Source organism: Allobosea spartocytisi (genome assembly GCF_014764685.1).
GTDB classification, from domain to species: Bacteria; Pseudomonadota; Alphaproteobacteria; order Rhizobiales; family Beijerinckiaceae; genus Allobosea; species Allobosea spartocytisi.
Genome location: NZ_JACXWY010000012.1, coordinates 1 through 56,016 on the forward strand (window position 1 = coordinate 1; position 56,016 = coordinate 56,016).

Annotated in this window: 51 protein-coding genes and 1 tRNA gene (1 of these 52 only partly in view); 29 read left to right on the forward strand and 23 right to left on the reverse strand. The window is 68.3% G+C overall.

What is annotated here, in order from left to right:
- Window positions 1-280 precede the first annotated feature (280 nt).
- The gene (locus tag IED13_RS18080) at window positions 281-1,171 is read right to left on the reverse strand and encodes a LysR substrate-binding domain-containing protein (RefSeq protein ID WP_191124991.1); all 891 of its coding nucleotides are present in this window, start codon (window positions 1,169-1,171) and stop codon (window positions 281-283) included.
- A gap of 203 nt (window positions 1,172-1,374) precedes the next feature.
- On the opposite strand from IED13_RS18080, the gene ilvD reads away from it, so the two are divergent.
- Window positions 1,375-3,216 carry a dihydroxy-acid dehydratase gene (gene ilvD, locus IED13_RS18085; protein WP_191124992.1) on the forward strand — a complete coding sequence of 614 codons (1,842 nt, stop codon included), beginning with the start codon at window positions 1,375-1,377 and terminating at the stop codon, window positions 3,214-3,216.
- 217 nt (window positions 3,217-3,433) lie between these two features.
- On the opposite strand, the gene IED13_RS18090 is transcribed toward ilvD, so the two are convergent.
- Window positions 3,434-3,898: a hypothetical protein gene (locus IED13_RS18090; RefSeq protein ID WP_038366992.1), complete on the reverse strand. Its 465-nt coding sequence runs from the start codon at window positions 3,896-3,898 to the stop codon at window positions 3,434-3,436.
- Window positions 3,899-4,127: 229 nt separating this feature from the next.
- Here IED13_RS18090 and IED13_RS18095 point away from each other — a divergent pair, with 229 nt between their 5' ends.
- From IED13_RS18095 to IED13_RS18110, 4 genes are all read left to right on the forward strand, one after another.
- Window positions 4,128-4,571 (forward strand): Lrp/AsnC family transcriptional regulator, encoded by a 444-nt coding sequence (locus IED13_RS18095; protein WP_038366877.1) that lies wholly within the window; start codon window positions 4,128-4,130, stop codon window positions 4,569-4,571.
- Between the two features lie 170 nt (window positions 4,572-4,741).
- Window positions 4,742-5,872, forward strand: a complete 1,131-nt coding sequence (locus tag IED13_RS18100) for a saccharopine dehydrogenase family protein (protein WP_191124993.1) — start codon at window positions 4,742-4,744, stop codon at window positions 5,870-5,872.
- Between the two features lie 127 nt (window positions 5,873-5,999).
- The gene (locus tag IED13_RS18105; RefSeq protein ID WP_191124994.1) at window positions 6,000-7,016 is read left to right on the forward strand and encodes a protein-methionine-sulfoxide reductase heme-binding subunit MsrQ; all 1,017 of its coding nucleotides are present in this window, start codon (window positions 6,000-6,002) and stop codon (window positions 7,014-7,016) included.
- Between the two features lie 133 nt (window positions 7,017-7,149).
- A complete protein-coding gene (locus tag IED13_RS18110) occupies window positions 7,150-8,847 on the forward strand; it encodes an MFS transporter (RefSeq protein WP_404801898.1) in 1,698 nt (565 codons plus the stop codon).
- Between the two features lie 78 nt (window positions 8,848-8,925).
- On the opposite strand, the gene IED13_RS18115 is transcribed toward IED13_RS18110, so the two are convergent.
- The gene (locus IED13_RS18115) at window positions 8,926-9,723 is read right to left on the reverse strand and encodes an undecaprenyl-diphosphate phosphatase (protein WP_038366876.1); all 798 of its coding nucleotides are present in this window, start codon (window positions 9,721-9,723) and stop codon (window positions 8,926-8,928) included.
- Window positions 9,724-9,978: 255 nt separating this feature from the next.
- Between IED13_RS18115 and IED13_RS18120 the strand changes: the two genes are divergently transcribed.
- From IED13_RS18120 to IED13_RS18130, 3 genes are read left to right on the forward strand one after another with little or no spacing between them, the layout of a single operon-like run.
- On the forward strand, window positions 9,979-10,671 hold the full coding sequence (locus tag IED13_RS18120) for a glutathione S-transferase family protein (protein WP_038366875.1): 693 nt from the start codon (window positions 9,979-9,981) through the stop codon (window positions 10,669-10,671).
- On the forward strand, window positions 10,569-11,807 hold the full coding sequence (gene queG / locus IED13_RS18125; RefSeq protein WP_191124996.1) for a tRNA epoxyqueuosine(34) reductase QueG: 1,239 nt from the start codon (window positions 10,569-10,571) through the stop codon (window positions 11,805-11,807). Before IED13_RS18120 ends, queG begins: the two co-directional genes overlap by 103 nt.
- Window positions 11,804-12,670: an SDR family oxidoreductase gene (locus IED13_RS18130; protein ID WP_191124997.1), complete on the forward strand. Its 867-nt coding sequence runs from the start codon at window positions 11,804-11,806 to the stop codon at window positions 12,668-12,670. The genes queG and IED13_RS18130 overlap by 4 nt, the downstream gene beginning before the upstream one ends.
- A gap of 7 nt (window positions 12,671-12,677) precedes the next feature.
- On the opposite strand, the gene olsB is transcribed toward IED13_RS18130, so the two are convergent.
- The 5 genes from olsB to IED13_RS18155 form a co-directional block, all read right to left on the reverse strand.
- Window positions 12,678-13,637 (reverse strand): l-ornithine N(alpha)-acyltransferase, encoded by a 960-nt coding sequence (gene olsB / locus IED13_RS18135; protein WP_051988394.1) that lies wholly within the window; start codon window positions 13,635-13,637, stop codon window positions 12,678-12,680.
- Window positions 13,638-13,736: 99 nt separating this feature from the next.
- Complete coding sequence (locus IED13_RS18140) at window positions 13,737-15,818, reverse strand: ATP-binding protein (RefSeq protein WP_191124998.1); 2,082 nt, start codon at window positions 15,816-15,818, stop codon at window positions 13,737-13,739.
- A gap of 141 nt (window positions 15,819-15,959) precedes the next feature.
- On the reverse strand, window positions 15,960-17,498 hold the full coding sequence (locus IED13_RS18145) for a YifB family Mg chelatase-like AAA ATPase (protein ID WP_038366872.1): 1,539 nt from the start codon (window positions 17,496-17,498) through the stop codon (window positions 15,960-15,962).
- 127 nt (window positions 17,499-17,625) lie between these two features.
- Entirely contained in the window at window positions 17,626-18,282 is a 657-nt protein-coding gene (gene msrA, locus IED13_RS18150) for a peptide-methionine (S)-S-oxide reductase MsrA (protein WP_112763795.1), read from the reverse strand.
- An 81-nt stretch (window positions 18,283-18,363) separates the two neighbouring features.
- Window positions 18,364-18,684: a hypothetical protein gene (locus tag IED13_RS18155; protein ID WP_191124999.1), complete on the reverse strand. Its 321-nt coding sequence runs from the start codon at window positions 18,682-18,684 to the stop codon at window positions 18,364-18,366.
- A gap of 245 nt (window positions 18,685-18,929) precedes the next feature.
- Between IED13_RS18155 and IED13_RS18160 the strand changes: the two genes are divergently transcribed.
- The 5 genes from IED13_RS18160 (at window position 18,930) to IED13_RS18180 (ending at window position 23,916) form a co-directional block, all read left to right on the forward strand.
- A tRNA-Ser gene (locus IED13_RS18160) sits at window positions 18,930-19,019 on the forward strand.
- 702 nt (window positions 19,020-19,721) lie between these two features.
- Complete coding sequence (locus tag IED13_RS18165) at window positions 19,722-20,954, forward strand: extracellular solute-binding protein (protein WP_113254420.1); 1,233 nt, start codon at window positions 19,722-19,724, stop codon at window positions 20,952-20,954.
- 4 nt (window positions 20,955-20,958) lie between these two features.
- Complete coding sequence (locus IED13_RS18170; protein WP_112763805.1) at window positions 20,959-21,906, forward strand: carbohydrate ABC transporter permease; 948 nt, start codon at window positions 20,959-20,961, stop codon at window positions 21,904-21,906.
- Window positions 21,906-22,733 (forward strand): carbohydrate ABC transporter permease, encoded by an 828-nt coding sequence (locus IED13_RS18175; protein WP_038366856.1) that lies wholly within the window; start codon window positions 21,906-21,908, stop codon window positions 22,731-22,733. The genes IED13_RS18170 and IED13_RS18175 overlap by 1 nt, the downstream gene beginning before the upstream one ends.
- Before the next feature lie 28 nt (window positions 22,734-22,761).
- Window positions 22,762-23,916, forward strand: a complete 1,155-nt coding sequence (locus IED13_RS18180; RefSeq protein ID WP_191125000.1) for an ABC transporter ATP-binding protein — start codon at window positions 22,762-22,764, stop codon at window positions 23,914-23,916.
- A gap of 13 nt (window positions 23,917-23,929) precedes the next feature.
- Here the strand turns inward: IED13_RS18180 and IED13_RS18185 are convergent, their stop codons facing one another.
- A complete protein-coding gene (locus IED13_RS18185) occupies window positions 23,930-24,850 on the reverse strand; it encodes a LysR family transcriptional regulator (RefSeq protein WP_142022210.1) in 921 nt (306 codons plus the stop codon).
- Between the two features lie 139 nt (window positions 24,851-24,989).
- Between IED13_RS18185 and IED13_RS18190 the strand changes: the two genes are divergently transcribed.
- The gene (locus IED13_RS18190) at window positions 24,990-26,396 is read left to right on the forward strand and encodes an MFS transporter (protein ID WP_191125001.1); all 1,407 of its coding nucleotides are present in this window, start codon (window positions 24,990-24,992) and stop codon (window positions 26,394-26,396) included.
- 99 nt (window positions 26,397-26,495) lie between these two features.
- Here the strand turns inward: IED13_RS18190 and IED13_RS18195 are convergent, their stop codons facing one another.
- The gene (locus tag IED13_RS18195) at window positions 26,496-27,251 is read right to left on the reverse strand and encodes an AraC family transcriptional regulator (RefSeq protein WP_133565991.1); all 756 of its coding nucleotides are present in this window, start codon (window positions 27,249-27,251) and stop codon (window positions 26,496-26,498) included.
- Window positions 27,252-27,403: 152 nt separating this feature from the next.
- On the opposite strand from IED13_RS18195, the gene IED13_RS18200 reads away from it, so the two are divergent.
- From IED13_RS18200 to IED13_RS18235, 8 genes are all read left to right on the forward strand, one after another.
- On the forward strand, window positions 27,404-28,600 hold the full coding sequence (locus IED13_RS18200; RefSeq protein WP_191125002.1) for an MFS transporter: 1,197 nt from the start codon (window positions 27,404-27,406) through the stop codon (window positions 28,598-28,600).
- 140 nt (window positions 28,601-28,740) lie between these two features.
- Window positions 28,741-30,039 (forward strand): alanine racemase, encoded by a 1,299-nt coding sequence (locus IED13_RS18205; RefSeq protein ID WP_191125003.1) that lies wholly within the window; start codon window positions 28,741-28,743, stop codon window positions 30,037-30,039.
- A gap of 7 nt (window positions 30,040-30,046) precedes the next feature.
- Entirely contained in the window at window positions 30,047-30,706 is a 660-nt protein-coding gene (locus tag IED13_RS18210; protein WP_112763812.1) for an amino acid ABC transporter permease, read from the forward strand.
- Between the two features lie 15 nt (window positions 30,707-30,721).
- Complete coding sequence (locus IED13_RS18215) at window positions 30,722-31,372, forward strand: amino acid ABC transporter permease (protein WP_191125004.1); 651 nt, start codon at window positions 30,722-30,724, stop codon at window positions 31,370-31,372.
- On the forward strand, window positions 31,359-32,087 hold the full coding sequence (locus IED13_RS18220) for an amino acid ABC transporter ATP-binding protein (RefSeq protein ID WP_191125005.1): 729 nt from the start codon (window positions 31,359-31,361) through the stop codon (window positions 32,085-32,087). Before IED13_RS18215 ends, IED13_RS18220 begins: the two co-directional genes overlap by 14 nt.
- Window positions 32,088-32,129: 42 nt before the next feature.
- Window positions 32,130-32,924, forward strand: coding sequence for a transporter substrate-binding domain-containing protein (locus IED13_RS18225; protein WP_038366836.1), 795 nt, complete (start codon window positions 32,130-32,132; stop codon window positions 32,922-32,924).
- 96 nt (window positions 32,925-33,020) lie between these two features.
- Window positions 33,021-34,049 carry a succinylglutamate desuccinylase/aspartoacylase family protein gene (locus tag IED13_RS18230; RefSeq protein ID WP_038366833.1) on the forward strand — a complete coding sequence of 343 codons (1,029 nt, stop codon included), beginning with the start codon at window positions 33,021-33,023 and terminating at the stop codon, window positions 34,047-34,049.
- 24 nt (window positions 34,050-34,073) lie between these two features.
- The gene (locus tag IED13_RS18235; RefSeq protein WP_191125006.1) at window positions 34,074-35,126 is read left to right on the forward strand and encodes a LacI family DNA-binding transcriptional regulator; all 1,053 of its coding nucleotides are present in this window, start codon (window positions 34,074-34,076) and stop codon (window positions 35,124-35,126) included.
- A gap of 50 nt (window positions 35,127-35,176) precedes the next feature.
- Here IED13_RS18235 and IED13_RS18240 read toward each other — a convergent pair whose 3' ends face one another.
- The 6 genes from IED13_RS18240 to IED13_RS18265 all read right to left on the reverse strand — a co-directional run bounded on the left by IED13_RS18240 (window position 35,177) and on the right by IED13_RS18265 (window position 41,473).
- A complete protein-coding gene (locus IED13_RS18240) occupies window positions 35,177-35,683 on the reverse strand; it encodes a YHS domain-containing (seleno)protein (protein WP_191125007.1) in 507 nt (168 codons plus the stop codon).
- Complete coding sequence (locus IED13_RS18245) at window positions 35,680-36,165, reverse strand: DUF6789 family protein (RefSeq protein ID WP_191125008.1); 486 nt, start codon at window positions 36,163-36,165, stop codon at window positions 35,680-35,682. The genes IED13_RS18240 and IED13_RS18245 overlap by 4 nt, the downstream gene beginning before the upstream one ends.
- Before the next feature lie 21 nt (window positions 36,166-36,186).
- The gene (locus tag IED13_RS18250; RefSeq protein WP_191125009.1) at window positions 36,187-37,584 is read right to left on the reverse strand and encodes a tetratricopeptide repeat protein; all 1,398 of its coding nucleotides are present in this window, start codon (window positions 37,582-37,584) and stop codon (window positions 36,187-36,189) included.
- A gap of 70 nt (window positions 37,585-37,654) precedes the next feature.
- Window positions 37,655-38,851: an OpgC family protein gene (locus tag IED13_RS18255; RefSeq protein ID WP_191125010.1), complete on the reverse strand. Its 1,197-nt coding sequence runs from the start codon at window positions 38,849-38,851 to the stop codon at window positions 37,655-37,657.
- The gene (locus IED13_RS18260) at window positions 38,851-40,503 is read right to left on the reverse strand and encodes a thiamine pyrophosphate-binding protein (RefSeq protein ID WP_191125011.1); all 1,653 of its coding nucleotides are present in this window, start codon (window positions 40,501-40,503) and stop codon (window positions 38,851-38,853) included. Before IED13_RS18260 ends, IED13_RS18255 begins: the two co-directional genes overlap by 1 nt.
- 73 nt (window positions 40,504-40,576) lie before the next feature.
- The gene (locus IED13_RS18265; protein ID WP_191125012.1) at window positions 40,577-41,473 is read right to left on the reverse strand and encodes a CE1 family esterase; all 897 of its coding nucleotides are present in this window, start codon (window positions 41,471-41,473) and stop codon (window positions 40,577-40,579) included.
- Between the two features lie 164 nt (window positions 41,474-41,637).
- Between IED13_RS18265 and IED13_RS18270 the strand changes: the two genes are divergently transcribed.
- From IED13_RS18270 to IED13_RS18290, 5 genes are all read left to right on the forward strand, one after another.
- On the forward strand, window positions 41,638-42,213 hold the full coding sequence (locus tag IED13_RS18270) for a sigma-70 family RNA polymerase sigma factor (protein WP_113253156.1): 576 nt from the start codon (window positions 41,638-41,640) through the stop codon (window positions 42,211-42,213).
- A gap of 82 nt (window positions 42,214-42,295) precedes the next feature.
- Entirely contained in the window at window positions 42,296-42,937 is a 642-nt protein-coding gene (locus IED13_RS18275; RefSeq protein WP_112763822.1) for an NrsF family protein, read from the forward strand.
- Window positions 42,938-42,995: 58 nt separating this feature from the next.
- Window positions 42,996-44,087 carry an ABC transporter ATP-binding protein gene (locus IED13_RS18280; protein ID WP_191125013.1) on the forward strand — a complete coding sequence of 364 codons (1,092 nt, stop codon included), beginning with the start codon at window positions 42,996-42,998 and terminating at the stop codon, window positions 44,085-44,087.
- Window positions 44,084-45,067: an ABC transporter ATP-binding protein gene (locus IED13_RS18285; RefSeq protein WP_191125014.1), complete on the forward strand. Its 984-nt coding sequence runs from the start codon at window positions 44,084-44,086 to the stop codon at window positions 45,065-45,067. Before IED13_RS18280 ends, IED13_RS18285 begins: the two co-directional genes overlap by 4 nt.
- Before the next feature lie 29 nt (window positions 45,068-45,096).
- Window positions 45,097-46,566 carry an alkaline phosphatase family protein gene (locus IED13_RS18290; protein ID WP_191125015.1) on the forward strand — a complete coding sequence of 490 codons (1,470 nt, stop codon included), beginning with the start codon at window positions 45,097-45,099 and terminating at the stop codon, window positions 46,564-46,566.
- A gap of 104 nt (window positions 46,567-46,670) precedes the next feature.
- Here IED13_RS18290 and IED13_RS18295 read toward each other — a convergent pair whose 3' ends face one another.
- The 4 genes from IED13_RS18295 to IED13_RS18310 all read right to left on the reverse strand — a co-directional run bounded on the left by IED13_RS18295 (window position 46,671) and on the right by IED13_RS18310 (window position 50,890).
- Window positions 46,671-48,233 (reverse strand): ABC transporter substrate-binding protein, encoded by a 1,563-nt coding sequence (locus tag IED13_RS18295; protein WP_191125016.1) that lies wholly within the window; start codon window positions 48,231-48,233, stop codon window positions 46,671-46,673.
- Window positions 48,234-48,295: 62 nt separating this feature from the next.
- Complete coding sequence (locus IED13_RS18300; RefSeq protein WP_191125017.1) at window positions 48,296-49,063, reverse strand: glycerophosphodiester phosphodiesterase; 768 nt, start codon at window positions 49,061-49,063, stop codon at window positions 48,296-48,298.
- A gap of 4 nt (window positions 49,064-49,067) precedes the next feature.
- Window positions 49,068-49,949: an ABC transporter permease gene (locus IED13_RS18305; RefSeq protein WP_191125018.1), complete on the reverse strand. Its 882-nt coding sequence runs from the start codon at window positions 49,947-49,949 to the stop codon at window positions 49,068-49,070.
- Complete coding sequence (locus IED13_RS18310) at window positions 49,949-50,890, reverse strand: ABC transporter permease (RefSeq protein ID WP_191125019.1); 942 nt, start codon at window positions 50,888-50,890, stop codon at window positions 49,949-49,951. The genes IED13_RS18305 and IED13_RS18310 overlap by 1 nt, the downstream gene beginning before the upstream one ends.
- A 260-nt stretch (window positions 50,891-51,150) precedes the next feature.
- Here IED13_RS18310 and IED13_RS18315 point away from each other — a divergent pair, with 260 nt between their 5' ends.
- Together IED13_RS18315 and IED13_RS18320 are read left to right on the forward strand one after the other, a co-directional pair.
- Window positions 51,151-52,083 (forward strand): acetamidase/formamidase family protein, encoded by a 933-nt coding sequence (locus tag IED13_RS18315; RefSeq protein WP_191125020.1) that lies wholly within the window; start codon window positions 51,151-51,153, stop codon window positions 52,081-52,083.
- Window positions 52,084-52,218: 135 nt separating this feature from the next.
- Window positions 52,219-53,490, forward strand: coding sequence for a M20/M25/M40 family metallo-hydrolase (locus tag IED13_RS18320; protein WP_191125021.1), 1,272 nt, complete (start codon window positions 52,219-52,221; stop codon window positions 53,488-53,490).
- A gap of 6 nt (window positions 53,491-53,496) precedes the next feature.
- Here IED13_RS18320 and IED13_RS18325 read toward each other — a convergent pair whose 3' ends face one another.
- The 3 genes in view from IED13_RS18325 to IED13_RS18335 are tightly spaced (at most 50 nt apart) and all read right to left on the reverse strand, a layout consistent with a single transcriptional unit that may run on beyond the window.
- Window positions 53,497-54,471, reverse strand: a complete 975-nt coding sequence (locus IED13_RS18325; protein ID WP_191125022.1) for a LysR family transcriptional regulator — start codon at window positions 54,469-54,471, stop codon at window positions 53,497-53,499.
- Between the two features lie 50 nt (window positions 54,472-54,521).
- Entirely contained in the window at window positions 54,522-55,334 is an 813-nt protein-coding gene (locus IED13_RS18330; RefSeq protein WP_038366941.1) for an ABC transporter permease, read from the reverse strand.
- Window positions 55,334-56,016 carry the 3' portion of an ABC transporter permease gene (locus tag IED13_RS18335; RefSeq protein ID WP_191125023.1) on the reverse strand. Its footprint extends 154 nt past the window's final position, so only the last 683 of its 837 coding nucleotides appear in the window; its start codon lies beyond the right edge, outside the window — the gene reads right to left on this strand; the stop codon is at window positions 55,334-55,336. Before IED13_RS18335 ends, IED13_RS18330 begins: the two co-directional genes overlap by 1 nt.

A 56,016-nucleotide genomic window follows, 5' to 3' on the forward strand; every position in this document is an offset into this window, starting at 1 on the left:
CGACAGAACTTCACCCGGCGAACCGGCCTCAGCCCCAGCGTCCTTAGGAAGCGCAGAAGAGGCGCCGCTCAGCGGCGGCGCCGTCTCGATGGGCGGTTTATAGGCGGGACCCCCGAGACATGTCAACGGCCATTTTGAAAGTTTTTCGAGGGAAAGTGCTTTTGATTTGAAATCAATTACTTAGCTAGGAATCCGCTGTTCACAGCCCCTGGCCGATGCCGTTCCGCCGGAATTTTTCCCGCTGTCCTTCCCCGGGGCCGGGCGAAGCCCCCGCGGGCCTTCAGTCCGCGCCATGCGCCTCCTGCCCCTGAACGGCCATTTCGTCGTTCAAGGCGTCGGCCAGGAAGGCGCTCATCGCCGCGACGGCAGCTCCCGGTCGGCCCGGCGCCAGATGCAGCGCGATCTCCGAAGCCGGCAGCGGCGGCAAGCCATGCTCGATCCCGAGCAGCTGCAGATCCGCGCGCGCGGTGCCGGCCTTGACCACGGTCAGCGCCGCGCCGGAGGCCGCGACCGCCTCGACAGCGCCGATACTGGAGCTGGAAAACAGGATGCGCCAGCGCAGCCCCGCCTCGTTCAAGGCGTCCAGCGCCCATTCACGGAACATGTTCGGCGCCTTCAGCAAGGCGAGCTGCAAGGGCTCTTCCGGAACAAAGGCCATTCTATCCGAGCAAGCCCAGTGCGTCGGCTCGCGCCGCAGCACCTCGCCGCGGCCATCGCCCGCCTTCTGCGTGGCGAGCACGAGATCGAACTCCTCGCCGAGACTGTTGAGAAGATCGCGGGTGAAGCCCGTCGTCACCTCGAGCTCGACATCGGGATGGGAGCGGGCAAAGCGCGCCAATGTCTCGGGCAGCACGATCGTCGCGTAATCATCCATCACCGCGAGCCTGACCCGGCCGCTCACGCTCTGCGCATTGATGACGTCGAGCGCCTCGTCATGCAGCGCGACGATGCGGCGGGCATAGCCGAGGAATTGTTCGCCCGCGCGCGTGAGGAGAACCTCATGCGGCGAGCGCTGCAGCAAGGTCTGCCCGGCCAGTTCCTCGAGACGGCGGATCTGGGTGCTGACGGTCGACTGGCTGCGGAAGAGCGCCGCCGCGGCGCGGGTGAAGCTGCGCAGCTCCGCGATGGTGACGAAACTGCGCAGCAGATCGACGTCGATATTGCGCAGCATGGTCGAATGCCCCTCACCTCTTAACGATCCAGCGAGAGCCGTTATGCCAATTCGGCAAGCGTCTGTCCCATGGGCAGACGCGGCTGGCTGCCATGCGTGGCGCCGATCATGGAAATCGAAGAATTCAATTTTGTCACAGGGTGCGGCGACGATAGTTTGCCGCGCAACGGGACATCAGGAGCCCGAGACCGGAGACGCATGAGATGCCCAGGCTGAGATCCGCAACCTCCACCCATGGCCGCAACATGGCCGGCGCCCGCGGCCTGTGGCGCGCCACAGGCATGAAGGACGGCGATTTCGGCAAGCCGATCGTCGCGGTGGTGAACTCCTTTACCCAGTTCGTGCCTGGCCATGTCCATCTCCAGGATCTCGGCCAGCTCGTCGCGCGCGAGATCGAGAAGGCCGGCGGCGTCGCCAAGGAGTTCAACACCATCGCGGTCGATGACGGCATCGCCATGGGCCATGACGGTATGCTCTACAGCCTGCCCTCGCGCGAGCTGATCGCCGACAGCGTCGAGTACATGGTCAACGCCCATTGCGCCGACGCGATGGTCTGCATCTCCAATTGCGACAAAATCACGCCGGGCATGCTGATGGCGGCGATGCGGCTGAACATCCCGACCGTATTCGTCTCGGGCGGTCCGATGGAAGCCGGCAAATTCATCGCCGAGGGCGTGCTGAAGAAGGTCGATCTCGTCGACGCGATGATCGCGGCCGCCGACGACAAATATACGGACGAGCAGGTCGACGTGATCGAGCGCTCGGCCTGCCCGACCTGCGGCTCCTGCTCGGGCATGTTCACGGCGAATTCGATGAACTGCCTGACCGAGGCGCTCGGCCTCGCCCTGCCGGGCAACGGCTCGACGCTCGCCACCCATGCCGACCGCAAGCGCCTCTTCGTCGAGGCGGGGCATCTGATCGTCGACCTCGCCCGGCGCTATTACGACCAGGACGACGAGAGCGTGCTGCCGCGCAATGTCGGCTCGTTCAAGGCCTTCGAGAACGCGATGACGCTCGACATCGCCATGGGCGGCTCGACCAACACGGTGCTGCACCTGCTGGCGGCAGCGCATGAGGCCGAGATCGACTTCACCATGGCCGATATCGACCGGCTGTCGCGGCGCGTGCCGGTGCTGTGCAAGGTCGCGCCCGCCGTCGCCGACGTCCATATGGAAGATGTCCACCGCGCCGGCGGCATCATGGCGATCCTCGGCGAGCTCGACCGCGCCGGGCTGATCGACACCTCGCTACCGACCGTCCACGCCACCACCATGGCCGAGGCGCTGGCGCGCTGGGACATCACGCAGACGACGAGCGAGGCGGTGCGCTCGTTCTATAGCGCAGCGCCCGGCGGCGTGCCCACGCAGACCGCCTTCAGCCAGGAGCGCCGCTTCGAGGAGCTCGACACCGACCGCAAGGCCGGCGTCATCCGCAGCGCGGAGCATGCCTATTCCAAGGATGGCGGACTTGCCGTGCTGTTCGGCAATATCGCGCTCGACGGCTGCATCGTGAAGACGGCGGGCGTCGATGCCTCGATCCTGAAGTTCTCCGGTCCGGCCGTGATCTTCGAGAGCCAGGATGCTGCGGTCGAGGGCATCCTCAACCGCAAGGTCAATCCGGGCGATATCGTGCTGATCCGCTATGAGGGGCCGCGCGGCGGCCCCGGCATGCAGGAAATGCTCTATCCGACGAGCTATCTGAAGTCGAAGGGGCTGGGCAAAGCCTGCGCGCTGGTCACCGACGGACGCTTCTCGGGCGGCTCGTCCGGCCTCTCGATCGGCCATGTCTCGCCGGAAGCGGCCGAGGGCGGCGCGATCGGCCTGGTCGAGAGCGGCGACATCATCGCGATCGACATCCCCAACCGCAGCATCACGCTGCAGGTTTCCGATGAGGAGCTCGCACGCCGCCGTGCCGCGATGGAAGCCAGGGGCAAGGATGCCTGGAAGCCGGCAGCGCCGCGCAAGCGCAAGGTCTCGACCGCGCTCAAGGCCTATGCCGCAACGACGACCAGTGCGGCGAAGGGCGCCGTCCGGGTCGTCGACTGAGGCGGGAGCCTCCGCCCGGCCGGCTCCATCCGGCCGAGCTCGCCATTCCCATGCCGAATCCGGGGTCCTCTCGCCGTGCTGCTTTAGCGTTGGGCGCCTCGCGGCAACCCGGCACCGACGGCAGCCGTCGGATCCCGCCTCGCGGCCGTCGCAGATGCTTTGAAACGACGAACGCCGCGCCTGCCGGCGCGGCGTTCGAATTCCGGCAGAGGCCGGATCAGCTCTTGAGCTTGGTGTTGCACTGGCTCCAGTAGCCGCCGCCCTTCTCGATCCATTTCAGATCGCCATTGGCGTTCGCCGCCTTGTTGGCGTTGTACTGATCGACGCAGGTCTTGAGGCGGGCCTTTCCGGCCGTCTCGCTCGAATATTTCTGCGACACCGCCTTCGGGAACACGGCGGGCTTGGCCTTGCCGGCCGGCTTGGCCGTCGTCGCGGCAGCGGCCGTCGCGGGCGCTGCCGGCTCCGCCGGCATGGCCGCAGCGGCCTCGTCATCGGCGGCGTCGTCATCGCCGCACTGGGCCTTGCGGAAGTCGTTCCACTTCTGGCCCTTCAGGGTATTGGCCTTCTTGGCGTCCTGATATTTGACGCTGCATTCCTTCATCGTCAGGGCCGAGGCCGGCGACGCAGCGAAGGACATCAAAGCAAGGGCTGACGCGGATGCGAGAACGAAAGTCCTGAACATGACGGTCTCCATAGCGAGGCTTCTCTGCCGCGAGCGGCATCGCACTCCTATTCTTGCGGCGATGCAAGCCCTTTTCCGGCGCCCCCAACAACGTTTCACGGACTGCGCGGTTCCATTCTGCTCGCTTACAGCACGTCTTTCGACGGCATGATGACAACCGCCCTCCCCGGCTTGCCGGGGCCGGGCCTTTGCCGCCATGGTGCCGGCCCTGCGAAGCACCGGAGACAGCATGGCAAGACCATCCGACGCGGCGAAAGACCGAGACCTGATCCGCATCCTCTCGGAGAATGCGCGCCTGCCCCTCTCGGACATCGCCAGGATGCTCGGCGTCTCACGTGCAACCGCCCAGGGGCGGCTCGCCCGGCTGGAGCGCGACGGAGTCATCGCCGGCTACACGACCATCCTCGGCAAGGCCGCCCGGCCTGCCACGACGATCGCGGCGCTCGTCATGATCGAACTCGAGGTCAAGCGGCAGGGCGGCGTCGTCGCAGCGCTGAAGAAGCGGCCGGAGATCGTGCAGTGCCACACGCTGAGCGGCCATTTCGACCTCTCCGTGAAGGTCGAATGCGAGACCGCGAGCGATCTCGACGCGGTGATCGACTGGATCGCCGAGATGGAGGGCGTGCGCCGCACGACATCCTCGGTGATTCTCGCGCGGAAGTTCGAGCGCTGAGGCGGCTTCCACAGGCGCGATCATTTCCCTTCGATTTCAATCATAATCCTTCGACATGACCCATCATAAGCCGTCATATCGACGATCCGCCCGTTAAACGACGCAGCCCTTCGCTCCAGCATGGCGTCAGGGAACGGTCCGCTGGGGGCCGGCCATGTCAGGGGATCGTCATGACCTTCCAGAAGCAGCGCATCGCCGTACTCGGCGCGGGCCAGATCGGCGCCATCATCGCCGGCATGCTGGCCGAGCAGGGCCATGAGGTCACGCTGGCCGATGCCTCGAAAGCCCAGCTCGCCCATGCCGCCGGCAAGCGCTTCGGCACGGCAGTGGTCGATGCGGCCGATCTCGGGGCGCTCAGTGCCTTCCTGCGCGACCGCGACATCGTCGTCAGCGCCTGCCCCTATTTCCTGAACAAGGGCATCGCCAAGGTCGCGGCCGAGACGAAGACGCATTATTTCGACCTGACCGAGGACGTCGCCACCACCGCCTATGTCAAGGAACTCGGCCGGAGCGCCGATGTCGCGCTCGTGCCGCAATGCGGTCTGGCGCCCGGCTTCATCTGCATCCTCGGCGCCGACATGGCGGCGCGCTTCGACAGCGTGCGCACCATCAAGATGCGTGTCGGCGCGCTACCGCTCTACCCGACCAACGCACTGCGCTACAACGTCACCTGGTCGGTCGACGGGCTGATTAACGAATACTGCAACCCTTGCGAGATCGTCTTCGACGGCCAGTCGACGCTGGTGCCGGCGCTCGAGGGTATCGAAGGCGTGATGATCGACGGCGTCGCCTATGAGGCCTTCAACACCTCCGGCGGGCTGGGAACGCTGACCGAGACGCTGGCCGGCAAGGTCCGCAACATGAGCTACAAGACGCTGCGCTATCCCGGCCATGCCGAGATCATGAAGCTCCTGCTGCGCGATCTCGATCTCGCCGATGACCGCGAGACGATGCGGCGCATCCTCAGCCACTCCGCCCCTTTCACCCGCAAGGATGTGGTGGTGATCTTCGTCACCGGCGTCGGCGAGCGCGCCGGCCGGCTGGAAGAGGAGAGCGTGGTGCTGCGCTATGACGGCAATGACGAGCTCGGCGCCATCCAGCTCACCACCGCCGCCGGCTGCGTCGCCATGATCGAGCTCTTCCTCGCCGGCAAGCTGCCCGCCAAGGGCTTCGTGCGGCAGGAGGATGCCGCGCTCGCCGATTTCCTGGCGACGAAGGCCGGAACGCGGCTGGTCCGCGAGGCACGCGGAGCGGATGCGTCGGGGCTCAAGCTCGCGCCGGCGATCAAGAACGCGGCCTGACGCAGAGGCGCAGCAGCCCGGCCGAGCTCGACAGCGCGCCTTCACGCCCTTGTGTGCAGAGGTGTGGGACAATGTCCCCACGCTTCAGCTATGTCGGGGGCGTGAACCCGCATGATGGAGAGCGGTCGTGACAGCTCCGCTGCGCGCAGAGGCCGAAGCCGTCCAGGGCGTCGCCATCCATGGCGACGCCGGGCGGACGACCGCGCGGACAGGTCCGGCCGACAGAAAGCCTGCAAGCGGCAAGAACGCTGCGAACGGCAAGAAGGCCGGGCTGAGGGACTGGCTGCCCTGGCTCGACCGGCAGGGCCGGTTTTCGGGCCTGCGGGCCGCCGCTTTCGCGCTGACCCTGCTGCCGGCCGTGCTGATCATCTACGCCGCCTGGATGGGCCAGCTCGGCTCGAAGCCCTGGACCGAGGCGATCCACCGCACGGGCATCTGGGCGGTCAGGCTGCTTGTGCTATCGCTCGCGATCTCGCCGCTCCGGCGGCTCCTGGACTGGGGCAAGCTGATCGGGGTCCGGCGCATGCTCGGGCTCTCGGTCATGGCCTATGCGCTGGGCCATCTCGGCCTCCATTGCATCGACATGGCCTTCGACTGGGGGCTGATCGTCTCCGAGATCGTCAAGCGCTTCTATCTGACGATCGGCTTCGTCGCGCTGCTGGGCCTCTGCGCGCTCGGCGCGACCTCGACGGACGGGATGATCCGCCGGCTCGGCAAGAACTGGCAGAGGCTGCACAACCTCGTCTACCCGATCGCAGGGCTGGCGCTGCTGCATTTCGCGCTGCAGTCCAAGATCGACGTGACCGAGCCCGCGCTGATGAGCGGGCTGTTCATCCTGCTCTTGTTCTATCGCGGCCTCTATCGCTGGAAGCTGCCGGTTTCGTTGCCCGCCCTCGCCGGCCTCGCCTTGCTGGCAGGGCTCGCCACGGCGCTGCTTGAAACCGGCTGGTATGCGCTGACCAGCGGCGTCTCGCCCTGGCTCGTCTTCCAGGCCAATGCCGACCTCCTGACCTATTGGGACTATGCCTCGATCAGGCCGGCGCATTGGGTGACGCTGGCCGGGCTCGCCGTCGTGGCGGCGCGGGCGTGGCGTGCCCGCAAGCCCCGTCCGCCGCGCCAGGCACGGCAGCCGGCAACGGCCTGAGAGGGCGCCCGCGGGCCTGCGCAAAAACTTTCCCAGTTTCGCCGTTTTCGAAATCGAAAACGGTTTCCTCCGCGCGCCCTCATGCTAACCCTATTCCATGCCTGATGATTTGCATGCCCAACCGACAGCCGATGTGGCGGAAGCCGAACTCGCTTCGGAGGGCATAGCGCGTTCGGACACCTCGCCTTTCGTCCCGCTGCGGCAACCGATCTTCCGGGCCGTCTGGTTCGCCAGCCTCGCCTCCAATTTCGGCGGCCTCGTCCAGGCGGTCGGTGCCTCCTGGATGATGGCCTCGATCTCGCCTTCGGCGGAAATGGTGGCGCTGGTCCAGGCTTCGACGACGCTGCCGGTGATGCTGTTCTCGCTCGCGGCCGGAGCGATCTCCGACAATTACGACCGGCGCCGGATCATGCTGACCGCGCAGTTCTTCATGCTGGCCGTCTCCGTCGGGCTCGCGGCCTGCGCCTGGCTCGGGCTGATCACGCCCTGGCTGCTCCTGAGCTTCACCTTCCTGATCGGCTGCGGTACGGCCCTCAACAACCCGGCCTGGCAATCCTCGGTCGGGGACATGGTGCCGCGCCGCGACGTGCCGGCGGCGGTGACGCTGAACAGCGTCGCCTTCAACATCGCGCGCAGCGTCGGCCCCGCCATCGGTGGCGCCATCGTCGCCGCGGCCGGCGCGGTCGCCGCCTTCGTGATCAACGCCTTCTCCTATATCGGCCTGATCACCGTGCTCGCCCGCTGGCAACCGCCCAAGGTCGAGCGGCTGTTGCCGCGCGAGACGCTGTTCATCGCGATGGGCGCGGGCGTGCGCTATGTCGCGATGTCGCCGAACATCCGCGCGGTGATCCTGCGCGCCTTCGCCTTCGGCTTCGGCGCGATCGTCGGCCTCGCCCTGCTGCCGCTGGTGGCGCGCGACCTGATCCGCGGCGGGCCGCTAACCTATGGCATCCTGCTCGGCGGCTTCGGGGCCGGCGCCGTCGCCGGCGCCTTCATGAGCGCCCGCCTGCGCCGGGTGATGAGCACGGAAGCCTTGGTCCGCTCGACCTTCATCGCCTATGCGGTCGGCATCCTGCTGGTGGCCTTCAGCCGGACGATCTGGATGACGATCCCCGGCCTCTTCGTCTGCGGCGCCTGCTGGGTGCTGGCGCTCTCGACCTTCAACGCCACGGTCCAGCTCTCGGCGCCGCGCTGGGTCGTGGGCCGGGCGCTAGCGATCTACCAGATGGCCACCTTCGGCGGCATGGCGATGGGCAGCTGGGCCTGGGGGCGCACGGCGCTGCTGTTCGGAACGGACCGGGGCCTGCAGCTTTCGGCCATCGCCCTGCTGATCGGCGCCAGCCTGGGCCTGCTCTACAGGCTGCCGCCGCTGGAGGAGCTCAATCTCGATCCGCTCAGCCGCTGGCGCGAGCCCAAGGTCGCGGTCGATATCGAGCCACGCAGCGGGCCGGTGATCGTCACCGTTGAGTACATCATCAAGCCGGAGGACGTCGTCGCCTTCCTGAACGTGATGGCGGAGCGCCGCCGCATCCGCCGGCGCGACGGCGCGCGCCACTGGACGCTGCTGCGCGACCTGACCGATCCGACGCTCTGGTTCGAGCGCTACGACAGTCCGACCTGGGTCGAATATGTCCGGCAGAACCAGCGGGTGACGCAGGCCGACGCCGAAATCGGGGAGCGCGTTCGCGCCTTGCACAGCGGGCCGAACCCGCCTGTCGTCCACCGCATGATCGAGCGGCAGACCGCCTCGCTCACCTCGGCCCCGGCCGCCGCCCCGTCGACCTCCGTGCCCGTCGCCACCCCGCTGGGTGATCCGTCGCGGGCCGGCTAGGGCCGGATGATTTCAGATGGGATCACCTCACGACCCATCCAAAATCCGAACCCGCGCCGGATCAAAAAGCGGGTGCGATCAGCCGACGATCCAGAGCCCGGCAAGCCCGACCAAGCCGACGATGATCCGCCACCAGGCGAAGACCGCGAAGCCGCGCTTCGAGACGAAGTCGAGGAAGGAGCGCACCACGATCAGCGCCGAAAAGAAAGCGGCGACGAAGCCGATGACGATCAGCATGCTGTCGTTGAAGGTCAGGTCCTTGTAGCTTTTCAGGAGATCGTAGGCGAAGGCGCCCGCCATGGTCGGCATGGCGAGGAAGAAGGAGAACTCGGCCGCCGCCCGCTTGCTGGCGCCGAGCAGCATCGCTCCGACGATCGTGGCGCCGGAGCGGGAGACGCCGGGGATCATGGCGAGGCACTGGAAGAAGCCGATCTTGAGATACATCGGCAGCGTGAAGGCGGTCGCGTCGGTGTATTTCTCCTGGAGCTCCAGCTCGTCGACCACGAGCAGGACGAGCCCGCCGGCGATCAGCGCGCAGCAGACGATCAGGGGATTGAACAGCACGCCCTTGATGAAGCCGTGCAGGAGCGCGCCGATGATGGCCGCGGGCAGGAAGGCGACCAGCACGCCGATGACGAAGCGCCGGGCGGCAGGATCGCTCGGGAGGCGCAGCGCGATGTCGAGCAGGCGGCGGAAATAGACCAGCAGGATCGCCAGGATCGCGCCGAGCTGGATCAGGACCTCGAAGGTCTTGCCGTTCGATTCGAAGCCGAGGAAGTGGCCCAGCAGCAGGAGATGGCCCGTCGAGGAGACCGGCAGGAACTCAGTGAGGCCCTCGACGATGCCGAGGACGAAGGCTTCGATGAGATTCTGCATGGGAGAACGTCCTCGTGCGACTTGGATCCGCGCCGGCTGGCTTCGGTCGATGCGTTACCGGCTTACGCCCGGCTCTTTGCAAATTGGTTACCACTTCGCCAATGAACCCAGGCAAATCGTCCGCGTCCGCTTCCCCCGCGCTTGTGGCGCTTTTCGGGCGTGATAAGAGCGGGCGCTGGACGCATAGCGGGGATTTTTCTGGCCTCTCGCCCCGCTCCGGCCGCATTTGACCCGCTTCAAGGCTTCATGAGTGCCATGGCGACGCTATACCATTATCCGCTATGCCCGCATTCGCGCTTCATCCGTCTCGTGCTCGGTGAATTCGGCATGGAGGCCGAGCTGGTCGAGGAGCGTGTCTGGGAGAGGCGGCGGGAATTCCTCGAGCTCAACACGGCGGGGACCACGCCCGTCTTCCAGGAGCAGAACGGCCTGGCCGTGCCCGGCGCCGGGCCGATCGCCGAATATCTCGACGAGACGCGCGGGCTCGCGCTCGGCGACCGTCGGCTCCTGCCGGAGGGGCCGGGCGAGCGCGTCGAGGTGCGCCGGCTGCTCGACTGGTTCAACCTGAAGTTCCATGACGAGATCACCGGGCCGCTGGTGCTCGAAAAGGTGATGAAGCGCTTCATGAGCCGCGACGAAGGCGGCGGGCCGCCGGAAATGGGCGCGATCCGCGCGGCGCGCTCCAATGTGCGCTATCATCTGCGCTACATCTCCTGGCTGCTCGCCAAGCGGAACTGGCTGGCGGGCGCCGGGCTGAGCTATGCGGACCTCGCCGCGGCGGCGCATCTTTCCTGCGTCGACTATCTCGGTGACGTGCCCTGGGAAGAGGACGAGACGGCGCGCGCATGGTACGCCCGAATCAAATCGCGGCCGAGCTTCCGGCCGCTGCTGAGCGACCGAGTGCCGGGCATGGCTCCGAGCGCCCATTACGACAATCTGGACTTCTGAGCGGCGAGGCGCTGAAGCGCGCCATCGCCGCGCGCGCCCGCACCGAGGGCTTCGCCGCGATGCGCGTCGCGGCGGCCGATGCGATTCCGCTCGCACCGGGCCGGCTCAAGGCCTGGCTCGAGGCCGGCTATCACGGCGACATGGCCTGGATGGACGAGCGCACCGCCCAGCGCGCCGATCCGCGGGCGCTGTGGAGCGAGGTCCGTTCCGTCATCATGCTCGGGATGAACTATGCCGGCGAGGGCGACCCGCTCGCCATGCTCGCCCACCCCGACAAGGGCGCGATCTCGCTCTATGCCCGCCGGCGCGACTATCACGACGTCATCAAGGGCAAGCTCAAGAGCGTGGCCGGGCTGCTCGCGGCGCGCGGCGGCGGCGACGTCAAGGTCTTCGTCGATACCGCCCCGGTCATGGAGAAGCCGCTGGCGCAGGCGGCCGGGCTCGGCTGGCAGGGCAAGCACACCGTGCTCGTCTCGCGCGAGCACGGCTCCTGGCTGCTGCTCGGCGCGATCTACACCACAGCCGAATTGCCGACCGACGAGCCCGAGCGCGACCATTGCGGCTCCTGCCGGCGCTGCCTCGACATCTGTCCGACTGCGGCCTTCCCGGCGCCTTACCAGCTCGATGCGCGCCGCTGCATCGCCTATCTCACCATCGAGCATCCCGGCCATATCGATGCGGAGCTGCGCAGCGGCATCGGCAACCGCATCTTCGGCTGCGACGACTGTCTCGCTGTCTGCCCCTGGAACAAGTTCGCCGAAAGCGCGCAGGAAACCCGCCTCGCCCTGAAGGACGAGCTCGACGGGCTGTCCCTGGCCGAGCTCGCCGGCCTCGACGATGCGGCCTTCCGCACGCTCTTCGCCGGCACGCCGGTGAAGCGGACCGGGCGCGACCGCTTCCTGCGCAACGTGCTGATCGCGATCGGCAATAGCGGCCGGCCGGAGCTGGCCGCCAGCGCCCTTGCGCATCTCGACGCGCCCTCCCCGCTGGTGCGTGCGATGGCGGTCTGGGCGCTCGGCCGCCTCGATCCGGCGCAGGCTGCCCTCTTGGCGCCGGCGAGCCTGCGCACGGAAACCGACCATCAGGTGCAGGCCGAATGGGCCGCCCTGCTCCCTCAGACGGAAGATGCCGCATGAAACTGCTGATCCTCGGCCTCGGCTATTCGGCCGGCTTCTTCGCGCGCGCCGCGCTCGCTCGCGGCTGGGACGTGACCGGCACCTCCCGCTCGGCTGAGCGGGCCGCGGAGCTCAGCCGCGAAGGCGTCCGCACGCTGGTCTTCGGCGGCTTCGCAGTCTCATCCCCGCTCGCCAAGGCCGTGGCGGAGGCCGAAGCCGTGCTCGTCTCGGTCCAGCCGGGCGAGGACGGCGACCCCGTGCTGCAACGGCTGCGCACCGAACTCGCCACCGCGCCGGCGCTGCGCTGGATCGGCTATCTCTCGACCATCGGCGTCTATGGCGACCAGGGCGGCGCCTGGATCGACGAAAGCCAGCCGGTGAGTCCGGGCAATGCTCGCAACAGGCTGCGCGTCGCGATCGAGGAGGACTGGCTGGCGCTGGGGCGCGACAGCGGCAAGGCCGTGCAGATCTTCCGCCTTTCCGGCATCTACGGCCCCGGCCGCAACCCCATCGCCAAATTGCGCGAGGGCAAGGCGATGCGGCTCGTCAAGCCGGACCAGGTCTTCAACCGCATCCATGTCGACGACATAACCGGCATCCTGATGGCGTCGCTCGCGCAGCCGCGCAGCGGCGCGATCTACAACGCGACCGATGATGAGCCGGCTCCGCCGCAGGATGTCGTCAGCTTCGCCGCGGGGCTGACCGGGCTGGAGCCGCCGCCCGAAATCCCTTTCGCCGAAGCGAAGCTCTCACCGATGGCCGCGAGCTTCTACGGCGAGAACAAGCGGGTCTCGAATGCGCTGGTGAAGCGGGAACTCGGCTACGCCTTCCGCTATCCGACCTATCGCGAAGCGTTGAAGGCGCTGGCCGCAGCCGGCGAATGAACGGCCGTCAGGCGGCGTAGCGCGAGTTCTCGCCGCCGTAATACTGGGCATAGCGCCTGTCGATCGCCGAGACGGGCAGCACGACGAGCACGTCGGTCGTTCCGAACTGGCGGTCGATGACCGCGCCGGAGCCGAAGCGGGCGCCGAGCCTGAGATAGCCCTTGATCAGCGGCGGCATCTGCTTCAGCGCGAGCTTGTAGTCGACCATCTCCGCGGGCAGCCGGTCCATGCCGACGAGATGCTCGGGATGCGCCTCAGCACTCCATTCGCCCTGCGAGCGGGCATGGTGGTGCAGGAAGCTCAGCGGCAAGGCGAGCGCGTCAGGGTCGGTGCCGTCGAAGGAGGCGCAGCCGAACATGGCGTCGATGCGGTGATGCTCCAGATAGGCCCAGATACCAGACCAGAGCAGCTCGACGGTGCGTTTGTTGCGGTAAGGCTGCAGCACGCAGGAGCGGCCGAGCTCGAGGAAGCGCTGGCCGGGATGGCGTGCCAGCAGGGGCGCGAGATCGAACTCGCTTTGCGTATAGAAGCCGCCCAGCCGATTCGCCGCGCTCTGCCGCATCAGGCGGTAGGTGCCGACGACCTTCGGCTTGATGCCGCCGAAACGGCCCTTCGCCGCGTGATCGATGACGAGCAGATGATCGCAGGCCTTGTCGAAGCGGTCGGCATCGCGGCGGAACATGCGGGCGACCACGTCAGGCTTCGCCGACATTTCCTGATAGAAGACGCGGTAGCGCAGCCGCTGCGCGCGCCAGATCTCGCGGGGGCCGCGCGCCAGCCTAACTTCGAGCGAGCCGAGCCGACCCAGGCTCCCCGAAAGCGGCGCTGATTCGCCGGCTTCCAATCCGTAACGGCGCATCGCCCCGCCCGTGATGAGCATCATCGGAGCGAGGCGCGAAAGCAGGGGATTGCCGGCGGAAAACCGGGCCGGCAGCGCGTTCGATCGCTCAGAAACGTGCAATGCCATCGCCTGTCTCACCCTCTAAGCCGCTTCCGGCATCCGGGAAGGCTTGCTCCGCGCATCTTACAACTTCGCGACAAAACTGCGTCGAAGCGGTGACGCCCGTCAAGCCGACAATGTCCGCGAGGCCTCCTTGCCGAGGTGATCGAGCCAGCGCAGCAGCGCCGCGCGCTCGAGCGGTTTGGCGAGACAATCATCCATTCCCGCGGCGAGCGCGGCCTCGCGATCCGCCGCCGAAACATTGGCCGTGACGGCCAGCAGCGGCAAGCGCCGGATGCGGCCACGCTCCGCTTCCAGCGTCCGCACGGCGCGAGCGCAGTCGAGGCCGGTCATCGCCGGCATGCGGATATCGAGAAGCGCGAGATCGAGCGGCGCGGCCGCGCCGGCGAGGCTGGCCTCGATCCGCTGCAGGGCCTCGCGCCCGTCGCGGACCCAGATGACCGAGGAGCCGAGACGCTCCAGCGTCCGCGTCAGCAGCAGCGCATTGATCTCGTTATCCTCCGCGACGAGGATGTTGAGGGGCTTGCGCACCGGCGATCTGGCGGCCTGGCTCTTGCCTGTAGCCGGCAAGGTTTGGGGAAAGCGCGTACCCAGCCGCTCATAGAGCGAGCGGGCGCGGACGGGCTTGATGAGGAAGCCCGAGAATCCCGCGGCCTGCGGCGAGCCGAACTGGCGCCGTGCCAGGGACGACAGCAGGATCAGGCAATCGCGGATGCCCGCCTCCCGCACCGTTTCCGCCAGCTCCTTCGCCGCGCCGTCGCCGAGCGCATGGTCGATCAGCACCGCGGTCACCGGGCGTTCGCCGGCAAGGGTCGCCCGTGCCGCCTCCACGGAGGCCGCGACGGAGACCGCCGCGCCCGTGGCCCGGATCGACTCCCACAGGAAGCGCGCCGCGAAGGGCGCGGGAGAAGCGAGCAGGACATGCTGCTCCGGCCAGTGCGGGATCGGCACCGTCTCGGCGCCCGGCGCCGCGGCCAGCGGCAGGATCACGCGGAAGCTCGCGCCCTCGCCGAGGCGGCTCTCCGCCCGGACCTCGCCTTCCATCAGCCCGACCAGCCGCCGCACGATGGCGAGGCCGAGGCCGGTACCGGCATGGCGGATTCCGGGGCCATGGTCCAGTTGCTCGAACTCCCCGAAAATGACCTCGAGCCTGTCCGCCGGAATGCCGGGCCCAGTATCGGAGACCAGGATCTCGACCATTCTCCCCACCCGCCGCACGCTCAGGCCGACGCCGCCGGCATCGGTGAACTTGACGGCGTTGCCGACCAGATTAAGCAGGATCTGCCGCAGGCGGTCGCGATCGCCGACGAGCTGCGCCGGCAGTTCCGGCGCGATATAGGCCGCAAGCTCGATTCCCTTGGCCTGGGCCCGGGGCGCCATCAGCTCGGAGACCGTCTCGACCAGCTGGACGACATCGAAGGGTTCCTCGACGAGCTCCAGCCGGCCAGCTTCCACCTTGGCGAAGTCGAGGATGTCGTCGACGAGGGCGAGCAGCGCCTCGCCGGAGATGCGCAGGGCTTGGACATAGGTCGACTGCTCGCCATCGAGGCCGGTATCGGCCAGCAGATCGGACATGCCGAGGATGCCATTCAGCGGCGTGCGGAATTCGTGGCTCACCGTGGCGAGGAAGCGCGACTTCGCCTCATTGGCGGCTTCGGCCCGGGCGCGCGCCTCGACCAGCGCGTCCTCATCGGCGATACGGGCGGAGATGTCGCGGCCGACGCGCTGGATCAAGGTGCGGCCGCCTGGGCCTGGAACCGCCGTCTCGATCCAGGCGATCCAGCGCTCCCCGACATAGGTCGCGAGGCATTCGTCGAAACTGCGGGCTCCGCCGTCGAGCGTCCGCAGCGCCCGCGAGGCGAGCTGCGGCAATTGCGCCTCGCTGCCGACGAGATCGTTCTCCTCGGCACCGAACAGCGCGGCATAGGCGGTATTCGCGTAGATGATGCGGGCCCCGTCGCGCTGGACGATGAAATCGCCCTGAGCCTCGACCAGGCTGCGATAGCGCTGCTCGCTGTCGGCCAGCGTCCAGAGCTGGTCGTTCAGCGTCTCGACCTCATGGGTGAGCGATGCGAGCTGGCGGCGTGCGCGCGCCAATTGTCTCAGCGCGAGGACGCCGCCCGTTCCCAGCAGGGCGACGATGACGGCGGCAGCGATGACGAACCATGTCCAGGACGAGAGAGCCATGCTCCCCGTCTAAGGCCGCCGCCCTGAAAAAAGCCGCTTGAGGAAAGCGCGATTTTGCCGTCAGCTTTCAAGCAAGGCTTAACCTTGGGGGGCTTGCGGGGCAGCCCGGCTTTTTCCGAAAACCGCAGGACCGGGCTTTCTCTACGCCGCCTGCGCCAGCTCCCCGCCGCGCGTGCGATAGGACAGCGCCTCGGCGAGATGCAGCCGGCCGACCTTCGCCTCGCCGTCCAGATCGGCGAGCGTGCGCGCGACCTTCAGCACGCGGTGATAGGCACGGGCGGTGAGCCGCAGCGCCTCGGCCGCATCCCTCAGCAGGGCAAGGCCGGCATTGTCGGGACGGGCGATCTCCTCCAGCACCGGTCCCGGGCAGGCGGCATTGGTGGTGACGTGGCCAAGCCCGAGCGCCTCGAAGCGCGCGCCCTGGAGCGCCCTCGCCGCCGCGACGCGCGCCGCCACCTCGGCGGAACCCTCGCTGGCGGCCGGCAGGATGAGGTCGGCGGCAGTGACCGCCGGCACATCGATCGCGATGTCGATCCGGTCGAGCAGCGGGCCGGAAATCCGGGCCTGGTACTGCGCCATGCAGCGCTCGTTCGGCTGGCGCCGGCAGGCATAGCCCGGCTCCGTCGCCTTGCCGCAGCGGCAAGGATTCATCGCCGCGACGAGCTGGAAGCGCGCAGGGTAGACGGCACGATGGTTCGCCCGCGAGATCAGCACGTCGCCGGTCTCCATCGGCTGGCGCAGCGCATCGAGCACCTGCGGCTGGAACTCGGGCAATTCGTCGAGAAAAAGCACGCCGTGATGGGCGAGCGAGATCTCGCCGGGCTTCGCCTGCAGGCCGCCGCCGACGAGCGCCGCCATCGAGGCCGAGTGATGCGGCGCGCGGAAAGGGCGCCGATCGGTCAGGGCACCGCCGGCGAGATGACCGCCGACGGAGAGCACCATCGAGACCTCCAGAAGCTCGCGTGGCGTCAGCGGCGGCAGGATCGAAGGCAGGCGGCTCGCCAACATCGACTTGCCGGCGCCGGGCGGCCCGTTCATCACGAGATTATGGCCGCCGGCCGCCGCGATCTCGAGCACGCGCTTCGCGCTCTCCTGGCCCTTGATGTCGGCGAGATCGGGCAAGGCCCCGCTCTGGCGCGCCACGGCCGGCTCGGGCCGCGCCATCACCTGCGTGCCCTTGAAATGATTGGCGAGCTGGATCAGCGAGCGCGGCGCCAGAATGTCGATATCGGCCGCCGCCCAGGCCGCCTCCGGGCCGGTCGAAGCCGGGCAGATCAGCCCCTGCCCGCGATCATAGGCCGCGATCGCGGCAGGCAGCACGCCGGCGACGGCCGCGATCGAGCCGTCGAGAGCGAGCTCGCCGAGCACGGTGTAGCCGGCCAGGGCATCCGGCGGGAGCGCGCCGATGGCCGCCATCACGGCGAGCGCGATCGGCAGGTCGTAATGGCTGCCCTCTTTCGGCAGATCGGCCGGCGCGAGGTTGACGGTGATGCGCTTGGCCGGCAGGGCCAGCCCCGAGGCGATGAGAGCCGCCCTGACCCGCTCGCGGCTTTCGGCGACGGCCTTGTCGGGCAGGCCGACGAGGACGAAGGCGACGCTGCCGGAGGAAACCTGCACCTGCACGTCGACGGCCCGCGCCTCGATGCCCTCGAACGCCACCGTCGCGACCCGCGTCACCATCTCAGCCCACCCCGTTCCCCAGCGAAACGCTAGCGGAGCTTCAGGTCCGGCGCAAGAACATATAGAGAACCATACGAAAAAGGGCGCCGCTGACGGCGCCCTTCCCCGGAACTCCGATCCTTTCGCCTCAGGCGTGGACGCCAAGGCCGATCTGGCAGGCGACGCCCGTTCCGCCCAGGCCGCAATAGCCGGCCGGATTCTTGGCGAGGTATTGCTGGTGGTAGTCCTCGGCGAAATAGAAGGGCGGCGCCTCGCGGATCTCGGTCGTGATCGGCCCGTAGCCATTCGCCGCCAGCGCCTTCACGTATTCGTCGCGGGAGCGTTCGGCCGCCGCACGCTGCGCGTCGTCGAAGACATAGATCGCCGACCGGTACTGCGTGCCGATGTCATTGCCCTGGCGCATGCCCTGGGTCGGGTCGTGATTCTCCCAGAAGGCCTTGAGCAGATCCTCATAGGAGATCTTGGCCGGATCGTAGACGACGAGCACGACCTCGGTGTGGCCGGTCATGCCGCTGCAGACCTCCTCATAGGTCGGGTTCGGGGTCTCGCCGCCGGCATAGCCGACGGCCGTCACCCAGACGCCGTCACCCATCTGCCAGAATTTTCGTTCCGCGCCCCAGAAGCAGCCGAGCCCGAACACGGCCTGGCGCAGGCCTTCCGGATAAGGGCCGGCGAGGCGATGGCCGTTGACGAAATGGGTTTCGGCGGTGGGGATCGCCGCGGCGCGCCCGGGCAGCGCTTCGGCCGCGGTCGGCAGTGAAGTCTTCTTGCGCAGGGAGAACATCGTCGGCTCCGTTCCGTTCAACTCGACGTCTTATGTAAGCATCGAAACGGCCTCTGCACAGGATGCCGCGTCGCAGCCCGTTCACCGACGCGTGACGATCCCGATCCGGGGCTCGGGTGGCCGGGCGAGCCAAAGCAGGGCAAAGCCGACCAGGAGCGCCACGAGCGCGGCCGGCGCCTGCATCACGGAGAGCAGCACCGGATCCCATAGCAAGGGATGGATGTCGCGCTCGATCATCGGGCCGAGCAGCCGATAGCGCTCGTGCAGCAGCGCCGCGAGGACATCACCCACCGTGGTGAAGCGCAGCAGCGCATTCGCAATCGAACGCGCACCATCGATGACCAGAACGATAAAGCCCGCGGCGACGAGAAGATATCCGACAAGCCTGACCAGAAACCGCACAGCTCAGCCCTCTGCGTCCACGCCTTCGCCTTTGGCACGGCCTGCCACCGCGCCGACCAGAGATGTGCGTGTGCTGCCCGCCGAGCGCAACCCGCCCGGGACGATTTCCGCCGGATCGCGCCAAGCGCGCATCGCTTCGCGAGGCGGGCGAACGGCGGAGCCGGCGGCCTGATCGCAAGGGATTGTGAAAACCCTGCGACTCGGCCCTTGAAAGATTACGCCCCGGCGGTCATAAGCAGCCCGCCGGACAGGTGGCCGAGTGGTTGAAGGCGCACGCCTGGAAAGTGTGTATACGGGAAACCGTATCGCGGGTTCGAATCCCGCCCTGTCCGCCAGCATCCCGTCAAGACCTTGATTTATCTGACATTATTGTCAGATATTCGCGCTCTACCCGACGCTTGCCTCGACGATTGACCCGGTACGCATCCGTCCCTGCTGCTCTCAGCTTGTCGGTGGCCGAGCCTCGCTGCGGCCTCGGCGATCGGCGCCGCTTTCGGAGCGCGCCGACTGCGAAGGCTGCCGAGCTTTCTGGAGGCTGACATGTGGAGCGGCTGTGCCGCCGCATCGATTTCCGATCGGGCAGCGGATCACCGGCGCGGCCACGGGGTCAATCCGGCTACGACATGAGGCTATGAAGGCGAGGCTCCCGGCTGAGGTTGCCGACGCCAAAGGGATCCGGATCGTGGCGTCCTGGTCCTTGAGCCGATTTCTCGCGCCTTCTCCAGATTTTCATTTCAGGCTTCGAGACAGGAGGACCAGCAGCGCCGGTCTTTGAGCTCTTGTAAAATGTTACAAAATGTTTAGGCTTGCCTTTCACCGCGCCACGCCTTCGAGGCGAAGAAGCGCGGAGTTCCAGGGAGATTCAAGAAGCCGCCGCTTGGCGGCTGAACCCCATCTCCTCGACTGTTCATGTGAGCTCTGCTCGCTGTCATCGCTCCCCGCCGTGCGTCCGTCGTCGCCGGTTGCGCGTGCTTTGGCGGCGGCGATCCTCACGGCGATCAAAACTAGCCCGGGCAACGGGACAATCGGAGGAAGCCATGACGACACTGACCCGCCGCGCCGTTCTGGCAGCCGCCGGCGCCACCGCGGCGCTCGGCGCCACCCGCGCCTTCGGCCAGGGCAAGACCACGATCACCTTCGCCGCCGCGACCTTCGCCGAGGCCGGCCGCGGCGACAAGCTCAAGGCCTGGATCGACAAGTTCAACGCCTCGCAGGACAAGGTCGAGGTCCAGCCTGTCGCAATCCCGTTCTCGCAGCTCGCCAACACCGTCTTCACCCAGATGGGCGGCGGTGGCGGCCCGGACCTCGTGCGCTTCGACCAGACCGACTTCTTCGCGGCGCTGCCGGCCAAGCGCATCCTGCCGATCGACGACCTCGTCGATGCCGGCAAGTACACCTTCCAGGCGCCGGACAAGTTCCTCAATGTCGAGGGCAAGCGCTACGGCGTCGTCTTCGAGCTCGCCAACTACCAGCTGATCTACAACCCGGCGCTGCTGCAGGGCGGCGAGCCGCCGAAGACCTTCCCGGAATTCCTCGCCGCGGCGAAGGCCGCCACCGGCAAAGGCAATTTCGGCTACGCCTTCCGCGCGACGATGCCGGAACGCTCCGGCTTCTGGCAGGACATGACGAACTATGTCTACGGCTTCGGCGGCAACTGGGCCGACGGCAAGCAGCTCACCTTGAACAGCCCGAAGGTGGTCGAGGCGATCACCGCCTACAAGCAGGTCTATGATGCCGGCGTGATCCCGAAGGGCGCGGATGCGGCGACCTATCGGCGGATGTTCTGGGAAGGCAAGATCGCCATGAACATCGACAATGGCGGTGTCGCCGGCATCTTCGCCGCGCAGAACCCCAATCTCGGCTTCAAGGCGGCGCCCTCCCCCTTCCCGAACCGCCAGCAAGGCCTGATCCTGACCTCTCTCTCGGTCAACGCCAACACCAAGAACAAGGAAGCCTGCGGCGTCTTCATCAACTGGATGCTGCAGCCGGCCGCGCAAAGCGAGCTGCAAGGCATCCTCGGCGCCGCCAGCGTCGCCACCCCGGTCGAGCGGCCGAAGGCCGATCTGGAACGCGCGCCCTGGCTCGGCGTCTACGACGCGCAGACTCCCTATGCCCTGCCGCAGCTCGTGCTCGGCTTCGAAACCAAGACGCTGGAGATCCAGCAGATCGTCGTCGAGCAGGTGCTGAAGATCCTCGTCGGCAATGCCGACGTGCAGAAGACCATGGACGAGGTGCAGTCCCTGGCGCTGAAGCGCATCGAGCGGCAGTAAGAGCATGAGCACCGCCAGCCCGGCGACGGCAGCGGCCGGCCGCCCTCCGCAGAGCGGTGGGCGCGACCGGGAGAGCCGCTGGACGCCCTATCTCTTCATCGCGCCCGTCGCGCTCTATCTGGCGGTGTTCCAGGGGTATCCGCTGGTCAGCGAGTTCGTGCTGAGCTTTCAGCAGAGCTCGCTGCTGGCGCCGCAGGACGCCCGTTTCGTGGGCCTGCGCAACTACCACGACCTGGCGACCTCGAGCGATTTCGCCTCCGTGCTCTGGACCACGCTGATCTATACGATCGCCTGCGTGGTCTTCGCGATCTCGCTCGGGCTCGGCGCCGCGCTGCTGCTCGACCGGCCGTTCCGCGGCCGCGGTCTGGCGCGGGCGCTCGTCACGGTGCCGTGGGCGGCCCCGCCGGTGGCGGTCGCGACCATCTTCGCCTGGATGCTCAACGCGCAATACGGCATCTTCAACCACGTGCTGAAGCTGATGGATCTCGAGGTCGGCTATGAGAGCTGGCTCGACAATCCCAAGCTCGCGCTGCCGGCGGTCCTGTTCACAACGGTCTGGCAGATCTTCCCCTTCTCCTCCGTCGTGCTGCTCGCCGCTCTGCAGGGCGTATCGGAGGAAGTCCGCGAGGCCGCCCAGATGGACGGCGCCGACCGCTTCAGCATCTTCAAGGTCGCGGTCTGGCCGACCATCCAGCCGACGGTGGCGCTGCTCGCGCTGTTCGTCACGATCTGGTCGCTGCGCCGCTTCGACCTGATCTGGGTGATGACGCAGGGCGGGCCGATCGGCGCGACCAAGACGCTGGTCATCGAGCTCTACACGCGTGGCTTCGTCGCCCGCGAGCTCGGCGAAGCGGCGGCCGTCGGCATGATCGGGCTCAGCATCGCCCTCGTCGTGACCTTCGTCTACTTCTGGTACACGCAGCGCACCGAGCGCGCGCAGGGGCGCCGCTGATGAAAACCCCTGCCTCCCACGCGCTGCGCATGGCGCTGATCATGGTGCTGCTCAGCGCGGCGCTGTTTCCGATCTACTGGATGGTCGTCACCTCGCTGACCTCCTCGGCGAACCTGTTCGCCGACCGGCCGCAGATGCTTCCCGACCCGGCGCAGGCCTTCAACTATGCCGAGACCTTCGCCAAGACCGGCGTGCTGCTCTGGCTGAGGAACAGCGCGATCGTGGCCGTCGGCACCATGGTGCTGTCGATCCTGCTCGCCATCCTGCCGGCCTATGCGCTCTCGCGCTTCCGATTCCATGGCAAGGGCGTGCTCGGATTCGTGCTGTTCGCCACACAGATGCTGCCGGAGGCGATGCTGGTGGTGCCGCTCTATGCGATCTTCGCCAAGCTGCTGCTGCTCGACACGCTGGGCGGCCTCATTCTGGCGAACGCCGCCTTCACGGTGCCGGTCATCACCTGGATCCTGAAGGGCGCCATCGACGGCGTGCCGCTGGAGATCGAGGAGGCGGCCCGCATCGACGGCTGCTCGCGGCTCGACATCGTTCTCGGCATCGTGCTGCCGGTGGTGGCACCGACGCTCGCCGCCGCCTCGGTGATCGCCTTCTTCCATGGCTGGAACGAATACGTCTTCGCCCAGACGCTGATCCTCAGCCAGGAGCTGCGCACCGCCTCCGTCGGCCTCGCCAGCTTCGTTGGCGAACTCTCGACCCCGATCCACACCGTCATGGCGATCGGCGTGATGTACACGCTGCCCGCCGTCGCCTTCTACCTGATGGTCCAGCGCTATGTCGTGGCCGGCATGACCGCCGGCAGCGTCAAGGGCTGACAAAGCACCGGGCTGAGAAAGAACACGAATGGCCTCGATCACGCTCAATCACGTCGCCAAGCATTTCGGCAACAAGGTCGCGATCGCCGATGTCGACCTGAAGGTCGAGGACGGCGAATTCCTCGTTCTGCTGGGGCCCTCGGGCTGCGGCAAGTCCACGCTCTTGCGCATGCTGGCAGGGCTCGAGACGGTGACCTCGGGCGAGATCCATCTCGGCGGAAGGCGCGTCGACCGGCTGCCGCCGAGCGCGCGCGACATGGCTTTCGTCTTTCAGTCCTATGCGCTCTATCCGCATATGACGGTGCGCCGGAACATCGCCTTCCCGCTGATCATGCGTCAGTTCAAATGGTGGTTCCACATCCCCTTCCTCGGAGGGCTCGCCAAGCGGAAGATCGAGCGCTCGCCCGCCGTGCGCGATCTCGTCGAGAAGACGGCGAAGACGTTATCGCTCACCGAGATGCTCGACCGCTATCCGCGCACATTGTCGGGCGGCCAGCGCCAGCGCGTCGCGCTCGGCCGCGCCATGGTGCGCCAGCCGGAAGTCTTCCTGATGGACGAGCCGCTCTCCAATCTCGACGCCAAGCTGCGCTCGGCGATGCGGGCGGAGATCACGCGGCTGCACCAGCGCGTCGGAGGCACCTTCGTTTACGTCACGCACGACCAGGTCGAGGCGATGACCATGGGCACGCGCATCGCCCTGATGCGCGACGGGGTGATCCAGCAATTCGGCACGCCGCGCGAGATCTATACCTCGCCGGCCAACACCTATGTCGCGCGCTTCATCGGCACGCCGCCGATGAACCTGATCGAAGGCCGCATCGACAACGGAACGATCTGCATCGGCAAGGCGCGCCTGCCGCTTCCCCCAGCCTTGGCCGATGTCGCGGGTGACAACATCCTTCTCGGCATCCGGCCGAACGCGCTGAGCCTGTCGGATGCTTCGGCCAGCGGCGGCGGCCTTGCCGGTACCGTCAGTCTCGTCGAGCACGTCGGAGCCGAGTCCGTGGTCGCCGTGAAGCTGTCGGACGGCGCCACGGCGCATGACGAGGAGGGAGCCGTGCCCGGAGAGATCATGGCGACGGTTCAGGGATACAGCGACCTTCAGCCCGGAGCAGCTGTATCTGTCGGGCTCGACCTGTCGGAGGTTGTCTTGTTCTCGCGCTCGACCGGTCAGCGCATCTAGGCAAGAGCGAAGCTCAGGCCTCGCTGGCCGCCAGATGAGACCGGCAAACGGACAGAACCGTTTCTCTTAGCCAGCCATGGGCGGGATCCGCATGAAAACGCGGGTGCCACATCTGGGAGATCGTGATCGCGCTTGTCTGCACGGGCAGGTCGAATTCATGGAGCAGGCTCTTGTCGGCTCCCGCGCGAACGAATGATCTGCTCACCAGCCCGACAAGATCCGAAGTCGCGGCGATCGCCATCGTCGCCGGAAAGTCGGGCACGACAACGACGACGCGCCGCTGCAAGCCCAGCGCTTCCAGAGCGGCGTCGACCGGACCATGCGTTCGGCCGCGGCGAGAGGTGACGACATGACCAAACGCCGCGTAACGCGCGGCGGTGACCTCGCCCTGTGCCAATGGATGTCCTTTCCGGACGATTCCGACAAAGCGGTCCCGGAACAAGGTCTGGACCTTGATCTCCGGCGCGCTATCGCCAAGCACGCCGATCTCGAGGTCGACGATCCCCTCGCGCAGGAAGCGCACATTCTTGTCCGGCTTGGGCGCGAAGCGGAGTGTCACGCCCGGCGCCGCTTCGGTGACCGCCGCGACGATCGGAGCTGCGAAGGTCGCGACGAAACCTTCATTGGCGCGGAGGGTGAAAACGCGCTCGAGACCGGCGATATCCAACGCGCGATCGGCCGGCCGCAGGACGGCCTTCACCTCGTCGGTCAGCGACCTGACGCGTGCGCCAAGCGCCAGGGCATGCGGCGTCGGCACCAGCCTCCGGCCGGCCCGAACGAGCAAAGGGTCACCCGTTACGGTGCGAAGACGCAGCAGGGTCCGGCTCATGGCGGAGTCGCTCAAGCCGAGAACCCTGGCTGCGCCCGCGACGCTTCCCTCGGCGAGAAGCACGTCCAGGGCAGCGAGCAGATTGAAGTCTGGATGGGACGACATTCACGCAAACCCTGGCGAGGCCATCCGCCTCCGAACTGAGACATGGCGCCTGATGCAGGGATAAATTGCGTTCCCTGCGCGTTCCGCCATGCCTGGCCATCTGTATCCTGTCCTCGATCGACCGAGAACAGGAAACATGATGACCCATTCAGCCCCAGCGACCCGGAGTTTCGATGGCGCGACGGCCGGGGACGCAGGATTGCCGGCGCCCCGCCGCTCCTATGCGACATTGGCCATCATGGCGGCGATGGTGCTGGTCGTCCTCGACGGCGCCATCGCCAACATCGCGCTGCCGACGATCGCGTCCTCGTTCCAGGTCTCGCCTGCCGCATCGGTCTGGGTCGTCAGCAGCTACCAGATGGCCCTGGTGATGGCCCTGCTGCCTTGCGCCGCGCTGGGAGAAAGCTGGGGTCTCCGCCGAACCTTCACGGCCGGGGTCTTCATCTTCACCGGCGCCTCGCTGCTCTGCGCACTGTCCCCATCGCTGCCGTGGCTGATCGCGGCCCGCTTCATCCAGGGGCTTGGCGGCGCGGCCGTGATGGCGCTGGGGATCGCGCTGATGCGCTTCACCTATCCCCACCGCCTGGTCGGCGCGGTGATCGGCTGGAATGCGACGGTGATCGCGCTGTCGGCGGCGGCGGGGCCGACGGTCGGCTCTACCATCCTCGTCATATCCAGCTGGCAATGGCTGTTTGCCATCAACCTGCCGATCGGCGCGATCGTGCTCCTCGCCGCGCTGGCGCTGCCGCAGCCTGCGGGCTCGCGCCGAACGCTCGACATGGCGAGCGTGGCACTCAACGCGACGGCTTTCGCGTCCCTTGTTCTCGGCGTTGACCGGATCACGAGCGAGCCCGGGCTGGCCGCTGCGCTGCTCGTGACATCGGTCGCGAGTTTCGCGGCTCTCGTGAGGCGCGAGATGCCGCGCCCTGCGCCGCTCATCCCGCTCGATCTCCTGGCGAGCCGCCCCTTCCGCATTTCGGTGATTGCGTCCGTGTGCTGCTTCGCCGGTCAGATGGCGAGCTATATCGCGCTGCCCTTCTACTTCCAGCACAGCCTCGATCTGGATGCCTTCACCACCGGGCTCTACATGACGCCCTGGCCTCTCGTCGTGGCCATTGCCGGCCCTCTCTCCGGACGCATGTCCGATCGGTTCTCCACCGGCCTGCTCTGCGCGGCCGGCGGCGGTTTCCTTGCCCTTGGGCTTGCGCTCGTCGCTCTCTGGCCGATCCAGAAGGATCCCTGGCCGCTGGTGCCGTTCCTGATGCTGGGCGGCTTCGGCTTCGGCATCTTTCAAACGCCGAACAACCGCAACATGCTGCTCTCGGCGCCGCGCGAGCGCAGCGGCTCGGCCGGGGGCATGCAAGCCACGGCCCGCCTTCTCGGGCAGACACTGGGTTCGGTGATCATGGCGATGCTGTTCACGCTCACCTCATCGGCGGCCGCGCCCCGGATCGGCCTTGCCGTGAGCGCCGTTCTGGCCCTGGTCGCAGGACTGGTCAGCACGATGCGGATCGAGCGCGACACGGCGGAGATCCGGGCCTCCTGAGCCGATCCCGAAGGACGGCCTCTCCACCGTCGGTCCGGTACCAGGTCCGGAAAATGACTGCGTGATGGAGCTGGAAGCTTCCGGCCGGAGCGCTTCCCGTCACCAAGAGAGCTCGACGCCTCCCAGGATGCGCCGGGCGGCGGTCCGAAGGGCGCGCAGATCGGCATAACCGACCGCGCGGGCGATCTGGTGCGGGGGGCAACCATCCGTCGCCAGCGCGAGCGCCCTGACGACGCGCAGCCGCGCCCGCCAGTCGCCGAAGCTCATGCCGGTCTCGGCGCGGAAACCGCGGGTCAGCGTGCGCCGGCTCGCCCCGGCCCGCTCCGCCCAGGCGTCGATGTCCAGGGCCGAAGCGGGGTCCTTCAGCAGCGCCTCGCAGACGCGCCGCAAACGCGGATCGCGCGGCAGGGGCAAGGTCAGCGGCGTTTCCGGCGCCCGCCCGATCTCGTCGAGGATCAGGGCGGCGAGATGCCCGCCGCGCCCGCCCTCGTCGTAAAGCATCGGCTCGGCCGCCAGCGCGACCAGCGCCGAAGCCAGCAGCGGCGTCACCTCCAGCACGCGGCAGCCCTTCGGAAGGATTCCGACCGCCTCCGGGGTGACATAGGCCGAGCACATCGACACCCGGCCATGCATCCTGACATCGTGGAAAAGCCCGGGCGGGATCCAGAGCGCATGCTGCGGCGGCAGTATCCAGGTGCCGTCCTCTGCCGTCACCAGCGTCAGGCCGGAGGTCGCGTAAAGCAATTGCGCGCGCGGATGGCTGTGCCACCCCGTGGCCGCGCCCGCCGCGTAGGATTTCGGCAGGACTGCGACCGCGCGCGGAACGGTCTGATAGGCAGCGCTGTCGCCGTGCATCGCGATTCCATTTGGCCCGATTGCCCCGTAAACGACCCGACAGGACACATCGGGTCAAGTTACAAAATCCCTCCCCAAAGCCGGACGCGACCAGGTTGAACAACCGGGCCGGCGTGTCCGTCACTCTCTGTCCGATGGAGCCGAGTGTTCCCATGAGCCCCGAGACGCTGTCCAAGCGCACGCTTCTCTTCGTCAACGCAGCGCATGCGCTCGATCACTTCGTGCTGCTCATCTACCCGACCGCGGTGATCGCCATCGCGGCCCAGACCGGCCTGAGCTATGCCGAACTGATCGGGCTCGCGACCGGCGCCTTCGTCGCCTTCGGCCTGTGCTCCCTGCCGATGGGCTGGCTCTCGGACCGCTTCGGCCGGCGCAACATGCTCGCTGTCTTCTTCCTGAGCTACGGCCTGTCCTGCCTGGGCGTCGCCAGCGCCAGCCAGCCGATGGCCTTCGCGGCCTGGCTGCTCGTTCTCGGCGTGGCATCCGCGATCTACCATCCGGTCGGCTCGACGATGCTGGTCAATCATGCCCGCCAGCTCGGCCGCGACCTCGGGGTCAATGCCGTCTGGGGCAATCTCGGCGCGGCTTCCGCGGCGGGCGTCACCGCGCTGCTGGCCGCGAGCCTCGGCTGGCGTGCCGCCTTCGTGCTGCCGGGCCTCGTCTGCCTCGCCCTCGGAGCGGCCTTCCTGATGCTCGTTCCCGGCGACGGCGAACCGCATGCAAACCGCACGGGCAAGGCGGACCTCATCCCGCTGAGCCGCCCCAAAACCCTTCTCGTCGTCTTCGCCATCGCCGTCATCGCCGGCGGCATGACCTTCAACCTCACCACCATCGCCTTGCCGAAAATCCTCGACGAGCGGCTCGGGCTGGACATGCCGCTGGCGCTGATCGGCTCGCTGGCGACGCTGGTCTTCATCTTCGGCGCCGGGGCGCAGTGGCTGATGGGCCGGCTCGTCGACCGCTATACGCTGCCGGCCCTGTTCGTCGGCCTCGCCCTTCTGCAGCCGATCGGCCTCGTCATCGCCGCGATGACACAGGGCATCCCGCTGCTGCTCGGCCTCACCCTGACGATGACCGCGATCTATGGGCAGGTGGTCGTCAACGACGCGATGGTCGCCCGCTACGTGCCAGCCCAGCACCGCGCCAAGGCATTCAGCGTGCGCTATTTCCTCGGCTTCACCGTGAGCGGCTTCGTGGTGCCGATGCTGGCGGTTCTCCATGCGCAAGGCGGCTTCGGGCTGGTGCTGGGTGCCGCGGCCCTGTTCGGCCTGATCGTCTGGGCGGCTTCCGTCGCCTTCTACTGGCTGGCGCAGAGCGCGCCTGCGAAGCAGGCCGCCCCGGCCGAATAGAAACCCGACCACGGATCTCCACCCCGAAGGCACCCCGGACCAACCGGCGGGTGCCTTCGGACGCGTGGAAATCTTTGATGACAACGTTGTCATAAAGCTTCGCCGGTGCTATGGCCCCCAAAACGCAGGGGTAAGCCGCGATGCAGACAAGTGGTGCGAACACTGAGCCCGCCTTGGACGCGACCCTTCGCGGCGTGCCCTTCGTCGAGCCGGTGCCAGCCGCACAGTTCTCGCAGAAGCGGCTCGACCCGCGCCGCGGCGATCTTTCGCTGCCTGCGCTGACGCTGGACGAGGCGGCGCTGCGCGCCAATCGTGACCTGTTCTTCCGCTATCTGGCTGACCATGGCGCTCAGGTGGCGCCGCATGCCAAGACGCCGATGTCGCCCGAGATCGTCGCCGAATTGCGCGACGCCGGCGCCTGGGGCGCTTCCGTCGCCAATCTCCAGCAGGCTGCAGTCCTGATGCAGGCGGGCGAGACGCGATTGCTGCTCGCCAACCAGATCGGCGGCGCGGCCGCCGGCCGGCGCCTCGGTGCGCTCCTCGCCGCCCATCCGCAGGTCGAGCTTTGCGCCTTCGCCGACAGCCCCGAAGCCGTGGCGAGCCTCGCCATCGCCGCCAAGACCGCTGGGCGGACGGGCTTGCCCGTCCTCGTCGAGATCGGTGATGGCCGCGCCGGGGCGCGTGACGATGTCGCCGTGACAAACGTGATCGCGGCCATCCGCGCGGCCGGGCCCCACATGAGACTGGCCGGCGTCGCCACCTATGAAGGTGCGGTCGCCGGTCCGGACCCGGTCGCGACCGAGGCGGCCATCGCCCGGCTGATGACGCGCACCGCTGCCGCCTTCGCCGCCGTCAGGGCGGCCGAGCCGGAAGCCTCGCTCATCCTCAGCGCCGGCGGCTCGGCCTATTTCGACCTCGTCGTCGCGGCGCTGTCCCCGATCGTCGCGGCGGACGGCAAGACGACCCTGCTCCTGCGCAGCGGCGCGATCTTCTTTGCCGACCATGGCGTCTATGCGCGGGCCTTCGCGGCGCTCGACGCGCGCGGCGGCCTCGCCATCGGCGGCGCGACGCTCAAGGCCGCCGAGGCGTTCCGCCCGGCGCTGCGGCTCTGGGCCGAGGTGCTGTCGCGGCCGGAAACCGGCCTCGCCATCGCCGGCTTCGGCATGCGCGACGTCTCCTTCGATCAGGGGCTGCCGGTGCTTCTGTCCGTCCACCGGGACGGGACGGAGATCGCCGGCGCAGCCCAAGGCATCACGGTCGAGAAGCTCAACGACCAGCACGGCTTCCTGCGCCTGCCGCCGGAGAGCGGGCTCAAGGTCGGGGACGTGCTCTGCCTCGGCATCTCCCATCCCTGCACCTGCCTGGATCGCTGGCGGCTGATCTTCGGCCTCGGCGAGGACGGCACCGTCTCGCGCGTCCTGCGCACCCATTTCGGCTGAGGCGGGCATGAACTTCCAGCAGCTCTGGCGCTATCAGGACCAGTTCATCGAGGGCGCGCTGATCACGCTCGCGCTGACGCTGATCGCGGCCGTGGTCGGGCTCGCCATCGGCGTCGCAGGGGCGGCCCTGCTGCGCGGCGGCTCGAAACCGGTCAGGCTGGCGATCCGCTCCTATATCGAGATCTTCCGCAACACGCCGTCGCTGATCCAGATCTTCCTGATCTTCTTCGTGCTGCCGGCCGCCGGGCTCAAGCTGCCGGCGTTCGAGGCGGCGGCAGTCGCGCTCAGCCTCTATTTCGGCGCCTATGCCATCGAGATCGTCCGCGCCGGGCTGGATTCGATCCCGAAGAGCCAGGTCGAGGCCGGGCAATGCCTCGGGCTGACGCGCTGGGAGGTCTTCCGCCACATCGTGCTGCCGCCGGCGCTACGCAACGTCTATCCGGCCTTCACCAGCCAGTTCGTGCTGCTGCTGCTCGGCACCTCGCTCGCCTCGCAGGTTGCGGCCGGCGAACTCTTCCATGCGGCGAGCTTCATCGAGAGCCGGACCTATCGCAGCTTCGAGGTCTATGCGGTGGTCTGCGCGATCTATTTCGCGATGGTGATCGCCTTCAAGGCGCTCTTCGCCGTCATCGGATTGGCCGCCTTCCGCTGGCCGGTCAGGCGCTGAGGGAGAGCGGCCACCATGCGTTCCTTCGGCTATATCGACCTTCTCTCCTTCGTCCATGCGCTGCAATGGACGGTGCTGCTGGTCATCGTCGCGCTCGCCTTCGGCGGTCCGCTGGCCCTGCTGCTGGCGACCACGCGCACCAGCCGCCTCGCGCCGCTGCGCTGGCTCGCCGCGGGGCTGATCCAGCTCATCCAGGGCGTGCCGCTGCTCGGGCTCCTGTTCTTCTTCTATTTCGGCATGCCGGTCTTCCTCGGCATCGAGGTTCCCGCGCTCGTCGCCGTCGGCATCGCCTACACGCTCTACACAGCGGGTTTCCTCGGCGACATCTGGCGCGGCGGCATCGGGGCGGTGAAGCCGGCGCAATGGGAAGCCGGCGCCTGCCTCGGCCTCACCTCCTGGCAGCAGTTTCGCCACATCATCGGGCCGCAGGCGCTGCGCCTGTCGCTGCCGCCGACCGTGGGCTTCCTCGTCCAACTCATCAAGGGCACCTCGCTCGCCTCGATCGTCGGCTTCGTCGAGCTCGCCCGCGCCGGCCAGGTCGTGAGCGCGGCGACGTTCCAGCCCCTTCTCGCCTACGGCATCGTCGCCGCGATCTATTTCGCGCTGTGCCTGCCCCTGACTCTCTGGTCGCGCACCCTGGAGGCCCGTCTCAATGGCGCTCGTTGAAATCCGTGATGTCCGCAAGAGCTTCGGCCAGGTCGAGGTGCTGAAAGGCGTCTCGCTCGAGGTGAAGGAAGGCGAGATCGTCACGATCATCGGCCGCTCCGGCTCGGGCAAGTCGACGCTGCTGCGCTGCATCAACGCGCTGGAAAAGATCGATTCCGGCTCGATCACGGTCGAGGGCCAGGCGGTCAGCGCCGGCATGGCGAATCTGCGCCAGTTCCGCCAGCGCGTCGGCATCGTCTTCCAGGCCTTCAACCTGTTCCCGCATCTCACGGTCGAGAAGAACATCACGCTGGCGCCGCTCTTGACCAAGAAGATCGGCAAGGCGGAAGCGCGCCCGCTCGCGCTCGACGTGCTCGGCCGCGTCGGCCTCGCTGACAAGATCGACGCCTGGCCCGAGAGGCTCTCGGGCGGCCAGCAGCAGCGCGTCGCGATCGCCCGCTGCCTCGCCATGGCGCCGCATCTGATGCTGTTCGACGAGGTCACCTCGGCGCTCGACCCCGAGCTCGTCGGCGAGGTGCTCAAGGTGATGGAGGACATGGCCCGGCAGGGCATGACGATGATCCTCGTCACCCATGAGATGGGCTTCGCGCGCAACGTCGCCAACAAGATCGTCTTCATGCACCAGGGCAAGGTCTGGGAAGAGGGGCCGCCGGCCGAGCTCTTCGCCAATCCGAAGACGCCCGAGCTGCGCAGTTTCATCAACTCGGTGAAGTAGCCGACTTCCAAGGCTGCACGAGACCTCAGAGGAGAAGAACCCATGTCGCTGTTCAAGACCATGATGGCGGGGCTCGTTGCCGCCGCCGCGCTCGCGGCCCCCGTCGCGGCCAAGGCCGACAAGCTCCAGGACGTCCTCAAGGCCGGGAAGCTGCGCGTCGGCATCCTGACCGACGCCGCGCCCTGGGGCTTCAAGGACGAGAAGGGCGAGATCGCCGGCCTCGACGCCGACATCGCCAAGCTGCTCTCCGACGATCTCGGCGTGAAGCTCGAGCTCGTGCCGGTCACCGGCGCCGCCCGCATCCCGAGCCTGCTCGCCGACAAGATCGACGTGCTCGTCGCCGGCCTCGGCGCCACGCCCGAGCGCGCCCAGCAGATCATGTTCTCGCAGCCCTATGCCGTGGTGAATCTCGGCGTCTACGGGCCGAAGTCGATCCCCGCCGCGACCGGCAAGAAGCCCGACAACCTCACCGGCAAGACCGTCGCCGTCGCCAAGGGCACGACGCTCGACCTCTGGCTGACCGACAACGCGCCGGGCGTGAAGGTCGTGCGCTTCGAGGACACGCCGGCGGCCATCGCCGCCTATCTCGCCGGCCAGTCCGACACTTTCGCCGAGAACAGCGCCATCGCGGTCAAGGTGATGGACCAGAACCCCGGCAAGGAAGTCGAGATGAAGTTCGTCATCCGCCAGTCGCCGGCCCATATCGGCGTGCGCCAGGGCGAGCAGAACCTGCTGAACTGGCTGAACACCTCGATCTTCTCGAACAAGCTGAACGGCAAGCTCGGCGCCCTCCAGCTCAAGTGGTTCAAGGAAGAGCAGACCCTGCCGACGCTCTGACGGCGCGGCTCGGTCCCACTGCCATCGGCCGCCGGGCATGAGCTGCCCGGCGGCTTCCGCCGGCCCAGCTTGGTGCCGGCGCTTCCAGAGGTCCCCATGCATACCGGTCTCTTCCATGCGCTCGACTTCGCCGCGAACGGCAAGTCGGTCGGCCATCTCAGCATTCCCTTCTCGGTCGACCGCTCGCCCTATTTCCAGGTGAAGGTGCCGGTCTGCCGGATTCGGAACGGCGACGGGCCGCGCGTCCTGCTGATGGCCGGCAATCATGGCGACGAGTACGAAGGCGAGATCGCGCTGACGCGCCTGATCCGCCGCCTCGATCCCGAGCGCATGCGCGGCGAGATCACCATCCTGCCCTTCACCAACGCGCCGGCGGTCTTCGCGGCGCGGCGCCGCTCTCCCCTCGACGAGGGCAATCTCAACCGTGCCTTTCCGGGCGAAGCCGGCGGCACGCCGACGCAGCGCATCGCGCATTTCCTCGAAGCCGAGCTGTTCCCGCGCCATGACGTGGTCTTCGACCTGCATTCCGGCGGCACCTCGATGGCGCATCTGCCCTGCGCGCTGATCGAGCGGCAGGGGAGCCCAGAGACCTTCGCGCGGGCGCTCGCGCTGATGGACGGGCTCGGCATGCCCTATGGCTTCGTCGCCGAGAACGGCGCCACGGCGCCGACCTCGATGGCGGCCGCGGCACGGGCCGGCGCGATCGGCATTTCCGGCGAATTCGGCGGCGGCGGCACCGTCACGCCCGAGAGCATGGCGCTGACCCAGCGCGCCATCGACCGGCTGCTCATCGCTCTCGGCAGCATCACCGAGCCCGTGCTCGGCCCACACCGGCCTGCTGAACAGAAGATGACGCTGCTCGCGCTGCAGAGCCATGAGCAGGCGATCTACGCCACAAGGCGCGGCTGGTTCGAGCCGGCGGTGGATTGCGGTGCAGAGGTCGAGGCGGGCGCGCTCGCGGGCTGGTACCATGATTTCGGCCGCCTCGACGCGGCGGAGGAGGAACTGCGCTTCGCGGTGTCCGGCGTGGTGATCTCGCGCCGGCTGCACAGCGACAGCGAATCCGGCGACTGCCTGATCCAGGTCGGCCGCCGGTTGGACCGCGCCGCCTTCGGCCTGAGTTGACGCAACGCCTTAGCGGGAGGGCGCATGCCTGCGACCTATGACAATGTCGTGCGGGTCAGCGGGCACGCCGAGGCACCGCGCCTCGCGGCGAAGGCCCCTCGCATCGAGATGGTCGCGCAGCTTGCCGGCGTCTCGCCGATCACGGTGTCGCGCGCCCTGCGCCAACCCGAGAAGCTGAGCGAGGCGACGCGCCGCAAGGTGCTCGAGGCGGTCGAGCGCAGCGGCTATGAATCCAACCCGCATGCGCGAGCGCTCCGCTCCGGCCGCTCGACGCTGGTGGCGGCCTTCGTCTCCAACATCCTGAGCCAGCAGTTCGGGCTGGCGATCCAGGGCCTGGCGGCCGAGCTGGAGCCCGAGGGCTATGAACTGATGATCGGCCAGACCTCCTATTCCTATGCGAAGGAGGTCGCGATGGTCCGCTCGCTGCGCAGCCTGCGGCCGGCGGCGGTGATGTTCACCGGCGTCATCGAGCTGGAGGAGAACCGGCAGGCACTGCGCGAGCTCGGCATCCCCGTGGTCGAGACCTGGGCCTTTCCGCGCGACCCGATCGACATGCTGGTCGGCTTCTCCAATGTCGATGCCGGTGCGATGGCCGCCCGGCACCTCATCGAAAAGGGCTATCGCCGGCTCACCTTCATCGGCCGCAGCGGCGGGCGCGGCGCGCTGCGGCTGCAAGGCTTTCGCGAGGAGGCCGGGCGCAGCGGCCTGACGCTGGCGCGGATCGTGACGGTGGACGAGGTCCAGAGCATCGCCGACGGACGCACTGCCCTGACGACGCTGCTGGCGGAAGGCGGGCCGGTCGATGCCGCCTTCTGCGCCAACGACCTGCTGGCGACCGGGGCGGTGATCGAGGCCCGTGCGCGCGGCCTCGCCGTGCCGTCCGACCTCGCCATTCTCGGCTTCGGCGACAACGACGCTGCCGGCGAGATCGCGCCCGGCCTGACCACGATCAGCATGGATGCCCATGATTTGGGCCGGCGCGCCGGCGAATTGCTGCGTGCGCGCCTCGCAGGCCAGGAGCCACAGCACGCGATCCAGAGCCTGCCGCTGCATCTCATCACGCGCGGCAGCACCTGAAGGCCAGGGCCCAGCCCCGCGCTCGGATCAGCGGTTCGCCAAGGGCAAGGCTATCGGATAGGCGCCGCGTTCAAGCCCGGCCAGTTCCGGTCGGCCCTGGCGATGTATTTTGGCGTGGCGCCGAGCCAGGTCTTGCGCACATCGAGGTCGTAGTTGAGGTAGAGCCTGCCCTCGACGATCGACCAGGCTTCCGGCTCGATCTTGACGAGATAGCCGCGCGACGTGCCATAGGCGCAGAAGCCGCCATAGGCAGGCAGATAGCGTTCGGGATCGGCCTCGAACAGTGCCTTGTGCTCGGCGCTGGCGAAGCGCCAGAGCGCGCCGCCATGCCGGACCGAGAATTCCGGCTTGCCCAGCCGCGGCCCGCCGTCGCGAAAATAGGCGACCGGATCGTAGCCGCGGATTGCGACGCCGTCCGAGGAACCCAGCGTATTGACCGGGCGCGCCTTCCCGGCCTGCGCCCCGGAGCCGGCGAGCGCAGCGACCCCGAGCAGGATGAGGCTACGCCTGTCCGGTAGGAAACCCCGCCCTTCCTGCGTTTGCCGCAGCGCGCTCATGATGGACGCGCCTCCAGCGCCTCGAAGACATAGGCCGAGAGCCAGCCATAGATGGCGTGGCCGATCAGGCTCATGAGGGAGAGGAGCGGCACGTCGTTGAGCAGGAAGCGCTGGCCGCCGAGCGGGGCGAGGAAGCCGAGCGCGATGAAATAGGTGATCACGCCCCAGATCCAGCCATCGGCCGGCATGCCGAAGCTCTTCACCCAGCGCGTCAGGAGCCAGTAGCCGAGCGGGTAGAACAGGAAGCCGGTGGTGAAATGAATGAGCTTTGCCACCGGCGTCGAGAGCTGGAGGCCGAGCTGGGTGTAGAACAGCGCCTTCACCAGCTCCGGCGGCTCCAGCGGGAAGCCGGCGACCCAGGCGGTCGGCACCGCCGAGAACAGCTCCCAGAAGCCCAGCCCGGCGAAGCCGCCGAGCGCAAGGTTGATGACGGTGCGGCTGGAGGGCAGAGCGAGGCTGCGGGTCATGGTGGCGGTGGTCATGGGTCGATCCTTTCTGCGATGTCAGTGAGCGATGGCGAGAGGCGTCGCGGCGACGGCAAGCGCGGCGAGACGGCCCGAGGGCTGGCGGCGCAATTGCGCCAGACGGCGCATGGCGAAGCGGTTGGCGCCGCCGCGCCGGGCGAGGCGCTGTTCGAGGATGCGGGCCGCGAGATCGTGGCTGCCGGCGCGGATCAGGCTTTCGATATGGGCCTGCTCGAACAGGTCGCGCTGGGCATGGCTGCCACCGATCGCGAGGAGGCCGCTGCGGGCCGCGCCGAGCAGGCGGGCCGCCTCCGCATGATCGCCTTCGCTGAAGGCGATCAGCCCATGGGCCGCAAGCGCGCCGCTGCGCGCAGCTTCGGCCCGCTCGCGGCTCGGATGGGCATGCGCATCGCGGACGAGGCTTTGCGCGATGCTCTCGGCGGCATCGCGATGGCCGGCGCCGAGCAGCGAGAGCAGATAGTGCAGATCGGCGAAGACGAGGCGGCCGTCCTGCACGCGGCCTTCCGCCTTGGCGGCAAGCTCCTCCCAGCGATCGCCGACATCGACGCCGGCATAGTCGAGCCGCGCCAGCAGCGAGGCACCGTTGGCGATGTCGCGATAGTCGTCGGTCGGCTCGGCCCGGATCTCATCGTCATAGAGCCGCAGCACCTCGGCGGTCTCGCCGCGCTCCAGCCGGAACAGCGCGAGGTGCCAGAAGATGTGGAAGCGCAGATTATTGGCATGGGCGATCTCGCGGCCGTCGCCGAGCCAGGCGACGCCCTCGTCGGCGCGGCCGGTCATCTCCAGCACATGGGCGACGGCATGCCGACCCCAGGCGTCGCGCGGGCTCAGGCTCACGGCATGGCGGCCGGTGCGCTCCGCCTCGGCATAGAGGCCGCGCTCCTCCAGCGCGAAGGCGTAGCAGCCATGGACATAGCCTGCGAGCGGATGGCTCTCGCCGAAGGCCGGCGCGAAGCGATTGAGGGTGGCGAGCATCTCGCGCTGGTCACCCAGCATGAAGCGCAGGCCGTGCGAGAGCTTCAGCGCAAGCACGTCATGGGGATGGGCGAGCAGGATCGCCTCCAGCCGCTCCGCCGCCCGGCGCGGGGCGTCGTCGAGCCAGAGCGCCAGCGCCTCGATCACCATCTGCTCGCGCCGCGTGACCGGCCGGAGCAGCGCGGAGGATCGCGCGGTCGCCAGACAGTCTCGGGCCGGGCCGAGCAGCTCGGCCCGGGCGAGCGAGAGCAGCATCAAGCCCTTCGCGGCATGGGCAAGAGCGAAATCCGGATCGGAGGCAAGCGTGCGGGCGAGATGCTCGGGCGTCACCGCGGCATGGGCCAGCAGGGCTTCCAGCGTGTCGTTCCAGGCGAGGCGCGCGGAATCGTTCGCAATGGTGAGGCTGTCGCCGGAGAGGTCGTGATAGAGGGGCTGGGACATGGGCTGCTCCATTGCAGCGCTCTTTTCGAGCGCTCATCAGGGAGTTCGCAGAGGCGCGATCAAACGCCGTTCAACTCGCTTCACGGACCCGTGTTTGCAGGGCGAGGCCGGGCTGTGCCGGCGCCGGCGGCTGGACGGCCGGTTTCGGCGCCAGCCCGAGCCAGGGCGCGCTCTTGAACCAGCCGACCACGATCGCCGTGGCGAGGATCAGCGCGAAGCCGGTGAGGTTGAGCAGCGCCACGACCAGTTCGCTGCGGCCGGCGACATCGGCCACGACGCCCAGGAGCCGTGCCAGCACGACGCTCGCTAGGAAGCAGGCCAGCGACTGCCGACCGATCAGGATGAGGAGATGGCCGATGCCGCGGTCCAGCCGCTGGCGCCAGGGTTCGATCAGGCTCAGCACGAGATAGGCCAGCGCCAGGAAGTGCAGCACGCGCAGGATGTGCAGGTCGTTCTTCTCGGTCGCGGGCAGGATGAGATCGTGCAGGGCCTGCGCCGCCGGCCAGTGGTCGAGCACGCCCCAGAAGGAGAGCGGCACCGACAGCACGAGGAAGAGCGCCGCCGCCAGCATCAATCGGGCATCGCCGAGGCGGGGCACCGGCAGCCATTTCATCGCGCTGAAGAAGCCGATGAAGAAGATGAATTGCCAGGCGAAGGGGTTCAGGAACCAGCCGGCCCCGGTCCAGGGATTGCCGGGCAGGTTCAGCCCTTCCGTCCAGACCAGCGCATAGAGCAGCACGACGAGCAGGAAGGGCAGCGCCGCATGCAGGCGCCGGAGCAGCATCATCACCGGTACCAGCCCGAGGATGACGAGATACATCGGCAGGATGTCGAGATAGTCCGGCTGCCAGGTCAGCGTCGCCAGGCCGAGCAGCGCGCGTTCCGGATCGGCGGAGAGCGACGGAAACTGTTTCGCCAGCACGCCGAGGTCGAAGAGCCGGTCGATCCCGGCCGCCAGCGCGATCAGCGCCAGAACCACGCCGATCTGAGCCCAGTAGACCTGCCAGATCCGGTAGGCGATGCGGGCGGTGCCCAGCCACAGGCCGCGCCGCACGAAGACGCTGCCGAAAGCGAGCGCGCTGGCGATGCCGGAGCAGAAGACGAAGAGCTCGGCGCCGGAGGAGAAGCCGAAGCGAGCCGGAATCCAGGCGTTCCAGCTATTCTCCGGCAGATGCGCGATGAAGATGATCAGCATCGTCAGGCCGCGGAAGACATCGAGCCGCTCGTCGCGCGGGCGCTTTGCCGGTTTGTCGTGAGGCGCGACCATCAGAAGGCCCCCTCGTATTGCCCGGCGTCGATGCGGCAGGCGAGAATGGTGAAGCCGTCTCGGGCGAAGGCGGCGGCAGCCTCACGGCGCAGGCTGTCCCGATCCGCGACCGCGACGCCGTGGCCGCCCATGGCCCGCGCCACAGCCGCGAAATCGGTGCCGCCGAAATCGACGCCGGCCCGCACCAGGCCCATCTGACGTTGCTTCAGCGCGATCAGGCCGAGGCTTTCGTCGACGAGGGTGACGATGACCACGGGCAGCCCGAGATCGCGCAGCGTCGCCAGTTCGCCGAGCACCATCTCCAGCCCGGCATCGCCGACGAAGCAAAGCACCGGCCGGCCCGCGCCGAGCGCGGCGCCGGTGGCCAGCGGCAGGGCGCAACCCATGGTGCAGAGCCCGGTCGATTGCAGCAGCCGTCGCGGCCCGTCGCAAGTCCACATCTGGCTGAGCAGGATGCGATGCGCGCCGGAATCAGCGGTGGCGACCGTGCCGGCCGGCGCGACGTCGCGCAGAACCTGGAAAACGGCATGCGGTCCCCAGATCGGAGGCGCCGCAAAGGCCTCATGGAAGCGGGCCCGCACCGCCGCGGGCTCGCCGCCGGGCCAAACGGTTTCCCGAGCCGGGAGCGCTTCCGCCAGCCGCGTCAGGATGGCGCCGACATCGCCTTCGAGCAGCAGGGGCGAGGCATGCATGCCATGCGGCAGCGCCTCCGCGACGATGTCGATGACCGGCTTGTCCTCCGGCCAGGGATTGCGCCAGCCCTGGCGCATCTCGATCGGGTCGTAGCCGGCGAGAACGATCAGATCGGCCGCCTCGATCAATGGCCGGACGATCGCGTCGGCCTTGGGCGAGAGGCCGACGCCGCCGATGACGCGCGGGTCGGCTTCCGGCAGCAGCCCCTTGGCCTTGTAGGTCGTCAGCAGCGGTGCGCCGGTGCGGACGATGAAGCGTTCCAGCGCGGCGGCGTTGCCGTCATTGCAGAGGTCGAGCCCGGCGATGACGAGCGGCCTGCGCGCCGCCGCGAGAAGCTTGCCCGCCTGACCGAGATCGGCCGGCACGGCCGGCTCGGGCAGCTTCATCGCCCGGGGCGCGCGGCGCGGCCCCCTTGCCTCCGCCACCGAGATCGGCAGGTCGACATGCACCGGGCCGGGCCGTCCGCGCCGGGCGAGTGCAGCCGCCTTGGCGATGACGAGGTCCTCCGTGCCGGGCGCGGCACGGAAACTCGCCTTGACCAGCGGCCGCAGCACGGCCTGATGGTCGAAGACCTGATGGGTGTAGCTTTCGGCGAGGGCCTGGTCGACGCAGCCGGTGATGAAGAGCAGCGGCACGCGATCCTGCTGGGCATTGGCGACGACATTGACCGCATTGGCGACGCCGGGACCCAGCGTCGCTACCAGAACCGGCAGCGCTCCGTTCACATGCCACAACCCCTCGGCCATGAAGCCCGCCGCATTCTCGTGCTTGGCGAGCAGGAAGCGGATGCCGGCACGTTCCAGCGCATCGACCAGCGCCAGCACCTCGCCACCGGGGATGCCGAAGGCATGGGTCGCGCCTACCACTGCCAGCCCGGCGGCGATGATGTCGGCACCGGTGACGAGCCCGTCCGGAGCGATGCCGGCGGCGCGGGAAGCGGATATCGGGTCGTGGCGCATAGGCATCTCTCCGGCGACCCGCGAGGGCGGCATTGCCAGTGAGATCGCAGCCGGAGCAGCGCCGGTTACATCCTCACGGAGATGTGAGCCTGGCGCCGGCGGCCAGAGGCGCGGGCTCGGCCGGCATCGTCAGGCGCCAGGCGCGCTCGACCCAGGCCACATCGGCGACATGGCCGCCACCATGCAGGCAGAGTTCGAGCCGCGCCTCGCCGCCGCAGCCGCTCGCCAGCCGGCAGGTCAGCGCCGTTCCTCCAGCCACGGCGTCGCGCGCCGCATCGGCCCAGCCGGCCGTGCAGCCGCCGGGCGCGAGGATGGCGAAGCTCTTGAAGACATCGCCTTGCCTGTAGCCCTGGCGCAGCGCCCGGCCCGCGAGCGGCACGGTGCTGTCGCTCGTGCCGTGGACATGGATCAGCTTCGGTCGCGGGCCGGCACAGCTCTCCGGCAGAGGCTCCCAGAAGGCACCGGCGATCGGCGCGAAGGCGGCGAAGCGCGTCGGCATCCGGCAGGCGAGATACCAGACCATCGAGCCGCCCTGCGAGAACCCGCTCGCCATCAGCCGGTGGGGATCGACCGGGAAGCGGCGCGCGATATCGTCGAGCATCTCGGCGACAAAAGTGAACTCGTCGCGGTTGCGCGCCGGAGAGCCGGGGAAGGACCAACTGCGGCCGAGCCCTTCCGGCGCAATCAGCGCGACGCCGAGCCGCCGTGCCACCGCAACCAGGGCGGGATCCGCGATCACCTCCGCGGCCGTGCCCTGATAGCCGTGGAAAAAGACGATGGCGCCACCCTGCCGTCCCGGCTTGGCCTCCGGCGGCAACAGGATGCGATAGGAGCCGCTCCCGACCTTGCAGCCGCCATCGACCGGGCAGGGTTCGGCCAGCGGGCGCAGCTGCTGCGCCTGCAAGGGCGCCGCAGCCGCGAGGATGGCGCCCAAGCCGATCAGAAAGGCGAAACGAGCCGCGGGAGCCATCAGCGATCCTCCGGACAGGCAGGCACGGCCTCCCTGCGCAGGAGCGCGAGCGTATCGGCCCTGTCGGCAAGGCTCATCATGCGGTCACGCGCTTGTGAGCCGGGCGCCGCCATGCGACGGGATAAGCGGGATCCGCTTCACATCACCGGAAAAGCGCACCGGCCTTGTCGCTCGAAGAGTTCGAAACGCAGCTCAGGCCCGTCTTCCTCGCGGCGCTCGCCGGCGACGCCGTCGCCTATCGGCGCTTTCTCGACGCGATCGGCGGGCGCCTGCGCGGCTATCTCAGGCAGATGCTGGCGCGTGCCGGCCGGCATGAGCCGAGTGAGGCCGAGGACGTTTTGCAGGAGGTGCTGCTGGCGCTGCACCTCTCGCGCCACACCTATGATCCGGCGAGCCCGGTCACGGCCTGGGCCCATGCGATCGCGCGTTACAAGCTGGTCGACCATCTGCGCCGCTCCGGCCGCCATGCCGGCAACCTGCCACTCGACGACGAAGCCTTCCAGCTCGCCGACCGGCCGGAGGCGCCATCCACCGAGGCACGGCTCGACCTCGACCGAGCCATGGCGAGCCTGCCCGAACGGACACGCGGCCTGATCGACCGGGTCAGGCTGCAGGGTGCGAGCGTCGCGGAGGCGGCGGATGCCGCCGGCATGACCGAAAACGCGGCCAAGGTCGCGATCCATCGCGGCCTGCAAGCCATGGCGAAATTCCTCTCGCGGCGCGGGGAAAGACCGACATGACCCGCTGCGACATCCCATACCCGTAACGTTTCGCAAGCGCCCCGCGAATTCCCGTTGAAGCAGGACAACCGAAAAAACGGACATGCAGACCAACGAGCTGATTTCCCTGATGAGCGCGAGCCACCGGCCGGTGGATACCGGCTGGCTGCGCCGCGCCACCTGGCTCGGCGCCCTCTGCGCGCTCGCGGCGACGGCCGGACTCGTCCTGCTCACGCTCGGCGCGCGGCACGATTTCGGCCGTGCCTGGCTGACCACGCCGGTCCTGGCCAAGATGCTCCTCGGCGCCAGCGTCGCCGGCATCGCACTGCCGCTGTTCCAGCGCAGCCTGCGGCCCGGCCTGAAACCGGCGCGGCGCCTGCCGCTCGTGGCGTTGCCGATCCTTCTGGCGGCCGGCTGGGCTCTGCTGACGCTGGCGCAAGTGCCGGCGGAGCAATGGAGCACGCTGATCTTCGGCCGCTACTGGCGTGCCTGCCTCATCGCCGTGCCGCTCTATGCGCTGTGTCCGCTCATCGTGCTCTTGCTGCTGGCGCGCCGGGGGGCTCCGGTGGACGGGCCGCTGACCGGCGCCTGCGCCGGCCTCGCCTCGGCCGGATTGGCGACGGTCGCCTACGCGCTGCACTGCCCCGACGATGCGGCGCCCTTCCTGGCAACCTGGTACACGATCGCGATCGCCTCGATGACCGCTCTCGGCGCCCTGATCTTCCCGCGCTTCCTGCGCTGGTGAGCGCCAGCACCGCCGGCTGTCACAAGACGGTCATGGGCTGGGCGGTACTCCGCTCGGCATGTCGCGAACATCAGGTCAATCACCGGATCGACCGCAATGGTCCGCTCCCGGCCACGCCGCCACAGCGGGCCGCCCGGCGCTTCTGCGCCTGCAGGATTTCACCGTCACCCTGTCGGGCACCGTGCCGATCGTGCGCGGCATCGACTTGTCGGTCGGTCGCGGCGAGGCGCTCGGCATCGTCGGCGAATCCGGCTGCGGCAAGAGCATCACCTGGCTCGCGGCGCTGCGCCTGCTCGGGCGCAACGTCGCCACGGGCGGTGAGGTCCAGCTCGACGGGCAGGATGTCGGAGGGCTTTCCGAGCGCGAGCTCGCACGGGTCCGCGGCGGCCGCATCGCCCTGATCTTCCAGGATCCGGCCAGTGCGCTGAACCCGGTGCAGCGCATCGGCACGCAGATCGCGGAAGTGCTGCGCCTGCATCGTGGCCTGACCGGGGAACCGGCGCGCCGCGAGGCGCTGCGCCTGCTGGACCGTGTCGGCATCGCCGATGGACCGCGCCGCCTCAAGCAATATCCGCATGAATTCTCGGGCGGCATGAACCAGCGCGTGATGATCGCGCTGGCGCTGGCAGGCGAGCCCGACGTGCTGATCGCGGACGAGCCGACGACCGCGCTCGACGCCACCATCCAGGCGCAGGTCCTCGACCTGATCCGCGAGCTGCGCCGCGAGACCGGCATGGCGCTGATCCTGATCTCGCACGATATCGGCGTGGTCGGCGACCTCTGCGAGCGGATCGCGGTGATGTATGCGGGACGGATCGTCGAAACCGCGGCGACGCATGACCTGCTCACCCGCCCGCGCCACCCCTACACCCAGGGCCTGCTCGCGGCGCTGCCGACGCTTACCGGTCCGCGCCAGCGGCTGACGCCGATCCCCGGCACCGTGCCGGCACCCGCCGCCATTCCGCCCGGTTGCGCCTTCGCGCCGCGCTGCCCGATTGCCGTCGAGCGCTGCGGCCACGAGCTGCCGGAACTCACCTTCGCGGCGCAGGACCAGCGCGCGGCCTGCCTGCGGCTCGGCGAGCCGATCTCGCTTGAAAGCGCGGCCCTTCCGGTCATGGCGATGCCAGCGCAGGTCGGGGCGCCGGCATGAGCGTTCTTCTCGATGTTCGCGACCTCGCCCGCGAATACCCGGTCTCGACAGCCGGCGGCGTGCGCCGGATCCTGCATGCTGTCGACGGGGTGAGCTTCTCGCTCGAACGCGGCCGGACGCTCGGCATCGTCGGCGAATCCGGTTGCGGCAAGTCGACCACCGCCAAGCTCGCGCTCGGCCTCCTGCCGGCGACGCGGGGGCAGATCGACTTCGAGGGCCAACCGGTGACCGCACTGCGCGACCGAGCCTGGCGCGCCTTGCGCCGCCGCATGCAGCTCGTCCATCAGGACCCGCTCTCCGCGCTCGACCGGCGCCTGCCGGTCGGGCAGCAGGTCGTCGAACCGCTGGTCATCCACACGCTCGAAGACAGCGCGGAAGCACAGCGGCAGAAAGCGCTCGCGCTGTTCGACGCGGTGGGCCTGCGGGCCGATCTGTTCGAGCGCTATCCGCATGAGCTTTCCGGCGGGCAGCGCCAGCGTGTCCTGCTCGCCCGCGCGCTGGTGCTCGAGCCGGCGCTGCTCGTCTGCGACGAGCCGATCTCGGCGCTCGACGTCTCGGTCGCGGCGCAGGTCATCAACCTGATGCAGGATCTGCAGGCGCGCTTCGGCATGGCCTATCTCTTCATCAGCCACGATCTCAAGGTGGTCCGGCAGATCGCCGACGAGGTCGCGGTGATGTATCTCGGCCGCATCGTCGAGCAGGGGCCGCCGGATGCGCTGTTCCATGCGCCGGCCCATCCCTATACCGAGGCGCTGGTTTCGGCCGTGCCGACGCCGTTGCGCGGCACGCAAGGGCGGATCATCCTGAAGGGCGACCCGCCGAATCCCGTCGACAGGCCTTCGGGCTGCGCCTTCCATCCGCGCTGCCCGCGCGCCGTGGCCCGCTGCCGGGAGGAGGTGCCCGTGCTGCGGCCCGTGGCCGATGGCCGGCTCGCCGCCTGCCATCTGGCGGCGGCGGCGCCCGCCATGGCCGCAGCCTGACCGTTTGCCTTGCCGACCCCGGAGACGAGATGAGCCGCCCCAACCAGCCGACCGCCGACCGTGTCGTCATCGCCGTCTTCGACGGCTTGCGGCCGGATCTCGTCACGCCCGAGCTCACGCCGAACATCCTGCGGCTCGCCGCGCGCGGAACCTGGTTCCGGCAGGCGCGGAGCGTCTTTCCCTCGGTGACGCGGGTGGCGACGAGCTCGATCGCGGCCGGCGCGCCACCGATCGTCCACGGCATCGTCGGCAACGCCTTCTACCATCGCGAGGCGATCCCCGAGCGGATGTTCGATACCAGCGATGCCGCCCAGATTCGCCGCGCCGAGGCGCATCATGACGGGCGCCTGCTCGCCGCCGACACCTTCGGCGACGTGCTGGCCCGCGCCGGCAAGCGGCTGGCGGTGGTGCATACCGGCTCGGCCGGCTCGGCGCATTTCATCAATCCGCGCGCCCGTGCCAACGGGCACTGGACCTTCTCGATGCACGGCGCCGGGGCGACCCAGACGCCGGAGGCGGTCGAGCAGGCGATCGCCCGCCTCGGCCCGCTGCCGGAGCGCGAATTGCCCCGGCTGCAGGAGCTTGCCTATGGCGGGCGCGTGATGACCGAGATCGTGCTGCCGGAACTCCGGCCGGATGTCGCCCTGATCTGGTTCAACGAGCCCGACACGACCTTCCACTATCGCGGTCTCGGCTCTCCCGAAGCCATGGCCGGCCTGCGCGAAGCCGACCGCGCCTTCGGCAGCATTCTCGACTGGGTCGAGGCTCAAGCCGATGCCGAGCGCATCGCGGTGATCGTCGCTTCCGACCATGGGCAGATCTCGACCGGTTCGGTCGAGCCGCTGTTCGAGACGGCGCGCGAGGCCGGCTTCGACCTCAGCGCGGAGAAGGCGATCAACGGCGCCACCCTTGTCGCCACCGGCGGGATGAGCGGTGAAATCCGCCTGCGCGAGGGCGCGCGCGGCGAAGTCGAGCGCATCGCAAGCTGGCTGATGGAGCATCCCATCATCGGCCATGTCTTCTCGCGCGACCGTAACGGCGTCGAGGGCGAGGTCGCGGGCACGCTCTCATTGAACCTGATGAATACGGGCCATGCCGAGCGCCAGCCGGAATTGATGTTCATCCTGAAATCGACGCTCGAGGCCGATCAGTACGGCCTGCCCGGCCTCGGCGCGATGACGCCGGGCGACGTACCGCTCGGTGGCGGCATGCATGGCGGCATCAACCCGCATGAATTGAACACCGTGCTGATCCTCGGCGATGCCAGCGGCCATGGCGGCGTCTCGCAGGAACCCGCCGGTATCATCGATATCGGCCCGACCGTGTTGGGGCTGCTCGATCTCGCGCCGGCGGCGACGATGATGGGGCGCAATCTCGCCGCTCCGCCGCGGGAGGAGGCCCGCGTCGCGCGGCATTCGGCCGGCAGCGGTTCCTTCGCCCAGCATGTCGATATCCTCGAGCAGGACGGCCGGCGCTTCATCCTCGGCGGCGGGCAGTAGAGCTCACGGGTTTCCAACCTGGCGCGGCAAGCCCATGACGACGTCGAATGCAAAAAGGGCGGCCCATGGCCGCCCTTTCCCATTGCAGAGGCCGAACCCAAGCCTCAGGCCCTGGCGAAGCTCAGATTGTCCGGTCGCAGATCCATGAAGTAGAAGGTCGTCGGCCGCCAGGCGATCGACTTCTTGATCGCGTAGGCTTCGCTCGGCTGGTACAGGATCGTGGCCGGCGCCTCATCCTCCCAGATATCGAGCATCTGCGTGAAGAGCGCCTTGCGCTTCACTGGGTCGGTCTCGGCCTCCAGCGCCGTGCCTGCCTTGTTGAACGCCTGCGTCGAGGTCCAGAACTTCGAGACCTGGATCTCGCCGGCCGGGCCCCAGGCCACCCAGATGGACCCCAGCGGATCGGGCAAGCGCGTGGAGTTCGACCAGTTGAAGATCTGCGTGTTGGCGCCGCGCATCTGGGTCGAGTTCTCGACGACCTGCAGCGAGGCGTTGATGCCGACGGCCTTCCACTGCTCGGTCAGGATCTGCGCTGCCTCGAGCGCATTGGTGTAGTAGTTGGCCTGCGTCCGGTAGACGATCGGCTCGCCCTTGTAGCCGGCTTCCTTGAGCAGGGCCCGCGCCTTGGCTGGGTCGTAGGAGAGCTTGCGGCCCTCGACGAACATTGGGCCGTACTCCGGGAAATTATGGCTCGCCGGAACCTGCGCCGTGCCCTGCCAGAGCGCCTCGACCAGCTTCTGGCGGTCGATCGCGTAGTTCAGCGCCTGCCGGACGCGCTTGTCGGAGAGCACCTTGTCCTGCTCGTTATAGGCGAGGACATGGACATTCGCGAGCACGACCGAGCGCACGTCGATGTCCTTGTAGCCGCCGACGACGCTCATCTGGTCGGGCGGGATATTGGTGACGAGGTCGTAATCGCCCGCGACGAGGCCGGCAACGCGCGCTGCCAGCTCCGGCACGCGCTTGAAGATGACGCGCTTGGCCGTCGGCTTGCCCATGAAATAGTCGTCGAAGGCTTCCAGCACCGTGGCGTCGGCGGCCGAATGCGAGACGACGCGGTAGGGGCCTGTCGCGACGGGCTTGCGCGAATAGGCCTCGAAGCCCATCGCCTCATAGGCGCGCCTGTTGACGATCCAGGCGCACCAGGAGGCGAGGCGCTGCTCCAGCAGCACATCGGCGACCTTGGTCTTGAAGCGCACGGTGTAGCGGTCGATCGGCTCGACGCCGGCGAGGATGCCGAAATAGGGCTTGCCGCCCGGGATCTGGGCCTTGTCGCCCCACATCCGGCCTTCGCGGAAGGTGTAGGCGACGTCCTCCGAGGTCAGCTCGTCACCATTGTGGAACTTCACGCCCTGGCGCAGCGTGACGACGAGTTCCTGCGGCGAGACACGCTCCCATTTCGTCGCCAGATGCGGCTTGAGTTCCGAGCCGCCGCCATCGGCAGCACCGAGGAAATCACGCCGGATCAGCGTGTCGAAGATCGAATAGGTGACGCGGGTGCCGACATTGGAGAGCTCGCGCGCCGGCTCCAGCGTCGCCGGCAGATCGGCCACCGCGACGGTGAAGTTCGGGCGACCGTCATCGGCGGCGAAGGCGGTCGGCAGAGCGAACGCGACCGGCAGGGCGGCAGCGCCCTCAATGAAGCGGCGGCGGGACAGGACGGGCATGGGGTTCCTCGCAAGACATCGAGCGGCGCTGGCAAGCCGCGCCTCGATGCGGCTGCCTTGCATCAGATTGACGACGGGCCGGTGACAGTTCGGGCCGAGAGAAGCAGGCTCGGATCATCGAGCATCACGGCGTCGGGACCGAGCGCCAGAATGCGGGCGATGCCCTGCGCATCGATCCGGCCGACCGGGAAAGGCGGATAGCCGGGCTCGGGCACCGAACGCGGCTGGCCGGCCATGATGACGGTTGTCATGCCGGCATCGCGCACCGCATCGAGCCGCTCCGGCGTCGCATCGCCCTGCCAGAGACGGAACCCGTCGGCGCCGACAGCACGCGCCTCGGCGACGCTGTCGGGATCGGGCAGCAAGGCCAGGATCGCGATCTCCGGCGACAGCCGGCGCGCCGCCGCGATTAGATCGATGTCGCGAAGGCCAAGCAGGCTGCGCGGAAGCGCATCGGCAGCCGCCAACGCGGCCAGGATCGGCGGCAGGATGGCAGGGTCGCGCAACTTGACGTCGAGCAGGAGCCCGAGCGGCATGGAGGCCGTGATCGCCTCGTCGAGCGTCAGCAGGCCGGGCAGGACGGTCCGAAGCGCCGCGAGATCGGTGTCGGCGACCCGTCGCGGATAGCCGGCAAGGCGCGTCAGATCGGCATCGTGCAGACAGACAAGCACGCCATCCGCGCTCAGGCGCAGATCGGTTTCCACCATCTCGGCGCCGGCCCCGGCGGAAGCTGCGAAGGCCTCGGCCGTGTTCTCCGGCCCGAGCAGGGCTCCGCCGCGATGAGCGATGGCGAGCGGACGGGGAGCGGCGGCGAAGAAACCGGGTCGCATCGCGTCAGTGCCTCTCGCTGGTCGGATCGAAACGGTCGCGCAGCCAGTCGCCGAACAGGCTCATCGACAGCGTCGTCAGGAAGATCGTCAGGCCCGGAAAGACCGCGATCCACCAGGCGTTCAGCAGGTAGCGGCGGCCCTCGCCGAGCATCAGCCCGAGCGAGGTGCCCGGCGGCTGCACGCCGAGCCCGAGGAAGGAGAGCGAGGTTTCGAGCAGGATCGTGCCGGGGAAGTTCAGCGTCGCCTGGACCACCAGCGCCGCGGCGATATTGGGCAGGAGATGGCGCAGGACGACCCGCGAGGGGCTCGCACCCAGCGCCTCGACGGCATTGATGTAGTCGCTCTCCTGCTCGGAGACGACCAGCCCGCGCGCCAGCCTCGTATAGCGATCCCAGCCGTCGATGCTGACGAGGATGATGAACAGGACGATGTTGTTGCCGAAGAAGGCGAGCATGGTGAGCGCGAGGAAGAGCGCCGGAATCGCCGCCTGGGCATCCACCAGCATCATGATGGCCTGGTCGACGAAGCCGCGCAGCCGCGCCGCGATGAAGCCGAGCAGCGTGCCGAACACGGCGCCGATCAGGGTGCCCATCACGGCGATCAGGATCGAGGTGCGGACCGCGAAGATCATCCGGCTCAGGATGTCGCGGCCGAGCTGGTCGGTGCCGAGCCAGTGGGTCGTGCCCCCGGCTTCCGTGAGAGGCGGCTTCAGCCGGGCGGCGAGGTTCTGCGCGGTGTAGGGCAGCGGCGCCAGCCAATCCGCGAGCAGCGCGACCAGCACCACGGCGAGCAGGAAACCGGCCGAGAGCTTGACGACCGGCGACATCCGGTTGCCGGAGGCGCAGGTGGCCGGCGCCGGCGCGGCGGAAAGGTCGACGGCCGCCATCAGGCCTGTTTCCCAAGGGCGCGGGAGAAGCCGCCGAGCCGGGGATCGATGAGGATATGCACGATATCGACCAGGAGATTGGCACCGACCATGATGACCGTCACGGTGAAGATCACGGCCTGGACCACGGCGAGGTCGCGCGTCGAAACCGAATCGACCAGGAGCCGGCCGACCCCCGGCCAGGCGAAGATGGTCTCGACCACCGCGCTGCCGGCGAGGATATGGCCGATCTCGATGCCGATGAACATCAGCAGCGGCACCGCCGCATTCGGCAGGGCATGCCGGACGATCACGCGAAGCGGCATCACGCCGCGTCCGCGCGCCGCCCGGATATAGGGCTTGCCCAGCACTTCCAGCGTCGCGGTGCGGGCGAAGCGCGCAAGCCTTCCCGCGAGCGGCAGGCCGAGCGTCACCGTCGGCAGGATCAGGTGCCAGAGGCTGTCCGAGCCGGCCGAAGGCAGCACGCGCAGCTTCAGCGCGAAGAGCAGGATCAGCAGGATGCCGAGGAAGAAGACGGGAATGGCATAGCCGAACACCGCCACTGCCATGGCGAGCCGGTCGGCGGCGCGGTTGTGGCGCAAGGCGGCGAGGACGCCGAGCGGCAGGCCGACGAGGAGCGCCAGCATCAGCGCGGAGGAGCCGAGTAGGAAGGTCTTCGGCAGGGCCTCGACCACGGCGGCGAAGGCCGGCCGGTCATCGGCGAAGGACAGCCCGAAATCGCCGCGAACCACGCTGGCGACATAGCGCAGATATTGCTCGGCCAGCGGCCGGTCGAGGCCCCAGGCCTCGCGATAATGGGCCCGCACATCCGGCGGCGTATCGCTCGGCAGCATGATCTCGGCCGGGTCGCCGGCCAGGCGCAAGGCGAGGAACACGGCCGACACGCAGATCGCGATGGTCAGCAAAGCGCGCAGACTGCGAAGGGCCAGGAAACGAAACATCGACATCGGGTGCAGAAGATGGGGAAGGTGCTTCTGCAAGCCCTCTTGCGACAGGCTGATGACAGGCCGCCGATCGCCTTCCCTTAGTCGCCGCGCCGGGCGGGCGATCCATGCGTCCCGCACTCGGCACCGACCTGTCCCGGCGAAACGAGCGGGGCGCCCTGCCGTCATTGCCCCTTCCCGGCCGCGCTTCTTTCCTTACGATTTCACCACGGAGCGGATCGCCGCTTCGCGTAAGCTTGCCGCAGCAGAGGTCCGTCATGACGCGCCATCATTTCCAGCCGACGCAGTATTCGAACGTGATCGGCACCCTGCCGGCCGTGCTGGAAATCGCAAGCGGCGACAGCGTCGTCACGACGACGCTCGACGCGGCCGGGGTCGGGCATGACGGCGGCCAGAAGGCGCCGCGCGGCAACCCGATGACCGGTCCGTTCTTCGTGACCGGCGCCGAGCCCGGCGACGCGCTGCTGGTGACGATCGAGCGGATGACGCCGAATCGCGGCACCGGCTGGACCTATTCGCCGCTGGCGCCCGGCGTGCTCGACCCGGCCGCGCTGGCCGATCTGCCGAAGCGCGAACGGTATGAATGGGCGATCGATGCGACGGCCGGCACGGTGAAGCTGCTCGATCCCTCGCCGCGCATCAAGGAGTGGAGCTTCCCGCTCGAGCCGATGCTCGGCTGCTTCGGCGTCGCGCCCGAGCGCGGCCAGGCGATCTCGACGGCGACGAGCGGCCCCTATGGCGGCAATATGGACTATCGGTTCTTCGGCCCGGGCGCGACCATCGCCTTCCCGGTCTTCGCGGCCGGCGCCCTGTTCTTCCTCGGCGACGGCCATGCCTGCCAGGGTGACGGCGAGATCGCCGGCACCGGCGTCGAGACCTCGTTCGAGGTCGAGTTCCGCGTCGAGCTGCGCAAGCAGCAGGGCCTGCGCTGGCCGCGCTGCGAGACCGCGACCGATCTGCTGGTCATCGCCGCCGGGCGCCCGCTCGACCAGCCGCTGCAATTCGCGACCACCGAGATGCTGCGCTGGATCCAGGCCGATCTCGGCGTCGATGCCGTCGAGGCCAGCCATCTGCTCGGACAGGCCGTGCGCTACGATATCGCGAACGTCTTCAACCCGGCCTATTGCGTCGCCTGCCGGCTGGAGAAGACCGAGATCACCCGCGCCATGTCACTGCGCGGCAAGGGCTGAGGGCAGAGCCCCCGCCACAGAAGAAGGCAAGCTGATGCTCTTCATTAGATTTCACCATGAAGAGCCAGCCACGAGCCTCGCCATGGTTGGATCGCGCCATCGACGATCCAACCATGCAGGCCTGCCGGTAGCACGATGACCAGGGACCCCGCCAAGCTCAAGGCCGAGCTGCTCCAGGCCGTCGATGCGCGCCGCGACGAGATTCTGGCGCTGCTGCAACGCTTCCTGCGCATCAAGAGCGTCAATCCGCCAGGCGATACACGCGAGGCCGCAGACTTCGTGCGCGAGCTGCTGGACAAGGCGGGCGTGCCACATCGCACCGAGGCCTTCACGCCGGAGATGCCGAACATCATCGGCCGCTGGGAGACCGGAAATCCCGGCCGCCATCTCGTGCTCAACGGCCATATGGACATCTTCCCGGTCACCAATGAGAGGCTCTGGGAGGCCGACATCGTCGACGGCAAGATCATGGGCCGCGGCGCTTCCGACATGAAGACCGGCACGCTCGCCTCGATCCTGACCTATTGCTGGCTCTACCCCTATCGCGGCTGGCTGAACGGCGCGCTGACGCTGACCGTCGTCTCCGACGAGCAGTCGGGCGGGCGCTACGGCACGAAATTCCTGTTCGACAATTTCGAGAGCGAGATGGTCGGCGATTGCTGCCTCAATGGCGAGCCGAGCGGCCTCTCCAATCTGCGCTTCACCGAAAAGGGCACGCTGCGCTTCTCGCTTTCGGCGAAGAGCATCGGTGGCCATGGCGGCTATTCGCACCGGGCGCGCAACCCCATCGCCGATGTCAGCCGGCTGGTGAACCTGATCTATGACCGCTACCACCTCAAGCTCGCGACGCTGCCGCCCGAGATCGACGCGGTGCTGACCTCGCCCGAGACCATCGCGGCGGCCGACCACAATCTTGGGAAAGGTGCCGCAGACATCGCCCGGCGCATCACCGTCAATGTCGGCATCATGCAGGGCGGGCAGAAGGCGACGCAGATCCCGACGCATTGCATCGCTCATCTCGACATGCGCGTGCCCATCGGCTCGGACCGCGACGCGATCCGCGCCGATCTCGAAGCCCTCGCCCGGGAAGCCGATTGCGAGATGGTCGTGAACGAGGACCACAGCTATCCGGCGAGCCTGACCGACCCCTTCAGCGAGATGGCCAATATCCTGCGCGGCAATATCCGCGACCTGCTCGGCCATGACGCACCGCCCGTCTCAAGCCTCGGCGGCACCGACACACGCTACTGGCGCTGGCGCGGCGTACCGGCGCTGATCTGCGGCCCCTCCCCGATCAGCATGGGCACGGATGAGGAGCATGCGACGCTGGAGGAGGTGATCGCGGTGATGAAGCTGCACATCGCCTGCGCCATCGACTATCTCGGCTCGGCAGGCGCGAAGGCCTGAAGCGCATCAGCCGCGGGGCTGGGGGAAAACCCGCAAGCCGTCGCCGATCCAGGGCGCGACCTCCCGCAATTCCGGCACGAGCTTGTCCTGGATGAGCGTGTGCAGGATGGCGGCGATCTCCTGGGGAATCGCACCGAGCTCGCCCTTGCGGGCATAGAGATCGACCCGCCGCCGCAGGCTCAGCCCCGGCACCGGCAGCAGGCGCACGCCGGCCAGGCGCGAGCGGGCCTGCAGCGCCATCAGCGGCGTGGTGATGGCCCAGCCGAGGCCGGCCGCTACCATGGTCAGCACCGTCTCGGCGGTATCGCTCTCGACCTCGCGCGGAAAATCGAGCCGCAGCCGGCTCAGCGCCTGCTCGACCTGCCGGCCCGTGCTGGTGCGCAGCGTGTAGCGGATCATGCTGCGGCCGGTCAGATCGGAAAGCTTGCCGACCTCCATGTCCCACTCGGCCGGCAAGGCCAGCGCGAAAGGCTCCGCCAGCAGCGGAATCGCCATCGCCGTCTCGACCTCCTGCAGGAAGTCGACGCCGACGATCATGTCGATCTGGCGGGCGTTGAACTGCTGCTCGCTGAGCTCGCGCGGATTGGCGATCAAGGCGCAGCGCGGAAAGCTCTTGCGCAATTCACGGATGAAATCCGGCCCCAGCGTCGTGCTGAGCGAATCGATCATCGCGATCCTGAGCGCCGGAATGGCGTCGCGGGCATTGAGGCGCACGGCGGTGTCGAGCTCATGCGCCTGCCGCAGCAACTCCTGCCCGCGCTCGGCCAGCAGTCGCCCGGCCATGGTGGCGCGGACCGGGCGGATATCGCGGTCGATCAGCGGAACGCCCATCGCCTTCTCCAGCGCGGCGACGAGCTGCGAGGCGGCCGATTGCGTCAGGCCGAGCTGGCGGGCGCCCCTGGTCATGCTGCCCGTCTCGACGACGGCGCAGAAGACCGCGAGCTGGCGCAGGTCGAAGGCTAATCTCTGACCGATCGTCATCGACAAGCGCTTACGCCCGCCGGAGGCGCCGGACAATCGGCCGATGCCGTTCAGGCACCGACCTTGGCGAGGACATCGGCGCGCAGGAAGCGCTCGATGAACAGCATGAACAGCACCGAGGGCACCAGCAGGATCAGCGCGGTGATCGAGGCGACCTGATAATTGCCACCCATCGCCGCGTTGTAGAGCAGCAGCGGCAGCGTCGTGACCTGCGGCACGCCGACGAAGAAGGTGCCGGTGAACTCGTCGAGCGACTCCAGGAAGACGAAGATGCCGCTGGCGATGATGCCGGGCGCGGCCAGCGGCAGCGTCACCGAGAAGAAGGCCTTGAGCGGCGAGGCGCCGATATTGCGGGCCGCCAGTTCCAGATCCCGGTCGACGGCGCCGAAGGCGGCCGCCGCGATCCAGACGGAATAGACGAGACCATGGGCGGCATGGACCAGCACGACGGCGAAGACCGTGCCGTTGATGCCGAGCTGGTAGAAGATGCGGGCGACGTTGATGTAGATCGCGACCGAGGGGAACGCCTGCGGCAGCAGGAACAGGATCATGAAGAAGGCGCGCGCCGGCAGCTTCAATCGCGCCAGCGCGTAGCCGGCGGGAATCGAGAGCGCGAGCGCGACGATGACCGTCAGCACCGCGATCCAGACGGAGGTGCCGAGCGAGGCCATGGCGTCGCCGGTCGGCCGGAAGACCTGCTCCCAGTAGCGCGTGCCGTAGACGACCGGCAGCTTGTAGGGCGTGTACCAGCGCTCGGCGACGGACCAGAGCGCGAGGTTCGCGAGCGGGCCGATCAGCACGAAGGCGAAGGCGGCGAGCAGGAAGGCGGCGAGCGTCGCCCGTGCCGTGGAAGCAAGGCGCATCATGGCGTGCCCTCCTTCGCCATGCCGCGCTTGAGATAGATGATCGCCGCCCCGGCCGAGATCAGATAGGTGATGACGCCGAGCGCGTTGGCCGTGGCGTAGTCGCCATAGGCATTGATGCGGAAGGCCATGTCGACGGTCAGCATGGTCGGCTGCGAGCCCGCCACCATCATCGGCACCGAGAGTACCGAGAGCATCGTCACGAAGGAGAGGACGAGCGCGACGAGCAGCGTCGGCATCACCTGCGGCAGGGCGAGCTCGATCATCACCCGCAGACGCGAGGCGCCGAGATTGCGGCCGGCTTCGAGCGTGGCGCGGTCGATCGAGGCCAGCGCGCCTGCGAGCAGCAGCGCGACGAAGGGCGTCTGCTTCCAGACGAAGGTGGCGATGATGCCGCGCCAGTCGAGGAAGCTCACCGCCTGCAGCGGCTCCATCAGGCCCAGCGAGACGAAGCTGTTGTTCATCAGCCCGTTCTTGGCGAGGAAGGTGCGCATGCATTGCGCCGCGACGATGAAGGGGATGAAGAGCGGCCAGCGATAGAGCGCCTTCAGCGTGCCGACGATGTAAGGATTCTCGCCGAGCGTCAGCGTGCCGGCGATGACGATCGCGGCAATCGCGGTGAACAGGCAGGAGGCGAGCACGATGACGACGGTGAAGACGACGTCGCCGGAATAGAGCTCCC

Bases quoted from the DNA above. Each gene is read 5' to 3' on its own strand.
- IED13_RS18080 (WP_191124991.1), bottom strand. From the start codon at position 1,171: ATGCTGCGCAATATCGACGTCGATCTGCTGCGCAGTTTCGTCACCATC.
- ilvD (WP_191124992.1), top strand. From the start codon at position 1,375: ATGCCCAGGCTGAGATCCGCAACCTCCACCCATGGCCGCAACATGGCC.
- IED13_RS18090 (WP_038366992.1), bottom strand. From the start codon at position 3,898: ATGTTCAGGACTTTCGTTCTCGCATCCGCGTCAGCCCTTGCTTTGATG.
- IED13_RS18095 (WP_038366877.1), top strand. From the start codon at position 4,128: ATGGCAAGACCATCCGACGCGGCGAAAGACCGAGACCTGATCCGCATC.
- IED13_RS18100 (WP_191124993.1), top strand. From the start codon at position 4,742: ATGACCTTCCAGAAGCAGCGCATCGCCGTACTCGGCGCGGGCCAGATC.
- IED13_RS18115 (WP_038366876.1), bottom strand. From the start codon at position 9,723: ATGCAGAATCTCATCGAAGCCTTCGTCCTCGGCATCGTCGAGGGCCTC.
- IED13_RS18120 (WP_038366875.1), top strand. From the start codon at position 9,979: ATGGCGACGCTATACCATTATCCGCTATGCCCGCATTCGCGCTTCATC.
- queG (WP_191124996.1), top strand. From the start codon at position 10,569: ATGGTACGCCCGAATCAAATCGCGGCCGAGCTTCCGGCCGCTGCTGAG.
- IED13_RS18130 (WP_191124997.1), top strand. From the start codon at position 11,804: ATGAAACTGCTGATCCTCGGCCTCGGCTATTCGGCCGGCTTCTTCGCG.
- olsB (WP_051988394.1), bottom strand. From the start codon at position 13,637: ATGGCATTGCACGTTTCTGAGCGATCGAACGCGCTGCCGGCCCGGTTT.
- IED13_RS18140 (WP_191124998.1), bottom strand. From the start codon at position 15,818: ATGGCTCTCTCGTCCTGGACATGGTTCGTCATCGCTGCCGCCGTCATC.
- IED13_RS18145 (WP_038366872.1), bottom strand. From the start codon at position 17,498: ATGGTGACGCGGGTCGCGACGGTGGCGTTCGAGGGCATCGAGGCGCGG.
- msrA (WP_112763795.1), bottom strand. From the start codon at position 18,282: ATGTTCTCCCTGCGCAAGAAGACTTCACTGCCGACCGCGGCCGAAGCG.
- IED13_RS18165 (WP_113254420.1), top strand. From the start codon at position 19,722: ATGACGACACTGACCCGCCGCGCCGTTCTGGCAGCCGCCGGCGCCACC.
- IED13_RS18170 (WP_112763805.1), top strand. From the start codon at position 20,959: ATGAGCACCGCCAGCCCGGCGACGGCAGCGGCCGGCCGCCCTCCGCAG.
- IED13_RS18175 (WP_038366856.1), top strand. From the start codon at position 21,906: ATGAAAACCCCTGCCTCCCACGCGCTGCGCATGGCGCTGATCATGGTG.
- IED13_RS18180 (WP_191125000.1), top strand. From the start codon at position 22,762: ATGGCCTCGATCACGCTCAATCACGTCGCCAAGCATTTCGGCAACAAG.
- IED13_RS18185 (WP_142022210.1), bottom strand. From the start codon at position 24,850: ATGTCGTCCCATCCAGACTTCAATCTGCTCGCTGCCCTGGACGTGCTT.
- IED13_RS18190 (WP_191125001.1), top strand. From the start codon at position 24,990: ATGACCCATTCAGCCCCAGCGACCCGGAGTTTCGATGGCGCGACGGCC.
- IED13_RS18195 (WP_133565991.1), bottom strand. From the start codon at position 27,251: ATGCACGGCGACAGCGCTGCCTATCAGACCGTTCCGCGCGCGGTCGCA.
- IED13_RS18200 (WP_191125002.1), top strand. From the start codon at position 27,404: ATGAGCCCCGAGACGCTGTCCAAGCGCACGCTTCTCTTCGTCAACGCA.
- IED13_RS18205 (WP_191125003.1), top strand. From the start codon at position 28,741: ATGCAGACAAGTGGTGCGAACACTGAGCCCGCCTTGGACGCGACCCTT.
- IED13_RS18210 (WP_112763812.1), top strand. From the start codon at position 30,047: ATGAACTTCCAGCAGCTCTGGCGCTATCAGGACCAGTTCATCGAGGGC.
- IED13_RS18215 (WP_191125004.1), top strand. From the start codon at position 30,722: ATGCGTTCCTTCGGCTATATCGACCTTCTCTCCTTCGTCCATGCGCTG.
- IED13_RS18220 (WP_191125005.1), top strand. From the start codon at position 31,359: ATGGCGCTCGTTGAAATCCGTGATGTCCGCAAGAGCTTCGGCCAGGTC.
- IED13_RS18225 (WP_038366836.1), top strand. From the start codon at position 32,130: ATGTCGCTGTTCAAGACCATGATGGCGGGGCTCGTTGCCGCCGCCGCG.
- IED13_RS18230 (WP_038366833.1), top strand. From the start codon at position 33,021: ATGCATACCGGTCTCTTCCATGCGCTCGACTTCGCCGCGAACGGCAAG.
- IED13_RS18235 (WP_191125006.1), top strand. From the start codon at position 34,074: ATGCCTGCGACCTATGACAATGTCGTGCGGGTCAGCGGGCACGCCGAG.
- IED13_RS18240 (WP_191125007.1), bottom strand. From the start codon at position 35,683: ATGAGCGCGCTGCGGCAAACGCAGGAAGGGCGGGGTTTCCTACCGGAC.
- IED13_RS18245 (WP_191125008.1), bottom strand. From the start codon at position 36,165: ATGACCACCGCCACCATGACCCGCAGCCTCGCTCTGCCCTCCAGCCGC.
- IED13_RS18250 (WP_191125009.1), bottom strand. From the start codon at position 37,584: ATGTCCCAGCCCCTCTATCACGACCTCTCCGGCGACAGCCTCACCATT.
- IED13_RS18255 (WP_191125010.1), bottom strand. From the start codon at position 38,851: ATGGTCGCGCCTCACGACAAACCGGCAAAGCGCCCGCGCGACGAGCGG.
- IED13_RS18260 (WP_191125011.1), bottom strand. From the start codon at position 40,503: ATGCGCCACGACCCGATATCCGCTTCCCGCGCCGCCGGCATCGCTCCG.
- IED13_RS18265 (WP_191125012.1), bottom strand. From the start codon at position 41,473: ATGGCTCCCGCGGCTCGTTTCGCCTTTCTGATCGGCTTGGGCGCCATC.
- IED13_RS18275 (WP_112763822.1), top strand. From the start codon at position 42,296: ATGCAGACCAACGAGCTGATTTCCCTGATGAGCGCGAGCCACCGGCCG.
- IED13_RS18280 (WP_191125013.1), top strand. From the start codon at position 42,996: ATGTCGCGAACATCAGGTCAATCACCGGATCGACCGCAATGGTCCGCT.
- IED13_RS18285 (WP_191125014.1), top strand. From the start codon at position 44,084: ATGAGCGTTCTTCTCGATGTTCGCGACCTCGCCCGCGAATACCCGGTC.
- IED13_RS18290 (WP_191125015.1), top strand. From the start codon at position 45,097: ATGAGCCGCCCCAACCAGCCGACCGCCGACCGTGTCGTCATCGCCGTC.
- IED13_RS18295 (WP_191125016.1), bottom strand. From the start codon at position 48,233: ATGCCCGTCCTGTCCCGCCGCCGCTTCATTGAGGGCGCTGCCGCCCTG.
- IED13_RS18300 (WP_191125017.1), bottom strand. From the start codon at position 49,063: ATGCGACCCGGTTTCTTCGCCGCCGCTCCCCGTCCGCTCGCCATCGCT.
- IED13_RS18305 (WP_191125018.1), bottom strand. From the start codon at position 49,949: ATGGCGGCCGTCGACCTTTCCGCCGCGCCGGCGCCGGCCACCTGCGCC.
- IED13_RS18310 (WP_191125019.1), bottom strand. From the start codon at position 50,890: ATGTTTCGTTTCCTGGCCCTTCGCAGTCTGCGCGCTTTGCTGACCATC.
- IED13_RS18315 (WP_191125020.1), top strand. From the start codon at position 51,151: ATGACGCGCCATCATTTCCAGCCGACGCAGTATTCGAACGTGATCGGC.
- IED13_RS18320 (WP_191125021.1), top strand. From the start codon at position 52,219: ATGACCAGGGACCCCGCCAAGCTCAAGGCCGAGCTGCTCCAGGCCGTC.
- IED13_RS18325 (WP_191125022.1), bottom strand. From the start codon at position 54,471: ATGACGATCGGTCAGAGATTAGCCTTCGACCTGCGCCAGCTCGCGGTC.
- IED13_RS18330 (WP_038366941.1), bottom strand. From the start codon at position 55,334: ATGCGCCTTGCTTCCACGGCACGGGCGACGCTCGCCGCCTTCCTGCTC.